The sequence below is a fragment of the Pseudomonas sp. KUIN-1 genome (genome assembly GCF_009176725.1).
Classification (GTDB): domain Bacteria; phylum Pseudomonadota; class Gammaproteobacteria; order Pseudomonadales; family Pseudomonadaceae; genus Aquipseudomonas; species Aquipseudomonas fragariae.
In genome coordinates, this window is record NZ_AP020337.1 from 5,605,292 (window position 1) to 5,662,962 (window position 57,671).

Sequence of the window (57,671 nt, forward strand, 5' to 3'; positions counted from 1 at the left end):
GCTCAGGTCGTACTGCAAACCGAGGCGTCCGGACTTGCCGTCTTCATCCACCGAGCCGGAACTGCTGGTTGCTGGCTGAATGCCGCTGACGGTGGTAGCCGATGTCGATACGCGGCGATGATCGTATTCCAGGTCGTCGTGGGTCCAGCGTGCCCCGGCAATCGCACGCAAGTCCGGGGTGAAGTTGAACGTGGTTTCGCCGAACACCGAATAACTGTCGGTGGTGGTGCTGTAATCGGCGATGCCGCGATCCTGAGTCGTCGGTGTGATCAGCGTGCGCTGATAGGTCTCGTCGCTCTTGCCGTGCATGTAAAACAGCCCGCCGACGTACTCGACAAACCGGCCTTTCGGCGACGCCAGACGCAACTCCTGGGAATACTGGTTGAACGCCAGATCGCCCTTGTCTTCAGTGCCGGGGAACGCCGCGGTGACAGTGCCAAGCCGGTCGCCGTCCTGATACTGGGTGTTGTCCCAACCACGCCAGGCGGTAATCGAGGTCAGGGTGTAGTCGCCCAGTTGCCAGTCGAGCTGGCCGGACAGGCCTTTGTTGACGTCCTCGACATGGCTGCGGTAATCGCTGACGACATTGCGGTTATCGCTGTCGGCACGTACCGGCGCCAGGGCACTGGCGAAGGACGGGGTCAGCGCCTTGGTTACGACACCGTTGGGTGCATCGTCATGGGACTGCATGTAGTCCGCTGCAAGGGTGAAGGTGATGTCGTCATTGGGTGTGAATTCCAGCTTGCCGCGGGCACCCTTGCGGTTGTAACCGTTGACTTCCTGACCATTGAGCTTGTTGTCGACATTGCCGTCATAGCTGCCGAACAACGTCGTGATCGAGCCTTTGAGGGTCTGCGGAATCAGGCTGCCGCCAATGCCGAAACGGGTGCGGCTTTCGTTGCCGCTGTAATAGGACTGATCGATGTAACCGTGAGTCGCTTCGGTCGGTGCCTTGGTGGTGACGTTGAGCACGCCCGCCGAAGCATTCTTGCCAAACAGCGTGCCTTGCGGGCCGCGCAGTACTTCGATGCGTTCCAGGTCGAGCAAGTCCAGCGTGGCCTGACCCGGCCGCGCATACACGACGCCATCGATCACCGTGGCCACGGTCGGTTCGACGCCTGGCGAGGTGGAAATGGTGCCGACACCGCGAACGAACAGCGAAGTGTCCTTGTTGGAAGCCCCGGTGCGGAAATTCAACGACGGCACCTGCTGCACGATGCTGGCCACGCCATTACGGTTATCGCGCTCCAGTTGTTCGCCCTCGATCACGGACACGGCGACCGGTACTTTTTGCAGCGACTCTTCGCGGCGTGTGGCGGTCACGGTCACCGATTCCAGCGCTACCGTTTCTGTGTTCTGCCCTGCCGCTGTCTCCGCCATGGCCGGAACACACGGCAATGCCGTCAGCCCCATCAACAACCACCCACAACGACGCCCCCGAGCGGTATGAGCCTGATCGATCGCCTGCGCCAGAAGCGTGTGTCTGACGCCATCCCCACCTGTTGTGTGCATCTGCGTGCCTACCTGAAATATGCCCTGATCCGACAGTGCGATGCGCACTGTCGCCTGTGCGTGCTGACTAAACCGGGTCCGGGCATTCGCGGTGGCGAGTAGCAGAAAAACCATCTTTGTTAGCGCTAACATCACCAGTATCGGAAAACGACTTATAGATCGTCCAATACTGAAAAATTAGTTTTATATTCCTTTTACTTTTATGCGAAGTGATCGAGCATGGCCGACGAAAAGCCCCAGACACGCAAACGCCGAGGCGCAGATGTGTGACGCGGAGCGTCACGAAGGGCATTCCCACGCTGGAGCGTGAGGAACGATAATCGTCAGGGAGATCGCGGAACGGATAGCGCGCGAGGTGTCCGGGCAAACACCATCGTACCCATGCTCCGCGTGGGTATGCCGTTCTGGACGCTCCGCGTCCTCTCCTGAACATGCGCCGCGGCGCAGATGTGTGACGCGGTGCGTCACGAAGGGCATTCCCACGCTGGAGCGTGAGGAACGATAGCCGTCAGGAAGATCGCGGAACGGGTAGCGCGTGAGGTGTCCGGGCAAACACCATCGCACCCATGCTCCGCGTGGGTATGCCGTTCTGGACGCTCCGCGTCCTGGCCTGAACATGCGGCGCGGCGCAGATGTGTGACGCGGTGCGTCACCCAAGGTATCCCCACGCCGGAGCGTGAGGAACGATAGTCGTCAGGAAGATCGCGGAACGGGTAGCGCGCGAGGTGTCCGGGCAAACACTATCGTGCCCATGCTCCGCGTGGGTATGCCGTTCTGGACGCTCCGCGTCCTGGCCTGAACATGCGGCGCGGCGCAGATGTGACGCGGAGCGTCACGAAGGGCATTCCTATGCGGGAGCGTGAGGAACGATAGCCGTCAGGAAGATCGCGGAACGGGTAGCGCGTGAGGTGTCCGGGCAAACACCATCGCACCCATGCTCCGCGTGGGTATGCCGTTCTGGACGCTCCGCGTCCTGGCCTGAACACGAGGTGAGGCGCAGAGCGTGAGGAACGATAGTCGTAACCGCCCCCCCCCCCTCGATCAACGCACCAGGTGCAGGAACTGCATATGCCGTTCGTACTGATCGAGCACGTCGTTGATGACTTGTTCCTTGGTGTAACCCACCAGGTCGTAGTCCTGACTGCCCTCGCTCAAGTGAACCTCGGCGCGGTAGTAGCGGCGGTTGTTCAATTGCTTGGAGCCCATGCCGCCACGGGCGAACGACGGGGTGAAGAAGCCTTTCATCTGCACCTGGTAGATGAACGGACGCTCTTCGCCGTGACCGATTTCCAGGGTCACCGAGTCGTTGGACGGATCGGGGACGTTGACCACGTTCAAGCCCTTCTCGACGAACACCGCTGTCACTTCTTCAATCGCCGGACGCACGGTCTGATCAAGGAAGCGGTACACCTCGTCTCGCGACGGGTAATGCACCGCCTGGCTCAGACGCTGCCGCCAACCGCCGCGTCGTGAACCGGATACCGGCGCCAGCGAGTACAACTGCGCGATCTTGCGCTGCGACTCCATGACGAACGCCTTGTGCAGGCCCCACATCATCAGCAGCAGAATCAGCGAGAACGGCAACGACGTCAGCACTACAGCCGATTTCAGTGCATCGATGCTGCCCGAGAACAACAGGCCACTGGTGATCAGCGCCGTGGCCACACCCCAGAACACCCGCAGCCATTTCGGACCGTCTTCGTCAGGGTTGCCGCCTTTGGCTGACAGTGTCGACAGCACCACCGTGCCCGAGTCGGCCGAGGTGACGAAGAACACGAAGCTGATGAACACCGTGACGGCAATCACCGTCTTGCTCCACGGATAGGTTTCCAGCAGCAGGTACAGGGTCATCGACGGATCGTCGATAGCCGACTGACCCAGCGCCGTCATGCCATGGTTGAGCACTTGATCGATCGCGCTGTTACCGAAGATCGACATCCACGCCAGGGTGAAGCCCAGCGGGATCAGCAAGACACCGAAGACAAACTCACGGATGGTCCGGCCACGGGAAATACGCGCAATGAACAGGCCCACAAACGGCGCCCAGGCAATCCACCAGGCCCAATAGAACACCGTCCAGCCGCCCAGCCAGTCACTCGGCTCGTTATAGGCATACACGTCGAAACTCTTGCTCGGCAGAGCGCCCAGGTAGTCACCGATGTTCTGCACCAGCGTGTTGAGCAAGTGCTGAGTCGGGCCGGCAAACAGCACGAACAGCAGCAGCGCGCAGGCCAGCAACATATTGATGTCGGACATGACGCGCACGCCCTTGTCGACACCGGCGATCGCCACCAGAATCGCCGCGCCCATCATCAGGGTAATCAGACCGACCTGAATCCAGTGGGTGTGCGCCACGCCGAACAGGTAGTCCAGACCGGAATTGAGGTGCAGCACCCCGAAGCCCATGTCTGCGCCGAGACCGAAGATGGTCGCAATGATGCCGAAGCCATCGACGGCATAACCGATAGGACCATTGATGCGTTTACCAATCAGCGGATACAGCGCCGAACGCATGGCCAGCGGCAGGTTGTGGCGATAAGCGAAATAGGCCAGCGCCATACCGACGAAGGCAAACACGCCCCAGCCATGCAGGCCCCAGTGCAGAAACAGCAACTGCATGCCCTGGCGCGCAGCTTCTGCGGTGCCACCCTCGCCCTGCGGCGGCTGCAGCAGGTGCGTCAGGGGCTCTGAAACGCAGAAAAAGAACAGCGTGATGCTGATGCCGGCGGCAAACAGCATCCCGGCCCATGACAGGTAACTGAACTCGGGTTCGTCGTGGTCGGCACCGAGCTTGATCTTGCCGAAGCCCGACAAGGCGGTGACCACCACGAAGACCAGGTACAGGGTCATGACCATCATGTAGTACCAGCCGACCGTGTTGGCCGCCCAGTTTTGAGCCGCCAGCAGCCATTCGCCGCTGGCTTGCGGGAACGCGATCACGACGATGCCGAAAATCAGAATAAAACTCGCAGCGAAATAGAACACTGGAGCATTCATGCGAACCATGCCGCTTGAAGAGGAACTCGCAGAACTCATCGGTTGAGTGCCTCCGGACTGATAAAACCAACTGCAAAAAGCGGATACGGCAAGGGTAAGCCTCCTGTTGTGAGCGGGCAGCGAACCACCGGTTTAACTTGAACGAGCGTTCAATTTAAACATGAAAACCCCCGCGAGACCTAATCGCGGGCCGGTGAATGCAGGCTCAGGCGTGGGTATGACGCATGCTTGAGCGGGTTCGTTCCCACGCCAAAGAGGCCATTTGCAGCCTGTCAAATGCGCGCTCTGTGAACGCTCATGGCGCTTCAATCCCGGCCCGAACGCTGCACACATCGTCACCGCACCAACCTGTTACCGACTGCCCCAAAACTGCGCAAAAAGTCATTCAGGTAACAGCACCGCGCTCTTCTCGGAAAAATGCTTTCGTGCTGACCAAAACCGCAAGACCCCGTAAATAAAGCCCTTCAGGCCAATTCGATGAGCAAAAAACAGCAAAGGCGCAAAGTTGGTCTTTTGATTGCACATGCTTGTATGTACAAGTAGAGACAGGCTAAACATTCCGCCTTCTACCCAACTGAATCGGCCTGCTTCGCCAGGCTTTGCTCGCCCTTCATCGGGCTGGTTCGAATTGATCGCCGAGGATTTTTTTGTGACCGAGAATAATCAAGACCTGAAGCAGGACTGGACCCGCCATCGCGAAGGCGTCGTGCGGGCTGCACGCGGTACTCAATTGACTGCCAAGAGCTGGCTGACCGAAGCGCCGCTACGCATGTTGATGAACAATCTCGACCCGGAAGTCGCCGAAAACCCCAATGAGCTGGTGGTTTACGGCGGCATCGGCCGCGCCGCGCGCAACTGGGAGTGCTACGACAAGATCGTCGAGAGCCTCACTCAGCTCAACGATGATGAAACCCTGCTGGTACAGTCCGGCAAGCCGGTCGGCGTGTTCAAGACCCACAGCAACGCCCCTCGCGTATTGATCGCCAACTCCAACCTGGTACCGCACTGGGCCAGTTGGGAGCACTTCAACGAACTGGATGCCAAGGGCCTGGCCATGTATGGCCAGATGACCGCCGGCAGCTGGATCTACATCGGCAGCCAGGGCATCGTGCAAGGCACTTACGAAACCTTCGTCGAAGCCGGTCGCCAGCACTATGACGGCAACCTCAAGGGCCGCTGGGTGCTCACCGCAGGTCTGGGCGGCATGGGTGGCGCGCAGCCGCTGGCCGCGACATTGGCCGGGGCCTGCTCGCTGAACATAGAATGCCAGCAGAGCCGCATCGATTTCCGCATCAAGACCCGCTACGTTGACGAACAGGCCGCAGATCTCGATGACGCACTGGCGCGTATCGCCAAATACACGGCCGAAGGCAAAGCCATCTCCATCGCCCTGTGTGGCAACGCGGCGGAAATCCTGCCGGAAATGGTCCGTCGCGGTGTGCGCCCGGACATGGTCACCGACCAGACCAGCGCCCACGACCCGCTCAATGGTTACCTGCCCAAAGGCTGGACCTGGGACGAGTACCGTGCCCGTTCGGTGAGCGAACCGGCCAGTGTGGTCAAGGCCGCCAAGCAGTCGATGGCCGAGCACGTCGAAGCCATGCTCGCCTTCCAGCAAGCCGGCATTCCGACCTTCGACTACGGCAACAATATCCGTCAGATGGCCAAGGAAGTCGGCGTCACCAATGCCTTCGATTTTCCAGGCTTCGTCCCCGCCTACATCCGTCCGCTGTTCTGCCGTGGCATCGGGCCGTTCCGCTGGGCCGCGCTGTCGGGCGACCCGCAGGACATCTACAAGACCGACGCCAAAGTCAAAGAGCTGATCCCGGACGACGAGCACCTGCACAACTGGCTGGACATGGCCCGCGAGCGCATCAGCTTCCAGGGCCTGCCAGCGCGTATCTGCTGGGTCGGCCTGGGTCAACGCGCCAGACTGGGTCTGGCGTTCAATGAGATGGTCCGCAGTGGCGAGTTGTCGGCACCGGTGGTGATCGGTCGCGACCACCTGGACTCCGGCTCGGTCGCCAGCCCCAACCGCGAAACCGAATCCATGCGTGACGGCTCCGACGCTGTTTCCGACTGGCCGCTGCTCAATGCTCTGCTCAACACCGCCAGCGGTGCGACCTGGGTCTCGCTGCACCACGGTGGCGGCGTCGGCATGGGCTTCTCGCAGCATTCCGGGATGGTAATCGTCTGCGACGGCACGGACGAAGCCGCCGAGCGTATTGCCCGCGTGCTGCATAACGACCCGGCCACCGGGGTGATGCGCCATGCCGATGCCGGTTACGACATCGCTATCGACTGTGCCAGAGAGCAGGGCTTGAACCTGCCAATGATCGGACGTTGACAACGTTGTCGGCCATCAGGCCGGCACACGTCGGGGACGGGCATGAGCATGCCCACGGGCCGGATGCCTACTTGAAGCTGCCGTCATCCATTTAAGGCTTAGGAGCATCGACAATGAATATGAAAAAGGCCCTGTTGACCACATTGGTATCCGCTGGCCTGCTCGCCAGCGCAGGCGCAAGTCAGGCTGCTGGCTGGTGCGAATCAGGCAAGCCGGTGAAATTCGCCGGTCTTAACTGGGAAAGCGCGATGCTGCTGACCGATGTACTGCAGGTCATTCTGGACAAGGGTTACGGCTGCACCGTTGACGCCCTGCCCGGCAATTCCATCGCCATGGAAAATGCCCTGGGCACCAACGATATCCAGATCTTTGCCGAAGAATGGGTAGGTCGCAGCGAGGTCTGGAACAAGGCCGCCGCTGCCGGCAAGGTGGTCGGTGTCGGCGCACCGATCGTCGGCGCTGTGGAAGGCTGGTACGTGCCACGCTACGTGATCGAAGGCGATGCCAAACGCAAGCTGGAAGCCAAGGCACCCAACCTGAAATCCATCAGCGATCTGGCCCAGTATTCAGCCGTGTTCAAGGATCAGGAAGAGCCTGGCAAGGGCCGCTTCTACAACTGTCCGGCCGGCTGGACCTGTGAGCTGGAAAACAGCGAAATGCTCAAGAGCTACGGCCTGGAAAGCAAATACACCAACTTCCGCCCGGGCACCGGCCCCGCGCTGGATGCGGCGATTCTCTCCAGTTACAAACGTGGCGAGCCGATCCTGACCTACTATTGGTCACCCACGCCGCTCATGGGTCAGGTAGACCTGGTGCGTCTGGAGGAGAAAGCCGGGGTCAACAAGACGATCGATATCAAGGTCGGCGTGTCCAAAGTGTTCCACGATGAGGCCCCTGAACTGGTCGCCATCCTGGAAAAGGTCAACCTGCCGATCGACCTGCTCAACCAGAACCTGGGGCGCATGGCCAAGGAACGCATCGAATCGCCGAAGCTGGCGAAGATTTTCCTGAAAGAGCACCCCGAAGTCTGGCACAAATGGGTCAGCGAAGACGCCGCGAAGAAGGTGGACGCTTCGTTGTAAACGACCGGGCTGTCGGACTGAACGGTTCGACAGCCCTGTCGTTGACCCGACACACCTCATTTGAGAGCCGCTTATGTTTCCTGAAAGCTTCACTTTCTCGATCGCCAACTGGGTCAACGATGGCGTCGACTCACTGGTCACGCAGTACGGCGATGTGTTCCGGCACATCTCCGACACCCTGCTATGGGCCATCGTCAACCTCGAAGGCCTGCTGCGCATGGCGCCGTGGTGGCTGATGCTGATGATCGTCGGCGGCATTGCCTGGCACGCGACACGCAAGATCGTCACGACGCTGGTCATCGTCGGCCTGCTGTTTCTGGTCGGTGCGGTCGGGTTGTGGGACAAGCTGATGCAGACCCTGGCGCTGATGCTGGTCGCCACGATCATCGCGGTGCTGATCGGCATTCCGCTGGGCATTCTTTCGGCACGCAGCAATCGTCTGCGCTCGGTGCTGATGCCGCTGCTCGACATCATGCAGACCATGCCCAGCTTCGTTTACCTGATCCCGGTGCTGATGCTGTTCGGTCTGGGCAAGGTTCCGGCGATCTTCGCCACGGTGATTTACGCCGCGCCGCCGCTGATTCGTCTGACCGATCTGGGCATTCGTCAGGTGGACGGTGAAGTGATGGAAGCCATCAACGCGTTCGGCGCCAACCGCTGGCAGCAACTGTTCGGTGTGCAACTGCCGCTGGCGATGCCGAGCATCATGGCCGGGATCAACCAGACCACCATGATGGCGCTGTCGATGGTGGTGATTGCCTCGATGATCGGCGCACGCGGGCTTGGCGAAGACGTGCTGGTGGGCATTCAGACCCTCAACGTCGGGCGCGGGCTGGAAGCGGGCCTGGCCATTGTCATTCTGGCGGTCGTCATCGACCGTATCACGCAGGCCTATGGCCGCCCACGGCATGAGGCGCACAAATGAGCAGCGTGGAACCGAACAAAATCGTCGTCAAAAACGTGTTCAAGATCTTCGGCAACCGCTCCAAGGAAGCACTGCAGTTGATCCAGCAAAACCACAGCAAGGACCAGGTGCTGGCCCAGACCGGCTGCGTGGTCGGGGTCAACGACCTGTCGCTGTCGATCGGCAGCGGCGAAATCTTCGTCATCATGGGCCTGTCCGGCTCGGGAAAATCAACGCTGGTGCGCCACTTCAACCGGCTGATCGACCCTACCAGCGGCGAGATTCTGGTCGATGGCGAAGACATCCTGCGTTACGACATGGAGGCTTTGCGCCAATTCCGCCGGCACAAGATCAGTATGGTGTTCCAGAGCTTCGGCCTGTTGCCGCACAAGACCGTGCTGGCCAACGTGGCCTACGGCCTGACCGTGCGTGGCGAGAGCAAAGCGCTGTGTCAGGAACGCGCGCAGCACTGGATCACCACCGTAGGCCTCAAGGGCTACGAAAACAAATACCCGCACCAGCTTTCCGGCGGCATGCGTCAGCGTGTAGGTCTGGCCCGCGCACTGGCGGCCGACACCGACATCATTCTGATGGACGAAGCATTCAGCGCCCTCGACCCGCTGATCCGCGCCGAGATGCAGGACCAGTTGCTGGAGCTGCAAGCCAGTCTGCACAAGACCATCGTGTTCATTACCCACGACCTGGACGAGGCCGTGCGCATCGGCAATCGCATCGCGATCCTCAAGGACGGGCGATTGATTCAGGTCGGTACGCCGAAAGAAATCCTTCATTCGCCCGCCGACGATTACGTGGATCGTTTCGTTCAGCGCCGCGTAGCCACCCTTTAAGGACCGTTGCAGATGTCGCGAGCAGAACAGATCGTCATCGGTGAAGCACCTGCGGGCTGGCAGGACGTGGTCGCCGTGGCCCGACATGGCGCAAGACTGGTCCTGTCGGACGCCGCTTGGGCACGGATCGACAACGCTCAGGCCATCGTGCAGCGCATCGTCGTCAGCGGCGAGCGCGCCTATGGCGTGAACACCGGGCTCGGCGCGTTGTGCAATGTGTCACTGCAAGGCGAACAGCTCAGTCGCCTGTCGCGCAATACCCTGCTCAGCCATGCCTGCGGCGTCGGTACGCCACTGGCCGACGAGCAGACCCGCGCAATCATCTGCGCCGCGATTCTCAACTACAGCCAGGGCAAGTCCGGCATTCACCGGCAAGTGGTCGAAGCGCTGCTGGCCCTGCTCAACCGCGGCATCACGCCGCAAGTACCGGCGCAGGGTTCGGTGGGTTATCTGACGCACATGGCGCACGTCGGTATCGCGTTACTGGGCATCGGTCAGGTCAGCTATCGCGGGCAGATCGTCCCGGCTGAGCAGGCCTTGAACGAAGAGGGTCTGGTTCCGGTCATCCTCGGAGCCAAGGACGGTTTGTGTCTGGTCAACGGCACACCGTGCATGACCGGCCTGAGCTGTCTGGCCATCGCTGATGCCGAGCGCCTGAGCCAATGGGCAGACGTGATCGGCGCGATGAGCTTCGAAGCCCTGCGCGGCCAGCTGGACGCATTCGATGCAAGCATTCTCGCCCTCAAGCCGCATCCGGGCATGCAGCAGGTGGGCAAGAACCTGCGCATGTTGTTGGCAGGCAGCGACGTGCTCGCCAGCAGTGAAGGCATTCGCACTCAAGATGCGCTGAGTATCCGTTCGATTCCCCAGGTGCATGGCGCCACCCGCGACCAGTTGGCTCACGCCACTCGGCAGGTCGAGATCGAGCTCAATTCAGTCACCGATAACCCGCTGCTGCTCGGCACGCCCGAGGCTTTCCGCGTGGTGTCCCAGGCCAATCCACACGGCCAGTCGGTGGCCATGGCGGCAGACCTGCTGTGCATGGCGATGGCCGAGCTGGGCTCGATCGCCGAACGACGCCTCGACCGCCTGATCAACCCTATGGTCAGCGGCCTGCCGGCGTTTCTGGTCACCCAGCCGGGCGTCAACTCGGGAATGATGATCGTCCAGTACGTCGCCGCTTCGCTGTGCGCGGAAAACCGCCAGATGGCGCAACCGGCCGTGGTCGACAACTACGTGACCTCCGGTCTGCAGGAGGATCACCTGAGCCTGGGCACCAGCGCCGCGCTCAAGCTGCACAAGGTGCTGGGCAATACCACGCAGATTCTGGCCATCGAGTATCTGCTCGCGGCCCAGGCGTTCGAATTTCTCAAGACACAGGGTTTTGGCGTGGGCACCGGTGCCGCGTGGCGACTGCTGCGCGAGCGCATTCCGGCCTACGACGAAGACCGCTGGCTGGCCCCGGACATCGCCAGCAGCGCGGCCCTGCTCAAAGACGAAACGTCGCTGGAAAGGGTTTTCCAGCACTGCCGTGACAACGCGGCAGGCCTATAAAAGCAGCGTACGGCCACACGCCGTCGCTGACATCCATCAAGGAGTAGCAGCATCGTGACCACCTTATCTGCCAAGACGCTGAACCTGATCCCCGGCCAACTGACCCTGGCACAACTGCGCGGCATTTATCTGCAGCCGGTCAGCCTGACGCTGGACAGCAGCGCGAACCAGCAGATCGACGACAGCGTCGCCTGTGTCGAGCGCATTCTGGCCGAGAACCGCACCGCCTACGGCATCAACACCGGCTTCGGCCTGCTCGCTTCGACGCGGATTGCCAGCGAAGACCTGGAAAACCTGCAGCGTTCGCTGGTGTTGTCGCATGCGGCCGGTGTCGGTCAGCCGATCAGCGATGAGCTGGTGCGTCTGATCATGGTGCTCAAGGTCAACAGCCTGAGCCGCGGCTTCTCGGGCATTCGGCGCGTGGTCATCGACGCCCTGATTGCGCTGATCAATGCCGAGGTCTACCCGCATATTCCGCTCAAGGGCTCGGTCGGTGCTTCCGGTGACCTGGCGCCGCTGGCGCACATGTCGCTGGTGCTGCTGGGCGAAGGTAAGGCGCGCTACAAGGGCGAATGGCTGAACGGCGTCGACGCGCTGGCGGCTGCCGGGCTGCAACCGCTGACCCTCGCCGCCAAGGAAGGGCTGGCACTGCTCAACGGCACGCAAGTTTCCACCGCGTATGCACTGCGCGGCTTGTTCGAGGGCGAAGACCTGTTCGCTGCGGCTCTGACTTGCGGCTCGTTGACTGTGGAAGCAGTACTCGGTTCGCGCTCGCCCTTCGACGCGCGCATTCATGCCGCACGCGGGCAGCGCGGGCAGATCGACGCGGCGGCCTGCTACCGCGACCTGCTGGGCGAAAGCAGCGGCGTGTCCGAGTCGCACCGCAATTGCGACAAGGTTCAGGACCCCTACTCGTTGCGCTGCCAGCCACAGGTCATGGGCGCATGCCTGACACAGCTGCGTCAGGCCGCCGAGGTGCTGGAAATCGAAGCCAACGCGGTGTCCGACAACCCGCTGGTGTTTGCCGCCGAGAACGACGTCATATCCGGTGGCAATTTTCACGCTGAGCCGGTCGCCATGGCAGCGGACAACCTCGCGCTGGCCATCGCCGAGATCGGCTCGCTCAGCGAACGACGCATTTCGCTGATGATGGACAAGCACATGTCGCAGTTGCCGCCCTTCCTGGTGGCCAACGGCGGCGTCAATTCCGGGTTCATGATCGCGCAGGTGACCGCCGCCGCACTGGCCAGTGAAAACAAGGCATTGGCCCATCCACACAGTGTCGACAGCCTGCCAACCTCGGCCAATCAGGAAGACCATGTGTCGATGGCCCCGGCCGCCGGCAAGCGCTTATGGGAAATGGCAGAAAACGTTCGCGGGATTCTTGCCGTAGAATGGTTGGCTGCCTGCCAGGGTCTGGACTTGCGTGAAGGTCTGAAAACCTCTCCGAAGCTGGAGCAAGCCCGCAGCCTGTTGCGCAGCAAGGTCCCGTTCTATGAAAAGGACCGCTTTTTTGCACCGGACATCGAAGCTGCCAGTCAGCTGCTGTCCTCCACTTGCCTGAACCCGCTGGTTCCTGCACGTCTGCTACCGAGTCTGTGATGCACCGCGAGCCTGGCAGGGCTCGCTTTGGTCATCGCTGCGGGAGGCCGGATGCAGACGTTCTCGCGGCTTTTGCCATACCTGTAATGAAATGGACCTGAAATGACGTCACAAGATGGTTTGAAACGCGGGTTATCCGCCCGCCACATCCGCTTCATGGCCCTGGGCTCTGCCATCGGTACAGGGTTGTTCTACGGCTCGGCCTCGGCGATTCAACAGGCCGGGCCTGCCGTACTGCTGGCTTACCTGATCGGCGGCGCGGCGGTGTACATGGTGATGCGCGCGCTCGGCGAAATGGCGGTCCACGACCCGGTGTCCGGTTCGTTCAGCCATTACGCCACGCGCTACATGGGCCCGCTGGCCGGCTTCGTGCTCGGCTGGACCTATGCGTTCGAGATGATCATCGTCTGCCTCGCCGACGTGACCGCATTCGGCATCTACATGGGCTTCTGGTTTCCGGAAGTGCCGCGCTGGATCTGGGTGCTGGGCATCGTCTTTCTGATCGGCGCGCTCAACCTGTGCAACGTGAAAGTCTTTGGTGAAACCGAGTTCTGGCTGTCGATCCTCAAGGTCAGCGCCATCGTGGCGATGATCGTCGCAGGCTTCGGCATCATGATCTTCGGTATCGGCAGCTCGGCCAGCGGCAGCGAAATCGGCATCAGCAACCTGTGGGCGCATGGCGGCTTCATGCCCAACGGTGTCACCGGCCTGATCGCCTCGTTCGCGGTGGTGATGTTTGCCTTCGGCGGCATCGAAATCATCGGCATTACCGCAGGCGAAGCGAAGGACCCGCGACGCAGCCTGCCGCAAGCGATCAATGCCGTGCCGCTGCGCATTCTGCTGTTCTACGTGCTGACTCTGTTCGTGCTGATGTGCATCTACCCGTGGCCGCAGATCGGCACGCAGGGCAGCCCGTTCGTGCAGATTTTCGACAACCTGGGTATCGCCTCGGCGGCGACCATCCTCAACATCGTGGTGATCTCGGCTGCCGTCTCGGCGATCAACAGCGACATCTTCGGCGCAGGCCGCATGATGTATGGCCTGGCCCGTGAAGGTCAGGCGCCCGCCAGTTTTGCCCGCGTGTCGCGCCATGGCGTGCCGTGGATGACCGTGCTGGTCATGGGCATCGCGCTGCTGGGCGGCGTGCTGCTCAACTACCTGATCCCCAAGGACGTGTTCCTGCTGATCGCTTCGCTGGCCACCTTCGCCACCGTGTGGGTATGGCTGATGATTCTGCTGACGCAGGTCGCCATGCGCCGCTCGATGAGCCGCGAGGAAGCGGCACAGCTGAAATTCGCCGTGCCGTTCTGGCCTTACGGGCCGGCGGCTGCCATCGCCTTCATGCTGTTCATCTTCGGCGTGCTGGGTTACTTCCCGGACAACCGTGCAGCCTTGATCGTCGGCGCAATCTGGATCGTGCTGCTGCTCATTGCCTACGCTGTGTGGGTCAAGCCCAAGGCGCTCAACACCACTCATTGATCAACGAGGCCTCGAATGAAAACGCTCTGGAAAAACTGTCACATCGCAAGCATGGCGCACGGCAAATACTCGATCATTGAGGATGCCGCCATCGTGACCTCCGGAGCGCTCATCGAGTGGATCGGGCCTCAGGCCGCGCTGGCCGAGCCGGAACATGACAACTGCATCGATCTGGACGGTGCCTGGGTCACGCCCGGCCTGATCGATTGCCACACCCATACGGTGTTCGGCGGCAACCGCAGCGGCGAGTTCGAACAGCGTTTGCAGGGTGTGAGCTACGCCGAGATCGCCGCAGCGGGCGGCGGTATTGCCAGTACGGTGCGTGCGACGCGCGCCGCCAGTGAGGATGAGCTGTACGCCAGTGCCGAGCGCCGTCTGCGGCATCTGCTGAAAGACGGCGTCACGACCGTCGAGATGAAGTCGGGCTACGGGCTGGACCTGGAAAACGAGCGCAAGATCCTGCGGGTGATTCGTCGTCTGGGCAACACCCAGCCCGTCACCGTGCGCGCCACCTGCCTGGCCGCCCATGCGCTGCCACCGGAATACGCCGACCGCGCCGACGATTACATCAACCACATCTGCAATGACATGCTCCCGGCGCTGGCAGCCGAAGGACTGGTCGATGCAGTGGATGCTTTCTGTGAATACCTGGCGTTTTCGCCCGCGCAGGTCGAGCAGGTGTTCATCACCGCAGGGCAGTTGGCGCTGCCGGTCAAGCTGCATGCCGAGCAGCTGTCGTCATTGGGCGGATCGAGCCTGGCCGCGCGCTACAAGGCGCTGTCGGCGGATCACCTGGAGTTCATGACCGAAGACGACGCCATCGCCATGGCCGCCGCCGGAACCGTCGCGGTGCTGCTGCCGGGGGCGTTTTACTTCCTGCGTGAAACACAACTGCCGCCGATGGACGCGCTGCGCAAGCACGGCGTGCCGATCGCGATTGCCACCGACCTCAACCCTGGCACCTCGCCGGGCCTGTCATTGCGCCTGATGCTGAACATGGCCTGCACGCTGTTTCGCATGACGCCCGAAGAAGCACTGGCGGGGGTAACGCTCAATGCCGCCAGGGCGCTGGGCATGAGCGCGACCCACGGCTCGCTGGAGGTCGGCAAGGTCGCGGATTTCGTCGCCTGGAACATCGAACGACCGGCTGATCTGGCCTATTGGCTGGGCGGCGATCTGGACAAACGCATCGTGCGCCACGGCGTCGAATCATCGATCTGAAGGAGAGCCCTGTGGATAACGTTCTGACATTCAAGCGTGGCCGCATTCCGCTGCTGATCAGCATGCCGCATGCCGGTCTGAAACTGACCCCGGTGGTCGAAGCTGCGCTGGTGGACGAAGCCTTGAGCCTGCCGGACACCGACTGGCACATCCCGCGTCTGTATGACTTCGCCGCCGAATTGGGCGCCAGCACCCTGGCCGCCGAGTACTCGCGTTTTGTCATCGACCTGAACCGGCCCGCTGACGACAAGCCCATGTACGCAGGTGCGACCACCGGCCTGTTTCCGTCGATCCTGTTCGATGGTGTACCCCTGTTCAAGGACGGCCAGACGCCCAGCGCCGAGGAGCGGGCGCGCTATCTGCAGCAGATCTGGACGCCCTATCACCAGACGCTGGAGCAGGAACTGCAGCGCATGCGTGACGAGTTCGGTTATGCGCTGCTGTTCGACGCCCACTCGATTCGCGGCCACATTCCGCACCTGTTCGACGGTCGCCTGCCGGACTTCAACCTGGGCACCTTCAATGGCGCAAGTTGCGACCCGGAGCTGGCCAGCCGAATGGAGCAGGTCTGCGCAGCGGCCAAGGACTACAGCCATGTGCTGAACGGGCGCTTCAAGGGCGGCCACATCACCCGCCACTACGGCAACCCGGCCAACAACATCCACGCCGTACAGCTGGAGCTGGCGCAAAGCACCTACATGGACGAATTCGTGCCCTTCCACTACCGCCCGGACCTGGCCGAACCGACTCGCGCCGTGCTCAAGCCACTGCTGGAAACCTTCATCGCCTGGGGGCAAGAGCGCTTCGGCTGACAACGTCGGACGCAGAGCGTCCAGAAAGGCGCTACCACGCGGAGCGTGGGAGCGATGGCCATAGCCGATAGCAACACCGATTATCGTTCCCGCGCTCCGCGTGGGAATGCCGTTCCGGACGCTCCGCGTCCGCCCTTCAAGGTTCCCGCCTGATCACTTCTTGAGCAAGCGCAAGCCGTTGAACACCACCAGCAAGCTCACGCCCATGTCGGCAAACACCGCCATCCACATGGTCGCCAGACCCGAGAAGGTGATGCCGATGAACAGCACCTTGGTCACAATGGCCAACACAATGTTCTGCTTGAGCACTGCCGAGGTTCGACGGGACAGCTTGATAAACGTCGGTATCTTGCGCAGATCATCGTCCATCAGGGCGACATCTGCCGTTTCGATAGCCGTATCGGTGCCTGCCGCAGCCATGGCGAAACCAATCTCCGCACGGGCCAGCGCAGGGGCATCATTGATACCGTCACCGACCATGCCCACCCGGTGATTGCGGCTGTAAAGCGCCTCAATGGCACTGAGCTTGTCGGCAGGCAGCAGATTGCCCTGCGCTTCGTCGATGCCGACCTGATCGGCAATCGCCTTGGCCGTGTGCGGGTTATCACCGGTGAGCATGACCGTCTTGATGCCCAGCTCGTGCAACTGGGCGATGGCTTCGCGGCTGGTCTCCTTCACCGTATCGGCGACAGCAAACAGCGCAATCGGGCCAGATGCATCGAGCAACAGCACCACGGTCTTGCCCTGCATTTCCAGCGCATCGAGCCTGGCTTCCAGCTCTGGCGAGCACAGGCCCAGTTCTTCCACCAGACGATGGTTGCCCAGGTGATACATCTGGCCGTTGATCTCGCCTTTCACACCGCGCCCACCCAACGCCTCGAACGCACTGACTTCATGCAGCGTCAGGCTGCCATCGGCGGCCTTGGCAATGGCCTGGGAAACCGGGTGATCTGAACGACCCGCAAGGCTCGCGGCGATGGCAGGCGCGCTGTCGGCGACTGCGGGGTTCAACGGCACATAGTCGGTCTGCACCGGCTTGCCGTGGGTCAGCGTGCCGGTTTTATCCAGCGCCAGATAATCGAGCTTTTCGCCCATTTCCAGATAAACGCCACCCTTGATCAAAATACCCTTGCGCGCCGCCGCTGCCAGACCGCTGACGATGGTCACCGGCGTGGAAATCACTAGCGCACATGGGCAGGCCACTACCAGCAGCACCAGCGCCCGGTAGATCCAGTCATACCATTCGCCGCCAAAGAACAGCGGTGCGACCAACGCCAGCGCCAACGCGACGACGAATACCACCGGCGTGTAGATACGGGAGAAGCTGTCGACAAAGCGCTGAGTCGGCGCACGCGAACCCTGAGCCGCTTCCACCGCATGAATGATGCGCGCCAGCGTCGAGTTGTTTGCCGCCGCAGTAACACGGTATTCCAGTGAGCCCGCCTGGTTAATGGTGCCCGCGAAAACCTTGTCGCCGACGGTCTTTTCCACCGGCAGACTTTCACCGGTGATCGACGCCTGATCGATGGTCGAGCTACCAGACACCACTTCACCATCAAGGCCGACACGCTCGCCGGGCTTGATCCGGACGATAGCCTCCAGTTCGACGTTTTTGGCTTCGACTTCCTGCCAACTGCCATCCGCCTGCTTGACGGTGGCAAGCTCTGGCGTCAACTGCATCAGGCCACTGATCGCATTGCGCGCGCGGTCTAGCGATTTGGCTTCGATCAACTCGGCAATGGTAAACAGGAACATCACCATCGCCGCTTCCGGCCACTGACCGATCAGAATCGCGCCGGTCACCGCGATGCTCATCAGCGCATTGATATTCAGGTTGAAGTTCTTGAGCGCGATCCAGCCCTTCTTGTAGGTGGTCAGGCCGCAACTGAAGATCGACACCAGTGCCAGCAGCGCCACAACCCAGGTCGGGCCGAGCGATGCAAAATGGACCACCTCTGCGCCAAGCGCCGCAACGCCGGACAACGCCAGCGGCCACCAGTGTTTCTTCACCACCGGCGCCGGTTCGGCAGACGCTGCACCTTCCTCGACCGGCTCGGCCTGCATGCCCAGCGAGCTGATGGCCTCACGAATCGGGTCGGTGGAAGGCAGATCGTGCCAGACGCCCAGCATGCGGTTAATCAGGTTGAATTCCAGCTTCTGCACACCGGCCAGCTTGCCCAGTTTGTTCTGGATCAACGTCTGCTCGGTGGGGCAATCCATCGCCTCGATACGGAAGCTGCTCAGACGACCGCCCGCTGCTGGCGCTTCGCCAAAGGTCACTACGGCAGGCTGTGCCTCGCTGGAGCAGCACGAATGCGCATGCTCCACGGGTTTTTGCTCGTGCGCGTGCTCGCCGTGATCATGATCGCGGTCATGTCCGGGGGAATTCTTGATCGTCGTGCCCATTCGTGTGGCTCCAGGATTCTGCTTGTTGCCAAGTGAACACCCTGTAGCCACTATAGGGTCAAGCACTCAAACGAGATGAGTCCAAATGAAAATCGGCGAACTGGCAAAACTGACCGACACCCAGGTCGAAACCATCCGTTATTACGAACGCGAAGGCCTGCTGCCCGCGCCCGCCCGCAGCGATGGCAACTACCGGCTGTACACCCAGGCACACACGGAGCGCCTGTCGTTCATCCGCAATTGCCGCAGCCTGGACATGACCCTTGGAGAAATCCGCAGCCTGCTCAACCTGCGCGACAGCCCGCAGGACCAGTGCGAAAACGTCAATGCCCTGATCGACGAACACATCGAACACGTCAACGCCCGCGTCGCAAGCCTGCAAGCACTCCAGGAACAACTGCTCGACCTGCGCCGCCGCTGCAGCGATGGCACGACAGAACATTGCGCGATACTGGAAAGGCTGGAAGTGACGGGCGCTGTGGCAGCGCCAGAGGGCGAGCCTTCACATGTGGGGAGGAGTCATGGGCATTGAGACGGGTTTGAGACCTTTGATGCAAGCTGCGCAGCTTGCACCACCGCCACAAGCTCAGTGATCGCCTTGACGAGCTGATCCTTGGCAGCTTTCTCTTTCGCTGTCTCTTCACCCGCCCGCTCAGAATCAACGCGTTTGAACGCTTCGCGTACCTCCTCGCTGAAGATGCTGATCGAGACGATATTTTCCTGCCGAAAACCAATAGGCCTGAGCGGTGTATCACTTGGGTAATCGGTCGTGTACACCACTTTCAGGGTGTCCTTGTCCCGATAGCCACTGACGGTCGGGATAAGCAAAATTTCCTGATTCACACCCGTCACTTCGGTAGGGGCTCCGACGTCCATGATGTAACCGACGTAGACCTTTCGATCCGCCATCGTGATCATCACTTCGTCCTTGTCGACAAATGCATCGAAAAGCGTCGAGCAGATAGGGCTGTGATCTACAGACTCGCCCAGCAGATAGGCCACAATTTCTTCTTTTTTTCTGGCACCCAGTTGCCACTTGAGAATCCTGACAGTAAGAAAAGCCCCTAGGTCTGGCATCACAAAGGTCAGTAAACCTGACAAGGCAAGGAACACGCCCACTTGGCTAAAATTCCTGCCAGTGATGTCGAAATCCTGCCCTACTTGACTTAAAGCGCCCATGAAATCGGTGTTCACGGCAAAACAGAGTGGGGAGGTCGCGCTCGCCGTTTGGAGCCATTCGGGACACAACACACCCCAGTCATGCGAGAACAGTCCTGCAAGGACTGCGGTGGCAGACATGGCCGCTACAAAGCAGTAAATCCCATAACGGCCCACCTGCAGATAAAGCATCTGGCCCTCATAGCGATGCAACCTGCAGTAAATGGTGGGATCTTTCAGGCACACCAAAAAGCCGCTGACGAGTAGTGGCAGCAGAAGTAAAAAAGCCATTTATCAGGATTCGGCTTGCGGAGTGACCAGTTTTTTAGCCTTATCGCGGGAGGAGCGAACCAAACCTTCGATTTCTTTGGCGTCCATGGACATGCGACCACCCCTCACCACAAGAGTGTCGATGCTCTTGATTGCCTGCATGAGGGCCGCGTCTTCAGCCTTCTTCGTATCACTACGATGTCCAATCCGATTGAAAAACATAGTCGATTCCATTGAACAGGGTCAGGGGACTTACGCCAAAACTATAGCACAACGCTCAATTCGCTCTTACGGACTCAAACCGCCATCGGCGCCGTCATTGCCGGGTGATGCTGATAGCCTTCCAGTGAGAAGTCCGAAGGCTCGATCAGCTCCAGCCATTCAGGCTGGTACACACCGGTCTTGGCGAATTCCGGCACGCGGTCGGAGATCACCAGTTTGGGCATCGGGTACGGCTCGCGGGTCATCTGTTCGTTGAGCATGTCCAGGTGGTTTTCGTACACGTGGGCATCGCCGATGAAGTAGGTGAACCAGCGCGGCGTGTAGCCGGTCAGACGGCCGATGAGGCTTAGCAGCGCGGCGCCTTCGGTCAGGTTGAACGGCGTACCGAATGGCTTCATGCGACCCAGATAATGCACACTACGATTTAGATCTTTAGCAAAATCCCGAGAATCTCGGAGTGCATTATTATAATTGCACATTACGACTGTAAAAACAAGAGCTTACCCCCCACTAATGAATATTTTCTCTACGCCTTGCCCTATGAGCCTCGGATGAAATGGACAGCTCCGGCAAACGTTCACGGCTAGCGTGAAGCCCCCCCTATTTCCGTCAAATTGTCCCAAGCGAAAGCAGAGGCCCTCGTGGGCAAGCCGCTCCGGATTCGCCTGGAAACCTATACAATCGGCATAGGCAATCTGCCATTACGACTATCACTTCTCGCAACGGACGCAACATGGATTACAGACGCATCAGAGGCATGGATTCAGGACAGCGCCTCGCCTTTGAAGAACTCGTTTGCCAGCTTGCACGACGAGAGGCACCAGCCGCTGACGCCGAATTTAGGCGAATAGAAGGTGCCGGCGGGGATGGCGGTATCGAAGCTTATTGGTTGCTCAGTGATGGGAGCGAAATCGGTTACCAGGCAAAATACTATCTAAAAGCAGGTGACATTGATTGGGCTAATATTGACGACTCCGTCAAACGCGCCCTGCAGTCACATCCATCCTTAACCAAATATGTTGTGGCGTTAGCCTGCGATCTGACTGATAGGAGCGGCAAACAAGCTAGCGGGAAAAGAGGCTGGGAACATTGGGAGGCTCATAAGGCAACATGGACGTCTTATCTTCCTTTGGGCCATAAAGTCGAATTTATTCCCTGGACAGCTTCAGACCTGACTGCCCGGCTGTCGCTCTCGAATGCCGAAGGATTAAAAAGGTATTGGTTTGGGGACGTTGAGTTTTCACCGAAATGGTTGTCAGAAAAAGTCGAATGGGCAGTTAAATCCCTCGATGAGAGATATCATCCTGAAGATCATGTTGAAGTCGGCATTGAAAAGTTATTCCAGATAATTTTACGAGACCAGAGCATCATTTCGGAACTTCAGGAAAAGATCGACAAACTCTCTGCGCTGGCCAAGATTAATGATGTAGAGAGCCTGCTTGGAAGCGGTAGCACTGCTCTGATAGAACGCGTTACATTCCAGGTGAAAACGCTTGGCGACCTGAGACAGAAGCTCACATCTGATGCTTGGACAACTTGGCCGCTGGCAGAGTGCCTTACGTATATTGAAGAAATCTCGGACGACGTCCACTCCCTTGAAAACCTTACTTGGAAACCCAAGGAAGAGAGACGCAAGGGAAATGATTCCAGCGACCACTCTTTAGAATACTTACAACATCGCTTGAGTGAACTTAGTGACGCATCGTACGCATTCAGATCATCTCTTCAAGACAGATACTTTTCTGCAGCATTTAGTCGTAGCTTCTTTCTCTTCGGAAAAGCCGGCACCGGAAAATCTCACTTACTCGGCAGTATTGCTCAGCAAGCCATATTAGACGGCAGGGTCGCCATCTTGATATTGGGCCAACACTTGAACAATGAGAGTGTCTGGAGCCAAGTCACTAACCGGCTGGGCCTTGGCGATATTGATCCTGACGCCTTCCTTCAAGCCTTGAGTGCTGCTGCTGAGGTTACGGGCAAGCGCGGTTTGATTTTGATCGATGCATTGAATGAGGGGTCAGGTATAACTCTTTGGCGTAAGGAGCTTGCAGAGTTTATCGGAAGAATAGAAAAGCATAAAAACCTGCTAGTCGTGTTCAGTTGCAGGACAGAATATACCCCATACGTAATACCTGCGACTCTCAACGAACAAATTCCATCCTTTCAGGTTCGCGGATTCGTGACCAATGACGAGCAAACCCGCGCCGCACGCATGTATCTTGGAAAAAGAGGAATTTCCCAACCCAACACTCCTTGGTTAGCTGCCGAATTCGTCAATCCGTTATTCCTGCGAAGTGCCTGTACTGCACTCGAGAGAGAGAATCAAAAATGGTTCCCCAGAGGTTTAACAGGTACGAAACAAGTCTTTTCGTTTTATCTTAGAAGTATTGCTCGAAACCTAGGCGCGGGCAGGGATGGCAGTGATGATCTTGTCAAACCTACCAATCAGGCACTGTCTGTAATTGCTACAGAGATGGCGGCGAAACAACGTGACTATGTTCACCACTCCGATGCCATACGAATCGTCGCTGAAAAATTTCACGCCTTTCCAGCTCCAGCAGGAACAACCTGGTTTGAGATACTTCAGCGAAATGGCTTGTTTCGGATGGATCCAGACCCGAAGAGTCGGGATGCTGATCCGTTCGATGCGCCAGAGGACATTGTTCGCTTTAGCTTCCAAAGGTTACAAGATTACTTGATGGCTTCGGGGCTTTTGGGCGAAGTTGAAGATCCAGCTGAAGCATTGGAAAGCGGTTCACTTCAATTCATTCACAATGGTAAACGGCTTCATGGTAAGTGGGCCGGACTGACGGAAGCGCTCTCCGTACAACTACCTGAACGTTTCCAAAAGGAGCTCCTTGACGTCATGCCTGGTGGCGTAGACCACTGGGCAAATGAGCACTCTGTTCGTAGTGCATTTATCGAGAGTCTCCGGTGGCGGGCCAACGAATCCTTCAGCAACCGTACACTTGAGCTCTTCAATTTTTTTCTATCCGAAAGCGAAGAGCATTTCGACATTATTCTCCAGGTGAGTGCAAGCGCTGACCACCCATGGAATGCGAAATCCCTGCACTGCCGGCTAGCTGCTCAGAGCATGGCCAAACGTGATGCTTCATGGACTATTCAGCTTAATAGCCTGCCTATGGACGAGGAAAATACTGCCCAGCGATTGATTGAGTGGAGTGCCTTTGAGCAGAGTCAACAAACAGACCCGGGGATTCAATATCTCTGCGCAATAACCCTGACTTGGTTTTTCACAAGCTCCAACCGGGAACTGCGAGACAAAGCCACCAAGGCGCTCACGTCGCTCATGATTTGGAACCCCAGCTTGTATGGGATGCTCTGCACGGACTTTTCCGGAGTGGACGATCTCTACGTCCTTGAACGTCTGCACACAGCGGCCTACGGAGCATGCTGCATCGATCCAGACCAGCATCGATTACACGCCTATTCTGAGATCGCAAATACAGCGGTTTTTGACAGAGAGGATGTTCCGCTTTCGATTATTCTCAGGGACAGCGCATTAGGCATTATTGAGCTCGCTCTGCTAAAAGGTCATCTGCCTGAACAGGTTGATATTATGAAGGCAATGCCTCCTTATCACTCAAAAACCGTCAGACTTTCCGTGTCCGAGGACGCCCTCGAAAAGGTTGCAAAGCGGGCTGGAGACTCCCAGATTTTGGATTCTTGCACTGGCTGGGGAGGCGATTTCGCGAGCTATCAAATCCAACCTAGGGTCAGCTCATTTTTGAACGTATCACTGGTTTCGCCTGAGCCACTTAGCGCTACCGAAATTTATGAGAGGTTTGAGGATGAGGTCATTAACCACTGCGAGCTGAGGACTCGCGTCCTAAAATTGATGCATGCTTTTAGCCCTAATCCCTTCAGAGATCTCAGGCTCGGTCTTTCTGAGCAAGACGTTGAAGAAAGCTCAAAAAACTTCAAGATGGCTGAAAGCCTGCTGCTGGAGTCCTTAAGCTCTGAAGAGCGGATTAGATATAAAAAAGAATATAAAAAACGCTTCAAGTTGCCTAGAAATGCTCGTGAACAGCTTCCTCACATCGACATAAATTCGGCAAAGCGCTGGGTCGCCAAACGAGCCTATAGCTTCGGCTGGACGAAAAAGTTGTTCCCACATGATCGTAGCCTTCGGCATGACTACAGTCGTGATCGGCCATTAGTTGAGCGCATAGGAAAAAAATACCAATGGCTTGCTCTCGATGAGCTTCTCTGCAGCCTGGCCGACAACAGATGGTTATCGGAAAGGACTGAGCAGGGATCGCGTCGGTATGCCTACCCTTTGGACATCGGTACTCATCGAGAAATCGATCCAACCATTTTGCTTGCTGACGAGCGCAGTCGCCCCCAAAGGCAATACCCTTCGGTTGAGAAATTTGAGATATCAATTCGAGAGACTCTCGAAGCGGATGTGGGGAAATGGCCTTTTGAAGAGGAACCTTCAGCCGGCATAACGAACCTAGTTGGCCGTGAAGATTTAACCGGTGGGACGTGGGTAGTCCTGCACGAACATCGCTCAGTAACCGAGCGATACGAAGAGAAGCAAGGTCGGGAGCATGGCTCCAGGCAATCACAGTGGCGCTTCCTATTACCGGTAGTCGTTAGAAAGGAAGACGAACAGCAACTTCTTGATTACATCCGGACAAAGCAAAAATTAGACGTAGACTCTTGGACTGCCCGTGACTTCACTAACGACGGTTATCTCAGAGAAGCGCCATGGCGCTCGACATGGGCACAAGAGCAGTGGTCAACCTACGAATTTTACGACTTGGGTGGGATAGAGGTCGCCTATCCCTGCTTCCGTCACTACTGGGAACCACATCTGGATGTCTCAATGCCCGAAGGCGCTCACGCTTTGATACCAGCGCCGTGGCTCGCCCAGCGGCTCAACCTAATGCCCCATCCTGAGGATGCGACTATCTATATGGATCACACTGGAGAAACGCGCTTCGTTTGCGGAAGGAGCCCTGGCGATGGTTCCCATGCTTTCATAGACCAACAGCTTTTCCAGACATTCCTAGAGGAGGATGGGTTCGCTTGCGTATGGATCTTTGTCACGGAACGTAGCGCTTGGCCGGGCGGTGAAAACAAGAATGCATCTCGGCGCCGCTCAGAAGGTGTGGTGTGGCACGAGCACGGCAAACCACGAACGGTTTGTTGGAGCGATGATTGGGCCAGGGGCGACTCAAAGCAGTACGTACCCGCAAAGCTTTAGTTAACCAGCTCACATCATTAGCCCAAATAGCCCTAAGTATCTGCGTTGGTGTCTCGCAGCTTGATGGCGACTCACGCAGAATCCTTTTTGGGCTTGTCCCCTTCGGGGCACGGCTGTCGTAAACCAAACCCTGGCTTTGCCAGGTTTTGTCCCTCCGGGCTTTCATCCTCAAGCCTCTCGCCCATCCTGGGCCGGCGCGCTCCGCTTGCGAGAGAGAGGATATGTGCTCACAGCGCTGCTTCATCCTTGAGCAATAATGCCAGGGCTATGGCGCATCGCCACTTTCCAGCTACGCTGAGGCGCCTTGCCCACCGTAGAAAAGGAATTCACCCCATGCACGCCTTGAGCAAAATACACATCAAGAACTTCCGCTCTTGCAAGCAAGTAATCCTGCCACTGGGCGATTTTACCCCACTGGTTGGTCAAAATAATGCAGGAAAATCCACCATCCTCGACGCGATCAGATTAGTGCTTGCGCCCAAGGCATTTGCGAAGACAGACGCGAATGATCCGACTCAGCCCATCATCATCAGCGCCTGCGTGTCAGGGATTACCGAAGAACTGATTGCGCAAATCCCTGAAGCCAAACATCAAGCAGCGATTACCCCCTACTGCATCAACGGTGACCTTTGGATAAGGATTTCCGCTTCAGGCTCGACCAAACCGACCACGGAGGTCTGGGGAAATGCTGATATAGATGAGCAAGGTCTCCCTACGTCGTGGCGCTCCTATCCGACGGGGTTGCCTCAAGCCATTTCGGCATTGTTACCCGAAGCGTTGCATATCCGCGCCATGGATGATGTCCAGGAAGACCTAGGCAAAGGCAAAGCTGGCAGCACAATTCGCGGGCTGCTGGATGAAATCATGGCCCCCATCCTCTCTGCTCACCAAGAGGTTCAGGATGCACTCACAGCAGTCAGGAATATACTGGGATCCGACGGTGAGAACCGATCCCCTCTGCTGACTGAGTTCGACACCAGCGCCACCAATGCCCTCTCAAGCTTCTTCCCCGGTTTGATGTTAAACCTGGACGTACCGTCAATCGACGTTAAGGAGTTTTTCAAGAGCGGTGATTTAAACGTGACCGATGAGATATCCGGTCAAACCAGACGTTTCGACACATTAGGTAGCGGGGCGCAGCGCGCTATACAAATGGCCTTGATCCGGCTTCTGGCCGATATCCGAAAAACCCGCGATCAAGACCTTGCGCGTCGTCTTCTGCTGATCGACGAGCCTGAGATTTTCCTCCACCCTCAAGGTGTCAGAGGCCTTAGAGAAGCACTTCATGTGCTTTCAAAATCCGGTTACCAGGTTGTTTTCACCACCCATTCGCCATTGATGGTGAGCAGGGATAACGCGCCCGAAACGGTCATCGTGCGCAGATCACGGGAGAATGGTTCCGAGGTTCGCATTCCGATGGGAGCGGCGGTTGCGCAGGCTATGGCAGAGGCGCAAGCCCAATCTCGAACCCTTTTTGAGCTTGGGAATATCGCTGAAATCTATTTCGCAGAAAAGGTAATTCTCTGCGAGGGCAAGACGGATCAGAGACTGCTTCCACTCATCTACGAAAAGCTCTACGGAGTCCGGCCTGAACTCGAACGGATCTGCTTTGTTGCTCTAGGTAGTTGTACTTCCATTCCCAAGGGCTTTTCTGTACTGACCGCAATGGGTATCAAATGCGGCGTGATCGCTGACTTAGATTTTGCATTCACTCACGCCAGGGGGCCCTGGCTGGCGAAGGAGTGCGAAGAGATGGATAAGGTGAGATCTGTGCTGCAAGTCATCGGCCAAACCGAAGGATTTCAGATCGGTGGTAACGGCATGCCTCAGAACTCCAAAAACGGCTCAGCAGCTGACTGCTGGGCTGCTTTTGCAAGAAATGCTGACGGCCAAGTTCTTGCGAATGCTGCTCATGAGGCAATGAAAGATTTTACAACCTGGGTCTGGCCAATGGGGTGCATTGAGGATGCATTGAACATTGAGGAGAAGGGAGAGGCAGCCATCATCGCTCAGGAAGACAATATCCGAAGCTGGGAGCCAGAGATGATTGATCAAGAGTTTCCTGTTTTCCGTACCAGCCTAGATTGGATGCGGGCTATCTAACGGCACGAACTCGTCGTAACGCGTCTATTCGGGACGGTTTGAAAAGTGCATAGCCAAACAGGAAGTAGCTCATGTCTAACAGGAAGAAAAAGCAAAACCGCTCCGGAAAGGTTACGTCATCACTGGCAGATCATAAAAGGGTAGGCAAAGCCCTTATACCTCCCATGATGCAACTCACAGGGATGAGTTTCTCGTCATGGGCGAACACTCGCCTGCCGGAGATGCTTTGGGCCTGTCTGATCGTCACCGTAATACCGCGTGAAGAGGCAATCGAAGTTTTTCGAGACATCGCATCCATCGGCATTCGCTATCGGCGTGATGAACACGACCAGGAGTCAAAACCAGCACTGGGCTGGTCGCTTCGCCACTCTGATTTGCCGAACCAGCCGAGAGAACTCTTTAACGCCCTCGTGAGCCGGGTGCTCCGCTGCCATTCAGGCTTGCAAGCGTTGCGTCCGTTACTGCTCCTCGAGAACCTTCCAGGCCAAGACTGGTGGAAAGCAGCACTCGCTGCTGAAGCAACCGATGACGACTGGCAGACCCTTGGCCAGGCGGTACTGAAAACCTTTGACCACCAGTCTCAAGAAGCAACGGATGTGCGCTGGTTAAGCGTACTATTCAAGCTAGGGCTAGGGGAAATCTTCGTCATGGAGGAGATGACGGAGCGGATTCAGGAAATTATCGAATATCCACACCGAGGAGATATGAGATCAGTCCGCCCCTCCATTAGATCCATGGAAATGGCTGTAATCAGCGTCAAACCGGATCAAGAACCGAGCATCTGGCCCGAATTATTTTGGGATTACACACTGGAACATACCCACTGCCTCCCAGCTCCGTTGGAGGCCAGAGGTGAATCTGCCCATGACCCCAAAATCTTGGGCAAGACGATCAATGATTTCCGTGAAGGTTTACTGGCTCACTGGTTCACGAGCTTGAGCACCACTGGACTGAATCAGAAACATGATGGCGTTTTCGGGTTCGGGTTCTTCGCTCTCGCCTGCGTAGCCGAGATGAGCATGGGGCCGTTGAGCTCAGCCGTTACCGGAAGGCTACTGCTTCGGTCTCTCACTGAGTGCAGGATCTCGCTGGCTTATCTTGTACGCTGTGGGAACGACGAGATGTGGAAAAAATTCCGCTCCTATGGCGCCGGCCAAGCCAAGCTGGCACTGCTCAAGCACGAGGAGATGGCTGGTCAGAAGGCTCGGTTTGTGACCAAACAGGCTTTGGAAACCTTGGCGAACGAAGACTACTTCCAAGAGTACGTGGAGATCGATCTGGGCCATTGGGCCGGTAAAGATCTTCGCAGGCTAGCAGAGGAGTCAGGCACGAAGGATGACTACGACAGGTACTACGGTTGGGCCTCGGGCTTCGTTCATGGTCAATGGGGTGCAATAAGGGACAGTAACTTCACTCACTGCCTGAACCCTCTGCACCGGTTCCATCGCATCCCACTGGCATACCACCGGATGCTAGAACCTACCATTGCTGATGCGCTGCACTTGGTAAATGCCATCCTTGATGATGTGAACACTGCGTATCCAGGATTTGATGAGCGCTTTGAGATCAAGGGCGCGGCAGGGGAGGATGACGAAAATCCAGCGGGCTCTACTGAATCCGGCTAGCGTTGGTCGGCATCCACAGTCTTTCTCTGGGCCAATGAGCGCCTGAACGACCAGGCAGAACTAAGAATTACGCGTCGCGGCTCACGTCCTTGGATGACGTGTGCCGCGTTTGGTAATATCACCCTTCAACTAAAAACTACCGTGAAAAATATCTATGAATTTCAGTGACTAGCTTTTCCACGCTCACCGGGACTTGTTTTGTTTCCTCCATCTGTCTTATAACAAATTTTGAGAAGTCATTTTTTTTCATCCAATTGATACGATTAGCAATTAACCTACGGCATTTTTCATTAGCGATCTTCGTGGTCAGGAGGCTATTAAAGGATTGATCAATGTCTAAATTTTGAGAGTTAAGTTTGACCACGTCCGGGCGTGGCTCCAGCCAGAGCTTAGACTCTGCATGATCCCAAGCCGCAGCCCCGCAAAGCTCTTCAATCGCAATTGATAACTCAAAGCCAGCCTTTAGAGCTTGTCGGAGTTCATCATCCCCATTAATTTTGTTGAGCTTGAAATATTTAATTTTCCCTTTCAGGTCTAATGAGTCCATCCGTTGACTTAAGGTGGTTTCTGCCGCAGCACCAGCCTCATCACCATCCAGCAAAATTGCAGTGCGACCTCTCACATCCGTCATGACGGCCCGAGCTGTGGCATACCCGACAACCCAGTTAGTACCGGCACCAGAGCCTGATTTTGTTACCACTTTGAATGGGATGGTTGGGCCAAACAGTATAGAGCAGGCTTTTTCAAGTATAAGTTTATCCGTATCACCCTCAACGCAAAGCACAGGTAGATCAGTGTGTAGGGACTGCCCTTGAACCTCCTTTAACTGTTCAAATAGTTGCCGTCGCTGATCCAAAGCAACTTTCAGGTAGGGCTCGATAAAAGGCATCAATCCTAGCCCATCATCCAAAGCTGCAGTAGTTGTTGAATCTACGAACGCTGTCGCTCCGTCTATGCGGGAAGCATATAAAGCAAGTGCTTTATCTTGTGATTTTGCGATACTGTAAAATGCAGGCGAATGCGTTGTGAGAAGTATCTGAATTACATTTGAGCATCGGTAAAACTCCTCAGCCTCTTCAACCTGCCTAGCCAACTCCAGATTATTCTCTGGTTCTTCATAACCAAATATTGTTTCGGGTGATGGCCTTCCTTTGGCGAAGTTTGCCTTCCGTTGATCTGCTAAAAATCGCAAAATCACAGGAATGTGCCTCCCTTGGACGCCATCGCCTCGGTGTTGTAAAGGTGTCGCTGCATGCTTATCCGCTGTCTTGAAGTCGAGGATTTCGAAAAGGCTGCCTAAGTCGGTTGGCAAAGAAAACTCAGTCTTTAGACTTAGTATCCTCAACGCTTCAACTTCAATTCCTCGTACTTCTGTACGCAAACTCTTCAAGAATTGCCCTGAAGCTTTAGCCAGCTTTGGTGCGATGGTCTCCGCCAAAGTATTATGAAGTCTTCTTTTAAGCGTGTTAAAAAACTCTTCTCCTCGAATCGCAGGAACATATTCGTAGCCTATTTGGCGCAGCCAATACTCCGTTTTTGAACGCGCGCTAAAGGCTTTATCACCGACCATCTTCATGTGTTCATCATATGGCATTAAAGCTTCTTCGCGCCAAGTTTTTCGCCACACAACAGGATCACTATCCGTGTAATTTCTTGGAGGCTGAATCTCGAGCTCAACTATAATTTCTTTTGCTCTGTTTGCACGGCCAACAGCGTTTTGACTGTAGTCATCTGAAAATACTAGCTGCTTACCCACGTCAGTTTGGTTGTTGAAGAAAAGATTTAATGCTCGTAGCACATTACTCTTTCCTGCGTCGTTAGCACCTGCCAAAACAGTGTAGTTAACAGGCAGAATTTCCACATCAATCAAGGAGCGAAAGTTTTTAATCTTAATACGGGTTATATACACGGGCGCCTTCCATATGCGTGAGCTTGACCAACCAACCAACCAACCAAGCAATTACACCACAAAAAGACATCAATATGACATCACGCAATACTCTCATGTTGGGTGGGCGGCAGCATTTTTCAGAGGCTCGCACGAGAGATCACGGTCGTGCAGGCGAGAGGACGCTGAGGATGCGGGTAGCTCAGTCAGGTCACGGCTTGAACAACTCATCAAGCGCCACGAACGCAGCGCCGGTTTCTGCGGAAGCCCTAGCTTTGCGCTCAATCACCTCTGCGATGGGTACGAGCGTTGGGGCATGGTGCGACTGTCGTTCACATCAATCCCGTGAGGTTTGATATCAGCGGTCAGGAGCACTTTCTCGAAGGCCCTGCATCTGTGATGATGCAGAGATTGCTTCGCGAGACCTTTGGCGACCATCCTGTCTCCTAGTTGGATGGCTATTTCCGGTAGATCCGTTTTGGGCTTGCCCCCTTCGGGGCACGGCTGGCGTGAACCAAACCCTGACTGCGCCAGGGTTTGGCCCTGCGGGCTTTCATCCTCAAGTCTCTGCCCCGTCGCGGTCGGCGCGCTCCGCTTGAAGAGCGCTCAAAACGCCACGATGGACGATTGAGCAAGGGTCATAGAATTCACAGGGAGTTCAGGATGAAGCAATCCCCAGAAGACGATATACCTCATAGCGTTCGTCCTCCTCCTCAAGTCCTTTTATATGCCCGGCCTCAGTGTGCAGCACAGGGAGTAAGCGCGCAAAGTCAGTGGTCATCTGATAATTGGTTGTAGTTTGGCTTTCGATCTCTTTGCGCGTCACATTCGTTACCGTGAAGCAGTCCAGCAACAACCGCAAATTCCTATCATCTGTGAAAAATTTAGTTTTTGCGTACCCTTTTCCATGAGCAATCCAAACATTAAGGATCATATTTGAAAAGTTGGCTATGCGCTGTACTAACTGAATATCTCCCAGTGCATTGCTCGCATCGAACTCGTCAGGATTTTTCTTGAGCTTCATGACCTTAAAAGCAGGCAAAAAGCTATAGACACAAGCGACTGAAACAATTACAACCGGATGATTTTTCAAGATTCCAAGACTTTGCGCCTTAGAACATATATCAGCAACGAGTTCAAGGCGTCTTTCTGCAAGCGGCTTATCATGCAGCCCCATTGAGTTAACGTATATAAGAAACTCAAGATAGGCTGGGCCCAACTCTTCAGGGTGCTCACCTTTTAGCTCGAGAATCATAGCTGGTGTTATAAGATTATTTTCATACACTCTAGCTTTAGTGAAAAATTTCTGCATGGCGGCTATGTCGCCTGAAACTTCAGCTATGAGATCTTCATCAGCTCTAGGTTTTTTCAAATCACTGATTATCTCAAGAAAAGCTGCGATATACGAGATCCCGTCCCTAGGTTTATCGAGCTTAATTAGTTCAGAAATCGACTCTCGAACAGGAGCGGAGGGGGCGGGCGGCTTTTTTAAATGAGTTTTGATGTGGCTAATGGCGCAGACGTCTAGCAAGTGTAAAGTTGGCGCATCGTCTGCCGGACACAGAGACCGCATCAAAGCGGCGGCAGAGGAGTGTTCTCCAGCAGGAATCTCAAATCTAACTTTTATATTGATAGGGTGAAACACAATTTCCTTGTCGACCTGCTCGCTCACCTACTTCTCTCCTTAACTCTAGCTCAACAGATTTTAACTTACAAACACGGTGCGTTAGTACGTTCGAAAACTAGGCGCCATCCCCGGCTCAGTTCCATTACGAAGCATACCATCAATGTTGAGTCGACTTGAGTTAAACATTCGAATCTAATCAGCGAACCTAGGAGGTTTGACGGGAGCGTAGATCAATTCGCCAATTTTCGCCCGGAGTCATCAATTCAAACGGCAGGCTCATTCCTAGCCAGAGCTCGTGAGCCTGCCTGACTCGTTCGTGCGTACAGCCACGAACGGCGTCGAGCTTGGCGGCTCTGGGTACACGAGAGTAACGCGGGACAGAAGGTTCTCTGAGATAGCCACGAGCAGTGTTGCGGGACACGCCCAATGTCTTGGCGGTCTGTCGAATGCTGTGCCCTTGGCGGGACAACACTTTGATCTCCGCTGCTTGAAATGGGCAGCCTCAAATGGCTGCGACGTTAGCCAAGTGGATCAGTTTTGCACCGGCACTAACAAGCGTACGTAGTCGGATAACCGACAGCCAGTAACACTATTCAGTAGTGCTAAATATAAAAAGCCTGATCAGCGAGGCCGCTTTTCCTGCTTAGTTCGACGGCGGTCTCGAACATTCCTGCTTTTGGCCGTTTGTTCTTCTAATATGGGGTCGGATGAAGACCCGCGCCAACGCGAGGGTGGATATTGTCTCGCAAGCTAATAGTCATCATTACAGGACTTTCCGGGTTGCGTCGATCCATTTCGTAGATCAGCTCTAAAAACAAAACATTAAAGTTAATAATATTTTCATATTCCGCCTGAGAAAACCCATCACTCGGCGCGGGGAAATTATCTGGATAAATACTGCCCGGGCTTTGAATCTTAACAATATGGTGTATGTTGCGATGCATATTTGGAACATTGAGAAAACGATGTCGACCAAGGTCTGTAAGCAGTACAAGGATTGTTACGGGCAGGCTGTGCGCAAAAGTGTCTAAATACTTATCAAGCTGAGAGGAAAACTTTTTGTTCTCCTCGATAAAGTAAGAGTACATCGGCACGCTTCCATTTACATACTCATGCAGGTTGTAATACACCATCGCATTTACCTGTCTCGCATAGTCATCAGTTAAGAAGTCTTTCGGCCTGATTTTATATTCGGGCTTTTCGGAAGGCGCTGTGAATTTATACAGCTGCGCTAAGGTGCGCAAGCCTTGTTCAACTACAGGGCGAAGCATTACCAGAGCCCTAGAGATTTGCTCTTCCTTTTTTGCACTCTCCAGATCTTGGGTAGCTTTGTCTTTTTGCTCACTTAACCGATGAGAGAGAGCATTTAGGAATAAACCAACTAGCGCTATACCAACTAAAACTTGAACCGACACTAGCATAGGCATAAAGGGGTTGCCTAAGTTAGGCGTAATATCTCCGTAGCCGAGAGTGGTCGCTGTGACCACGCTAAAATACATAGAAGCGCCCAGGCTTAGCGCGCATTTAAAAGACCCAGGGGTAAGCCAATATAGAAACCCAAATAAAATAATATTCACAAAATACAATGCCCCATAAGTATGGGGCTTCTGCCCGGCGAAAAAATTTATCAACCCCATGCTGCGCCTAGATTTTTTATCTGCGCTGAAATCTTTTTTCATACTAGCAAACCTTTATTTATCCCTAGGGCTTTTGATCTATAGTCATTTCATGCTTGGTTAATATTCGGTGAAGAATATGATGAATTCACTTTTCTTGCTGCAGCTTCGTACCTTCGGCAAACTTTCTCACGGCCACAATGATGCAGGAACATCGTCGCTATGTTCAGCGAACCTTGCTAGGCGTGTGGCTAGATCTCAATCGATTCGCTCTCAATTTGCAGTCTCAAGTGGTCGGGTTACGTAGTCCGACCCAGACACTGCTGGGAGCGTCTACATCGACTTGACCGAGACCACCTCCACATACCTGTACTTCTTCCTAGCAGCCTTCACAGCCTCTTGCTCTGCTAGTAGCGAGCTCAGCGTGTCGGCCTCATGAATCAGCTCATACATTTTCCCTTCAAACTCGTTCCCGACCCGGAGAGTGACCCTGAGCCTCGGCGTGAATGCTTTGGCCATTTTTTTCTTGGCTGCGGGAGCTACTACCGGCTTCGTGAACACAACATCTGGCACTGGCACTGGCACTGGCTCCTGTACCGGAGCGGCGGGCAACTGATGTTCTGGCTGACCCGTACCGAAAAGGGCACGACGCATTTCTTCCTCTGTTAAATCAGTGCTCATAAACATCTCAATGGGGGGCAGTAAGCTAAAAAGTTTGTCGGGACGGCTTCCGCAAGTGCCCGTCTAGGGCATAGGTGAAGTCAAATGCCCAGGTCGATCTCGAGACATGAGCCTCTCCATGCTCGCGAAAGCAGCTCCTTCGGCAGCCGCGTTATGAGCCCGTCCGCGAGGTCACTGGCGTGAAGAGCGTACAACGTCACGACACCTGGAACTGGACTTCGGCCCGGTACAAAAGCTCCGACTCGCTCTTGGGCAATTTCAGTATATTCAGGACTTCCAGGCCTACCTTGTCGCCTGTCAGGTGCTCAACGACAGGCCTCGGCGGAGGCGCAGCATCTCTCCACATATCTACAACCACCTGGAGCAGTCCGTCTGAGCCAAAATGCTCGAGGGCCATCTCCCATAATTGCCCCTCATGCGCCATAGTCAGGCGTGCCTTAGTCATTACGGAGTTTCAACAGCATGAGGCTCTTTCTAGATTCTGAATTCTCTCAGCTCAGCGCGCAGGCGAAGCTGATCTCCCTGGCTCTGGTTGGCCAGGATTGCCGGGAATTCTACGTTGAATTGCAGGATACGTGGCAGGTTGATGACTGCAGTGACTTCGTGAAGAAGATTGTACTGCCGCAGCTCTGGGGCGGTGAGTACGCCATGTCTCTGACCGATGCCAGGTCGGCGCTCCTAAGTTTCTTGGCAACCTACGACGAAGAGCTCGAGGTTGTCACTGACGCACCTGTCTACGACTGGGAGCTGTTTTGCGAGCTCGCCTATCACGATGGTAAATGGCCCAAGAACGTCAGAAACTTTCCCACTGATGCCACGACCCTGACCGCGACGAATGATGGGGAAGAACTGCCTCACCATGCCCTGCTGGACGCCAGGATCATCGCTAGCATGTTCACAGCTAGAGCGTAACCATCTCACGCTCGATAGATTGCCCAAGGTGTTCAGGCATGTTGTTGCGGACGTGGAAGTCGACCCACACACCCACCAACGCCTGGAGCTCGTCTTCGAGGCCGGCGATGTCGAACAGGGAAATCTTGCCGACCATTGCTGGAGGGATGGTGGCGAGCAGATCGAGGTCACTCCTTCGTGATCATCGCCTTGAGCGACAGAGCCGAAGAGTTTTGGCTCAGTGAAGCCATAGGTCTCGATGAGGCGCCGAATCTCCCCTTCCTTTCCTCGTATCGCGTCAGTGGGCCTCATACCTTTCTCCTTGAGCCACAGGCGCTCATTGATGCCGCCGGCGAATCAGCATTTTGGTTCCCGTCTTTCCGGAGCTCAAGCGGCTCGTTAGACTCGGTATAACGCCTTCGGCGATCACTATCTTGATCAGGGACGACAGCACTATGCCTTCTATGCGGCCCTCGCAGTACGCCATGCAGCAGCGCACCGACGGAGGGCCTTTCCTTCGGTTTGATCTCGAAGACACTGGGGCTTTGAGCGAGGAAGAACTCTCGGCCATCGAATCAGATGAAGAGTACGAGTCCATCGGTGACGAGATATATGGGATTTCTAGGGTCTATTACAGCGACGTCGCGTTGGCAGAGCATGAGCCAGGTTGGCACCTTCTGCTGGAGGTTGCACCGTCTTACCTGACCATTTATCCCATTAACCCTAGAGCCGAACACCCCGAGTACGGTCAGCCCCGATATCACGGAATCAGGTCGATCATCATTACAAGACCTGTTTATACACCGTACTCCCATCCAGCCACTCCTTACGAAGTAGATGAATTGCTCGATGGACTTCCGGAAGGGCTTTATACGGATTGGCGCTACGGCCTTGGCTTCAAGTACGAATACAGGTGCATCGTCCAGGCACTGAGCAGCCTAAAGGGGGTTGATACCATCGTGATACACGGTGGTACTGGTCACAACGATGCGAAACTCAAAGGCAACGAGTTTTACTTGGGCGTTGCTCGTCTAGAGCAGCTGCGGAAAAGCCTGGATCGGTTAACCCAGCGCCACCAGCGGGAGACAGCGTCTGACAAGAAGCTTGCCTGCTATACAAGCCTGCTTCATGAAGCTGCGCCTGAGCTCTATCCTCCACGCGCCAGGAAGCTGCCTCCTGACCTTCTCGCTAACTTGGTTTCTCTAGGATCCCTGTCGCCTCGGCTTTCGCCTAAAGATCAACAACAGGCAGCCAAGCTGACGGAGCAAAACGTTCCTGCGCTTGCTAAATTTGCGCCCAACTCACTGTTCAATCTCAAGGCAGAAATCGAGCTGGTTACACTCGGAGAACTCATTGAGATCTATCGAAAAATGATGGACAACAAAGCAAGCGAACCTAGATGGCAGCGGTTCTTAAGCGAACACCCATTCGTGCTCGACATGGCATTTGGGTATCCGGTGAAGAAGATTGCAGACCAGCCATACATCGGCGGTAAAGGCTTCAGTGGCCGGGGCGGTCAGTTCTCGGATTTCCTGATGGCCGCCAGAGCAACCGGAAATCTTGCCCTCATCGAGATCAAGCATCCTCAGACTGAGCTGCTCGGTCAGTCATACCGGCAGACATTCGTGCCTTCCTATGAGCTAAGCGGTGCAGTCGGTCAGATCATTAGCCAACGCAGCGTGCTCCAACGGGAGGTCTTCGGTCTGTCCCAGGAGCTTGATGAGCGCGTTCACGCACACGCCATTGCGGCAATCGTCATCATTGGCCGAACTCCCAAGGATCTGGCTAAGCAGCGTGCCTTCGAGCAGTATCGAAGCGGCCTGAAGGATGTATTGGTGGTGACTTTTGATGAGCTCCAAGTACGACTAGAAAGCATCCACCAAGCCCTCAGGCCCAAGCCGCCGGTGGAGCCTGAGCCAATCAGCGAGGAAGATCTGCCATTCTGAGCCTAGGCCTGCACGCGGGGAGCGGCCCCCTCTTGCCGACCTGCAGCTGCCTGCCTTAGATTCACCGTCCTTCACGCTGGGCAGGCAGGCTGCAAGCCCCGGATTCTGAGGTTACGACGCTAATGAGCTCCACGATTCAATGGGAAGTCGAACTTACCAGCGGCATCCCCATGTACTTGCATCAGCTTTCTCGCGAGAACGATAACAACGGCCATTTTTGGGTATGGGGAGGCGTCGACGACTACCTCGACTGCACAAATGACCACTTCAGCTTCAGCTCCTCGCATTTCGACGATATCGAAGATGACCCTGATGTGGCCTGGCAGGTAGCGCACGAGCTTCTTTCACTGTTCAACGGAGCTATGGCTTTGCTGTGGAAGCAGCGTCACCCCTTCCTGATTGCGCGCCTTTTGCGTGAAGGCCGGAGCGTAAACTACGTCGAAAAGCGTAATCTGCATGGCCTTCTTGGTGCTCTCCCAACCTCAGCGAAGCGAGGCAGTGATCGGGAAGACAGTGCAATGGTTTTTCACCTTGTATCGCTTGCTTGCGAGTACCAAGACGCTTACCACTTGGTCAAGCTGTTTGAACAAAAGGGTGGTTGGACTACCTACTACAAGATTCTCGAAACGATTGAGTCCTACACGGCCAAGTACGGCTTGACTGTGCCTGTAGACAAGAAGATCCAGAAAAGCTTTGAGCTGACTGCTAACAATTTTTCGATCAGTGGTTTCGAGTCACGGCATGGCTTCAAGCAGCAGGCGAAGGAAATCAAGACCGCCTCGCTGACTATCGAAGAAGGCTATGCGTTCATCAGTGGGTACGCAAAGCGGTATCTGTCCAGGCGGTTCGGCCCTGCACTTCGGGCGAGACCTACTCTTAGATAGTTCCGTCTGCTAGTTGATAGCCTTAAAGCCTTTCACCACAGCATAACGTCGCAAAGGGCACCGTTAAACAACGATAGAGGATTTAATGCAGCCGACTCGGCGTTGGGATAAACCGATCACCCGCAATACGTATGAACTCACGCAGGCTATGCCGTCCGATGTTCCGCCTGAAAGTCGCAACAACGTATTTCGAGTTGACCGTGTTGATTACCCAAAACCTGCCTTGCTTCGTCACAGACTGAATGTCCGATGTCCGAATCAGACGACCATCCGCAAATCGTTGATATGGCCCTGGGCAAATGTGACTGAACACGACACCAATGGCGCTGCAGGCATAAATGTGAACATCCACCAGAAACGCAGTAACCAGCCCGTCGTAATCTTGGCTCGCTGCCTTGGCGAGGCGAAGCAGGTCAAAGTCCGAGTAGCGTTTCACGTGCAAATCGACTGCGACCGTGTTGATCTCTTCCATGGTTACGAACCTCTCGATCCAGGAGTTACGGTGGTCTCTGGAGCAGTCCTCCGGTATAGCTCCCTCAATCCCGTCAGAGACTCAACATCCAAATCACGCTGATGAGTATTGACGTACACATCACCACTCTCGACCTTCAAGACGCAGATTGGCACTTCAGCCTGATTGAATCCCATTGAGAGTGAGGTCAGCTTCTCCATCCTCCAGCTAGACCCCTTGTTCATCCACCCTGGAGTGACGACTTGAACTTCCTGCACGAGCACGTTCTCGTTCTGAGAGACAAGCAGCTCAACCAAACGGGGCTCGTCGCTCAACATCTCTTCGTAAGCTACGAAGCGATCTTCGTGTCGTCGCTTTAGGCTCACGTGATACCAATGGGTGACCAGGGATCGCGACACCGCGTGAAAATGAGCGAGACCGTCCCCGAACATTCCCACCGGGCCGGCCTGGTCTTGCATGCTAATCCTGAACATCGTGTATCTCGTGTAGAGCAGGCCCGCGAAGCGCACCTGCGATTAACATAAGCCAAATATTGTCTTCAGCGAGGCAGTCATCTCGCGCCCTTTTCCCATGAGCACGTACACCGTGTTTCGCGTTTCGAAAAGGCAAACACCGTCGAACGATTTGCACAGGGTTGAGCGTACCCATCCCCCTGGCGGGAACCGGCCATGACCGTCATGGATGACGCAATGGGCATACATGAACATCGGCTCTAGGCCTGTTGCTCGTACTTTCGCGAGCGACTCAGGGGGCTCGTCGACATGAAAGATGAGCCAATCCTCAACAGTGCAAAAAGGCTTGCGACCGAAGCGCTGCGCTACCAATGCCTCCACCTCGGTGTGAGATAGAGACGTGCCAGCGGAGGACTGCCTACAATCCTGGAGCAGCTCGTGCTCAGGAGAATTAGCCATAAATTGATGATCCTCTTGGCGACAAAGAAAATAGGGTTCTGCGCACGTACAGATCGCAAAGATGGCGCGTCTGTTGTTCCATCACAATGACTATATACATTTGTGTGGGACTCATCAAACGGGGCATACCGTCTCCTTTTGGGGAGAGGTGCGCTGGATGTCTTTGCGGAAGGCGTATGCGGCAACGCTACAGTGGCTGAGGGTTCGACATGGGTTGTCGCAAGCAGATCTCCAGCATCAGACTGACCAAGCACACATAAGCCGCTTGGAAGCATCGATGACATCGGCAACCGTCGATCTCAGTGCCGATTTAGCTAAAGCGCTAGGCCTAATGCCACTCTCCTTTCTCACACTGGTGGCCGCAGCCGATGAAGGCAAGACCGCGCGCTCAGTTCTGAACGACACAATGAAAGAACTCATGCAGCTTGGTGTTCTTGATGAGCAGCTACCTGGCGAACCCCAAAAGCTCACTACACCCCAGAGAATCGCTGCCGCAGAAAGACTCAAAGCGGTGCGCGATCTTAAGGCGGCAGGCCTTTCTCAAGCGGAGGTTTGCCGGCAATTAGAACTGCCTAAGAGCACAGTTAACCGGCTGTGGTACGTTGGCGGTTGACCGTGCTCAGGTCTGAGGCTCAATTAGGCACCGAAACCGTGCCCAGCATAGATCTGAGCCATTTTTCGATGTCAGTATCCCGCAAAAAGGACACCGTGATCTGAAGCTGAGATCACGCTTTCTCGCACAGTAGCCCAAGCCAGAAAACCACTTACTGGTTGCCGGTAGTCCACCCAGATTCGTAAAGTTCTACACCATGGACTGGCCAACGTGAGGAGACGATATGGATGAGGAATCGCTACCGATGCTCGACCCGGAGCTTGAGGCCCTCCAGTGGCCGGCAGACTTCTCCGGCCAGCAGCTGTTTATCCAGGGTGAGGATTGGCAGTACAACGCGATGCTGAACTGGTCTCACTTTCGTGCCGACCTCTATGCTTTTGCATACAAAGATGCCGCCGACGGTCTTGTGGAGGCGATGGCGAATCGGCTGGTGCCATTGGATAGTGGCATTTATCCTTTGCTTTTTCTGTACCGCCATTCCTTGGAGCTGCAGTTCAAGCTGATGCTAAAGAGTGCTCGCGCTCTGACAGGCAAAGAGCCCAAGAACTACGATAAGCATCCGTTGATGCCTCTGTGGTCGGAGTTGCGTCATCTGCTCAAGGACTTGGGTCTAGAGCGCTCTGACGTCAACGCTACTGCTGTTCACGAGTTCATTCGCCAGTTGGACAACGTCGACCCAGACTCGATGGCGTTTCGGTATGCGACGACCAACAGTGGTAAAGACCATCTCCCAGACGTTACGCATATCAACATCCGGCACTTGCGCGAGGTGCTCAACAGCGTCTTCGTTTGGCTAAACGGCACATACAGCTGGATTGGGGAGATGGAGCAGGGCCAGTCTTTCGACTGATCACGCTAGGTGTCATGCCCAGCGGTTCCCCTTCATACTTTCTGGACTAGGTCTTACGCCAGACATCACCACCCATGGCTACGACCTAGTCCGTTTTAAATGGTTTGAAAAGTTTTTCGGGCGCTAGGTACAGCCTTCCGCGAGTCCGTGAGAAGGCAACATAAAGCTTGTTTTTTGTCTGTGGGGGGAGCGCGGCGAGCGAGGACGTCTGATAGATCTTCCAGTGAGTAGTACCCAGCACAACGCACACATCGATGTAGTGATCCAGCCCCTTACTGGCGCCCCAGTTGTTGGACAGACATCCGTATTTGTAATGCTCCTGGTAGAACAGCTTCACCACGCTGGCGTCCGCGTGCACGGCGTCAGCATCCGCTTGATTCGCCAGAGGAATGATTTCGGTTTCATATGCATGCTGTGACTGCATGTCAATCTGCAGATGTGTACGAATAAAATCACATACGGTGACGCCACACCTCCAGCTTCGACTCAGTGTCTCTTTGTCGACGGTCACACCCGCTTTTTGAAAAAGCTTTTCGTATTTCCCAATGTCAGCGTGTAACGAACTGTTCACGTTTCCATCACGACTGGTGTCGAAAGTATGTTGGTAGAAGTCACCTACAAACAGCATCGCAAGCTTGGCTTTTGCTAATGCCATTAGCAGGTTGAAGTCATGACCTGCCAGATCTTGAACTTCGTCGACATAAAACTCATCGTAAAAGCGCTCCATTCGCGCCATCACGTCAGGAATTGCACCAGCGGTCTCCACGAGCTTTGCGAGGCGGTTGTGGTACAGGCTGCCGCTCGTAGTGGCGTAATACGCCATATTGTCCCGCTTGAGCTTTAGCGTACGGGCGTGCGGAGCTCGAAAGCTGATTCCTCGCGTCTCCAGATGTACCTGCAGCAGAGGGCGATAGCAGAAGCTATAGAGGAACGTGAAATAGCTCAGCAGGTTGATGTTTTTTGGGACATGGCCAAACCGTTTGATGATGCTTTCGCGCAAGTGACGGTAGTTGTTCTCTGTGTAGGTGATTATCAGTGCGCGCTTTTCTAGGCTCAGACGCTTCACTAGCAAGGTGGTCTTCCCTGACCCTGCCACAGCGAACATCACTCGTTTATCCATTGGATTGCCTCCGCGATGTAGGCAGGAACGGTGAGCTCACCTGGTTTTCCCTTGAGTAGCTCAAACGCGGCTTCTGCCTTGTTTGCCAGCATGTATTCCAAGGGTGAAAGGGTTTTTCGTCCTGGGCCGAAGACGGCCTTGCAGGTTTCAACGTTGTCGTTGTGCAACCCTATTTCGAAGGTTGAACGATCATCGTCTTTGTCGGCAAAGACTTTGGCATTGTCCGAAGCGAAGTCGACGTAGTTTTCTATGCAGTTTTTCTGATAATTCTTGTCATTGTCTCTTATGGCTGCGACCCGAATTCCAAGCAGGTTAGCGAGCTCCATGTACCTTTTGAAGCTGGTGCCGCCAATAGAGATTATGTGAACGTCATCGGCATGCGGCAGACGCCCATTGGTGCATTGCTTATAGAACTCTTCCACCAGAATGAATTCCGCATCACCTTCAACCAATATCACCTTCTTGGAAAGCGCGAACTCCAGGACATTGTTGTCCGGCGCCTTCATGAAGAATTCTGCGGTGTCAGGTGATAAGGCTTTAAGTGAGCCGGCAGCTGCATTCGGGCCGATCAAAAGGGCATGGCGAAGATCAAGCCTTGAACAAATATGGCTGCTGTGGGTTGCGATGAAAAGCTGTGTGCTTTCGTTCTCCGCTAACTTGGCGACAAGTGCTTTCATAGAGGAATGGCTGAGATGATTTTCAGGCTCCTCCAATAGCATTACATCTAAGCCTCCTTGCTTGTGCTTGCTCAGTGCAAATTCGGTCTTGATGAAGCACTGCCTTCCTTTCCCATGGTTCTCAAGCGGAATATTGTCCTCCGTGATGATCAGGTCAGTTTCCAAGTTCGACCGGACGCTACTCCGTAGGTCAAACTGATACGCGGGTAGGTCAGCGTTGAGCGCTGCAAGATGTTGTCCTGTAAATGCATGCTTGCCTTGGCGGTAGAGGTTCTCAAGTTTATAGCGGTCTTCAACGGGGGCGTTGAAAGCGTACACGGCTCGCGTGTATTCACGAGATGCGTGATCGCCATCAATACGTGAGCCGTCTAGCATCATATGCTTGATGGGGCGGTTGAACGCTGCATAGGGCCTGCCGGCAAACGTTTCAAACCGCACCGCGTAATATTCGAATGGGAAGTTCGGTTGATCATCAGCCAAAATGGCTTGTACCGCTTCGCCATACTCGGCCATCACTGCAAGGATCATGCGCACACCGTCTGTCTGGCGCTGGTGGGCGTTGTTGGTTCCATACAGGCTTTCTTCGTCACCTTCCTCTAGGAACACGTCGACTATCAGCTCAGGTAGTTTCTCTAGGCTTTTCTCCCCAGCAAGGAAGGTGGTCACCGAATCCTGGTTGAGCAGGGTTTCAGCACCCAGAGCTTCAATGCGATTGCGACTCCCGCCGAGCGCGAGGTCTAGAGCGAGCAAAATGCTGCTTTTCCCTGCCTCATTGTTGCCAATCAGAACACTCTTCCCAGGCTCGAAATCGAGCGTGAGCGATTTGAATTTTTTGAAGTTCTGGATTACCACTTTCCGTATGGTATGCATGTCGAGCCCTGAGCTGAAAAAGTAAAAAAAGAGGGTGAACCACCTGAAATGTAAAGCAAGGCGGGTCACGGATTCATAGGCAATACTCAGCTATCTTCAACGAAACCTATCGTCACTAGACGGCCTCGTCTATCGGTTCTTACGTCTCCAAAGCGACTGCGAAATTGTAACCCCCGGCGATACGTCATCAGATGATCGCTCAAACGCCGTAGCGCTTGTTTCCGCCTGAGGTAATGCAGTACCTACCGCCTCTTGGCCCTATGCAAACTGTTCCAGAGGAACAGGGGCACGAGGAGCCGTAAGCTGGAGTATGTTGGCGAGAAGGCTGTGCAGGCTGAGTCGCTGGTATGGGTTTCGACACGACGTAGCAGCCCGATCCACTACACAGACTTTTGGGCGACAGCCACTTCGCTGGTTGACCATCAATGCTGATGCGCGCCCATTCATTCTGCGTCTCGAAAACCTGAACCTTTTCCCCGCGCTTCAGTTTGGAGATAACCTTTCCGCCTGGGTGATTCCGAACATTGAGGTTGTCAGCGCTCACGAACTGCTCAGTTGCAGAGGTAGGGGCCAGTGTTGACGGTGAGGCAGGAGAAGTTGACGGCAGCGTACTCGGCGCGCTCAAGGTGCTGGGCTGCGCAGGGGCAGGAGGTGTGTCTTTCTTCCCCATTGCCCATAGGACAGCGAATAGAATCAGGAGCAGGACAAACCATGACTGAGACTTCTTGCGCATATCCATTGCTCTCATTCGGCACGCATCACAACGGCTGTCTTACTGACCAACCTGACGTCATCACCTATTGCGAGCTTAGCCAAGCTTCCACTTTTTGCAGCCTGTTCAGTTCCGAAAGCTTGGGCTTCCCACGATCCAGTACACCAAGCAGCTGACTTCTCGCCTCTGGGGAAGGGAACCATTCCGCGACCTCTACATTGCAGTGTCTTGAATCGATCAACGCCCATTTCACGATCATGTCTGCAGCAGCTCTGTAGTGATCAGCCATAAAGAGCCGTTTGTCCTCTACGCGCCAGCCACGCTCTTTGAGCTGCTCGGTCACATCAGTGATGCCCGTGTCACCAAAAAACGCATCGGTATCCGGGTAGTGAATCCCTGCAAGAGACACTTTGGCGACGACCGAATCTCGGTCGAAATAAGACAGGAAATGCCACCCACCGGTGCTGCATCCTGGGCAGGGGAAATTGATTGCGGCTTTGCCAGTTATGTAGTGCTGGCGAGAAACGCGATTGAGGTCGAAATCGAAGAGTGCTTGCGTCATGTGACATACCTCTGTGCACCTGCGCTACCTAATCGCCCGGAGACAACGCCTCGGTAAAGCAAGAGTCTGACTGCTCATCTCAGGCGTTTGGTACGGCGGAGGCCTTAATGGCTTCTTCATCCCTCCGGAACCTTACTCCGGCATCCTTAACATACACCCCGCATTCAATTAGCTCACTCACGTCCTCGTGCTTGCCAAGAAATGATGCTCGAATCCCCTTGAGCAAAACGTGGGCGTAGCGGGCATCTTCAATCATGGTGTCCATCTCGCCTGATATCGTTATCCCTCGGGAACTCAAATGCTTCACAGCAGACAGAGTGAAAGGCTGCTGTGGCTCCTCCATTCGATACTGGTGGCGCTGCTTCAGTAGCTCGCTTAACTGATGCGCGTCACTTAGCATTTGTTCTGAGAGGCCTCGGCGATTACTTTGCCGAGCTGCGACCAGCACATTTGCCTGCATGGATTGAAGCCCAGGCAGGATAAAATCGCGGAGGATGAAGTAGAACTCCAACTGCCGATTCATCGCATCGTCAGCTGGCTTGCGCAGCCGCTTCAAGCGTTCAGCAGACGCATCAGAATTGTTAGGAATGCATAGTGCCTTCTGGCTATCCCTGATGCCCTGTTCAAAAAAATCAGTCATCTGATTGGCGATCAATCCTTGTCGATAATCCTCTCGTAGAAGGTTGAGCAGCACATCCAGTTGGTTAATCGCTGCAATATCAATCTTTAAACTGGCGTGCTGCACCTGATGCTCCATTGCATTCAGTGTCCTTTCCACTGGAACGATGCAAAACTGCTGAAAAGAATATGAGAAGGCAAACGTCTCTTTGTCCAGCATTCCAAGGCAACCCTCATAGATCTGAATCAACCGATCATTCAGATCCATATACTCAGCGAGGCCCTCAATTGTCGCCTGATTCATCTGTGCTGTATCGGCTTGATAGGCCAGGTACTTATGGATCCCCACGAGGGCAGCTACGGCAAAGCAGCTCGCCAACCCGACCCTGAGGATCCAACCACGAAGAGAAATCTTAGGTTTGTAGTCAGGATAAAATGACTCCTGAAGCGAGGCGTTCTCTTGAATTACAGCTTCAAGCGCCCCCCAGCCCCATACGTCCACTGTTCCCTTTCCAGCGATAGCTCGCTCTTCCGTAAGCTCTAAAGCTCGATTGGTGAGAAGCTTGTCATGCGGACTGGTGGTAAGGATGAAGAAGTGATCGATCTTGAACGGGAAGTCTTCTGTCTCGAGAACCGCTTGGTTTACCTGCGCGAGGGTCAGATTTTTGCCGAGGTTCTCATTTCGCCCCTTGCACTGAACGGCGATGAGAGAACCATCTTTGAGGCGGCAATACAGATCCACGCCATGCTGCCGTTGGCCTTCCCGACCGTATTGGTCGAATCTGGTTTTAAAGACGCAGCTCATTACTGCTAGTGACAGACGCTCGAATTGCTTCCAGTCTGCGGGACGTCGGTAGGTCGCGGCATGTGGTGCGGTCATAACCTGAAAATCAACTCCATTTAATAGTATTAACGCTGGGAAGCTTGGCTGAGCTAGAGCCAGCAGCTAAAACATCCCAAGCCAGGTATCGCCTCAAATGGGGCAACCTGAAGGCTGCGACTCGGCGTGCAGCAAGTTTTTCATCGGGCCGAGCGTCCATGTTGACTTAGAATCGCCGCCAATTGAATTCTGCTAGGCGTAAAACATGGATGAAGACCTGATCTGTCACGAATGCTTGAACGAAATCCATCTTAAAGGGTTGATCAGGCGAACCGGCGTGGCTGCAGAGTGCTCGTTCTGCCTAAAAAAGCGTAAGGCTATCCCACTCGAGAATCTGGTCAGTATGGTCGACGATGTCCTCCAGAAGTATTGCCATCCTGGAGCGATATACGATCAGTACGATGACAATGGAAAACGCTCTGAGACAGAGCAGACTGGCGATCCCCTTATCTTCCATGTCGCAGAATTGCTTGGTTTGGATGAGGACGACCCGGTCGTCGAGCGTGTCCTCTGCGACCTCAACGAAAGCTCCCATTACGACATCATGCAAGGAGGAGAGGCTAGATATAGCGATGATGAGAACTATGAGTGGAGAGTGATTCGACCAAGAGAAGCAGAAACCCGATGGCTGAATTTTCAGAACGAAATGAAACATGGGAATCGATTTTTTAGCCAGCATGCCAAGGATTTTCTGGACTGGCTGTTTCGAGGACTATCATCCTTCAAAAGCCCTGATGGCTCGATGTCCGTTGTCAGAGAGCTTGCGAACGATCAGATCTTCCGTGCCAGGCGCTGTGACTCCGCTTCAGAATACGACTCGATCATTAGCAACCCTGCTGCAGAACTCGGCCCGCCACCCAAGGAGGCCGCAGGGGCTGGCCGAATGAACCCTAAAGGATTGGCCGCTTTTTATGGCGCTTTTGACCGAAAAACCTGTGTTGCCGAGCTTCGCCCGCCAGTAGGAGGACGAGTCGTCAGCGGCGAATTCAAACTCACAAGACCCGTTCGCGTCCTGGATTTCATTGCTTTGGATGAAGCCTACGAAGCGAGGCCGTTGAGTGCTTTTGAAGCCAGCTATGAAGAGCAAATGGGTAGGCGCATCTTCTTGAAAACGCTCCACGCAAAAATCACCGTTCCAGTGCTTCCGAACCAGGAACACGAATACCTGGCAACACAAGTCATGGCAGAGTACCTAGCGACACAATTCGACCCGCCGCTCGACGGTGTACTGTTCGAATCGGCTCAAGTGCGAAAAGGTACAAATCTGACTCTGTTTAATCATGCCGTGGTGGCCTCACTCAAGCCTAGAACTGCTTTCACGAACCTAGATGACTTGCTTAGCACCAACTCATCGCAAACGCCTGCGATTGAATACGTTCCTGACACGCTGGTGAGACATAAGGTTTGTCGAGTGAGATTCATAACCGATGATCTGACGCGTGAGGATGGCCAGCCCGAGTCTGATGAGCAGTACGACGATTGGGATGAGTATTAATTCGAGTCGTCTGGGGCAGTCGGGTTAAACTGGCGCTGATAATCTAACCCCGCTGCCCTAGGAACCTCCACTCCCGCGCTACACGAAGCGGTGAAGAGACTAGGTTATGTGACGGCCCCGCTATGCGGGGCCTCCTACTTTCTGACGTTTGAGTTTTCCTTCTCCTTCCCCTGCAACACCTCAGGTCAATCTCGACAAGGCTGTAAAGCCGCGATGGTCGACAACCTGGAGATGTTCAACTCGGGGATTGATGGAAGGAGTCAGCACCACCCGTGACGCAACCTGTTTGAGGGCTATGAGCTCTAACTGCGTAGAACTGTGGCATGTAACCCAGAGACATGGGAAATCATTGCGTCTGCAGCGCTTTCGAGTCGCTTCAGTAAATTCCATAAGTAAAAGACTTGGCGGTACGGTGGGGTACATGCAATGACTGCCTCACCTGCCGGACAGCGCAGTGGAAGTCCCAGATTCGTAGCGCGAAACTTCGCCCCTATACGAGCACCAAGCAAGCGGAGCGCGCAGGCGTGCGGGATGTCAGCCCGAAGGGGCGAGACGCGGCTTGCCGTGGCTCGATTCACGACGGCCCTTCCGTCAAACATCCCCCGCGTCATGGAAATGAAGGAGGCCTAATGACTCACGATGAACTCCGCGAGCTTGAGAAAACTAGGCGAAGAGCACTATGGGCACTCGCCAATCTTCATCCAGGTAATCCGGACGCATCAGAACCCATTGCCATCCTGGATCACCTCGACGGCCAAGAGGAAAACGGGATACCTCCAATCGACACACCGCTCGCCCTCATGGACGTACGTGACTCCGTGCCTGTACAGCATCACCATTCGGGCATCGACATCGTCCTGGAGCACGACATACCCCAACCGTGGAGAGAACGCTTCCTGCAGGCAAGCATCGGATCAACCAGGCTTGCTGATGGGCCTTACGCCACCGACTGGGAGAAGTTTCTAGATGAATGGGAGCGTGAGATGCAGCACCTGCATAATCACCGGGTAGCGCATGCGCTAGCGGCTAGAGCGATTGATTCTGCATAGCTGAAAATCGCAGCCTTTCAACAGGAGCAACAGGATGGCGCGGCCTTCGTTTTTTATCGATTTCGAGGCTTCAGGGATAGCACCGGATAGCTATCCCATCGAGGTAGCTGTCGTGTCGAGTGACACCACTTTCAGCTCGCTGATCAAGCCTGCTCGTTACTGGACGCACTGGTCGTTTGATGCCCAAGATATGCATGGTCTTAGTCAAGATCATTTGCTTGAGCAAGGTGATCTCGCCGACGTCGTGGCGAGGCATATGAATCAGCTGTTTTCAGGGCAGGTTCTCTGCAGCGACTCGCCACAAGACGGGTTCTGGCTCGATGTCCTCTACGAAGCAGCAGACCTGATGCCCACCTTTCAGTTGAAGCCTCTGGAGGTGCTTGTGGGCCGGGAGGCTGCCAGTGACATTTACCGCCTCCTCCCAACAACCAAGCACCACCGTGCCCTCCATGACGCGACCGTTTTGATGAACGCCTGCCACGCTTTTTTTCAAGCTTGAAATATCAAAGGTCTGGCTACCTGATATTGAGTCAGACTCTTCCGTCCCTTGATCGGGTCAAAAAGGCCACCGATGTCTATAGACTTAGCGGTGTTAGGGATTGCGGCATCTTGGGGGACAGACCAGTTTTCTGAGATCAGAAAGCTGCCGCTATCGGTCACCCACAAAGGCTGCCACGCCAGCTGTCGCCTAGCCAGCACTTCTCGCGAAGAGCTTCTCTACCTCATGCCGAATGGAATTGCCATGCAACCGAATGACCAGATCCCTCACAACGACGTACTAGACCCTGCACAACTCAAGCGCATTGAGTCTGTTCATAAGGGGTTTCTTTATCAGCACTTGTACGCTGTGGGGTGCCTACTGTTGGCGCAATCTTCCGGCGTACGTGAAGTGTTGGTCGAGCGGGACGAGGACGTCGAGCTCAACACTGAAGCTGGCCAAGTGTACGTCCAGGTAAAAACGCGCTCGAAACCCATCATGCCGGTTGACGTTTCTGGCGCTCTGGAGCGCTTCGAGATCCTGAGGCAGGAGCACAAGGCTGGGCGGCGGCCAGGTGCAGCCCAATTCGTCATCGTCGCGAACCAAGTGTTAGGGGAAACCCTCCGGTCTGAGGTTGATGAGCAGAAGGCGTCCGTTGACTTGATATACCTTTCCGCTGGTTCAAGCGCGTTGCGTCCAGCTTGCCTTCCTCCTGCCTGGACATCTCTGGAGGAGGCTGCTCAGTGGTGTACGGCAGAGGCTGAAAAGCTGAATTTCTCGCTGCTGTCGCCTTCTTCTTTGACTTGGAAAATGGCGGGCCTGGTGATGCTCGCTTGTGCTGCGGGGGGCGGAAACGCTCGGCATGTTTTCCACACCTCAGAGCTACCTGGCCTATTCGAACAGTTGGTTGTTCAACTGCAGGACTTCCCAACACCGCCTCTCTCATACAGGCCGCAAAAGAATGAGCCTGAGCTCACTTCAGCGGAGCGGGTGCGCATAATCTGCGGGTTGTCCGGTGCAGGTAAGACCACATGGGCCGCTCATGCGGCTCTACACAGTCCTGAGCCATGCGCTTATTACGATGTTGGTGACCTACCAGGGCCCGCTCTGGCAAGCTCGATTGTGCGGGAGCTCGCCTCCAAATACATGAAGCGAGACTCTGATGGTATTCGGAAGATACTGTTACCAGGGGCAAGCGGTTACGAAGCGATTCGGGCATTCGACAGATTCCTGGAGCAGGCTGAGGCGCCTCTGATTGTTGTTGTCGACAATGCGCATCGTGTACCGGTAACGAACATTCGCGACCTCCTTAACGCCACTCGGCACATCCGCTTCATACTCCTTTGCCAGCCTCATGAAAATGTACGTGAGCTCGAAGCCGTCATGGGTTTGCGTCGTGAGATTTTGCAGGGCTGGGATCTTGACACTGTTGCGCAGGTGGCCAGTGGCGCGGGCGCCTACGGCAGTCCTCAGGCACTCCAGCAGCTCCGTGCCTATACTGGGGGCCTCCCGCTATATGTCGATAGTGCCATTGCGATTGCCAAAGCTGATTACGATGGGAACATTGAAACGCTCTGCGCTGACCTTGCTCTGCAGGCAAACGTCGCTGAGACCGCTCAGGAGATTATCCTGGCTCGTGTTTACGAAGGTTATGACGCAGTTACACAGAATGCCTTGGCTGTAGTCAGTTTGGCCGACACCGGGTTAACGCAAGAAGAAGTGGTTCGCCTGCTGCAAACCACCCTCAAGCTGTCGCCGGGTGGCGCAGCTGCGGTAATCAAGAAAATCCAGGCAACGGGGACAGTTGAGGTGTTTGGCGCCAAAACGCTCAAAGTCCATGATGCCGTCCGTGCCCTAGGCCTACGTCACCTGGAACTCATGGGTGAGCCTGCGGTCACTGCCGCCTTGCTGACGTTGAAGGAGTTGCTGATCCAGGGAATGGAGAAAAACCGTGACACTTCGCGGATTGCACTTCTGATTCAAGTTTTCATTAAGCTTAATGACGTCGAGCCGCTCATCGAACTCGCTGGTGAGGAGACATTCTATGAGATGGGGATCCTGGTAGATGTAGCGTCTAGTTTGGCTAGTGCAGTAAGCTCGGGAAGTTTAGATCCAGGACAAACGTTCTGGGCACTTGACGGACTTGTATTCTCTCTCATGAGAGACAGTCGTTATGATGAAGCTTCAAGCCATCTATCAACGATGGAGCAAATTCTAGATGCTCACGGCTTTGAGTTTCGCGAGCATTTATCGCTAGCTATGAAAAAAATTTTATTTGCAGCATACCTCGGTCATGAAAAAGATGTGAGGAGAGAGGTTGAGTCCGCTGCCCCAAAAATTCCAGATTCGATCCACAGGCGGATATTCGACTATAACCATGCTTTCGCACTGTGGAAGCTTAAGCGCTACAAAGCAGCAGAGCTTTTGTGCAAGGCAGTTATGGATCAATATTATGAAATTTTGGGGCTTAAGCCGGAAGATGTCCTGGGCAAAAATCCAGATGTACTCTGGAAAGTGATAAAGCGGTCAAACGACGTGAGCGAGGATATCAAGCACCTTGCGGACTCGTTGGATTTATACGCGAAAATTTTGAATGCGCAGGGACGCAATTCAGGCTTTTCTCGCATCCATGCCATGAAATTCTACAATATGGTTAATGCATACGATTCGTTCGTGAGGTTGGGGCAAGATGCCGCTGAAGAGTTTGCCGAAGCAGGTGAGTATGTGGGAGCTAGAGAAATTCTTGAGCAACAAGTTTTGCGTGTAGTCTCTGAGATGGGTTTAATCGGAAAGATGGTTCAGGTCAGGGGGCAGTACGCAGAAATACTCGCGCTTTGTAAGGACTATGCAGGAGCAGCTTCTGAGGTCGAGCGACTCCAGCACTACATACACGGGCTCGCAAAAGATGAGGCAAAGGAGCTTTTAAACCAAATCGGCAATGTAGCTGAAATTATGCGTAAGGGTATTTATGGATAGCGCCTTGCATAGGTGAGTGCTTTTATTTTTTTTGATGGCGGTTGGATGAAATACCAACCAGGGAGCTAAGCGCCTTGTAATCAAACTGCAATCGCTGAATCCCGCCATACCTCTCATCAGGAATCTAAAGCCGGCGGACGATAATCGGGATGCCCCTCCTTGCGCTCACCACGTGCAGACGCCCAGAAGTATTTCGCGTGATGCTTGTAGACGTCTGTGGCTTCGGATAAGTCAAAGGCCAGACCTTGAACCAAACTCAACAGTAGGCTCATGATTTCGAGGTTGTCTTGATAGAACGCCTCAATTTCGTCATCGCTCGCCCAAACAGGCGGCGCACCATCACCGCCTAGCTGTGTCGGGGTATCCGATCCTGCTACTGCTACCGGGGACATCGGCAGTTGACGGTGTGCCAGATGCTGGTGCCGTAAAGTCTTTAGCTTCTTCAGAACTTCGAAGGCTGCGCCATTCTCGCTGTATTTTTGGATCAACGTCAGAATCTGATCGCGTTTCGGCTTGAGTGACTTCTTCACCGCTTCGGGGGCAAACTGGGAGCTCAGGCCTAGGCTCCGCGCCCGGAACTGAACCAAGGCTTCAAAGAATTTTTTGTCTCGCAGACGATCCGCGATCAGGCTCATCCTCACAGCCTTTTGATTGCTATCCCATACGCGTGTCAGTGCGAGTAGTAACTCCCGCCGTAGCGACAACCGAATGATCTGAAAGGCATGTGCCGCATAGGAAGTGCCGATACGATCATGAAGGCCGGTGTCATATGCCGCAGGTCGCCACGTCTCATGGAACATAACCGCCAGTTCGATCTCCTGTCGGGCCGTGTCGACCATGTTCTTCAATCGTTCGATCTCTTTTTGGGTCTCGTCCATCTAAATCGTCCATGAGCGAAATAATCCTGATTGTAACGTGCAGTGCGATGGAGTGTGGTCAATTGCCAGTGAGGGCTACTCAGAGTGCTGGTCGAATCCGATGCAAACAACAGGTCAAGTCGAATGCAAAGGAGCGGGCAAGTGCAACGCAAACGGGTGGTCAGGTGGAGTGCAATTTCCCAATAATTGATGAGCTATGCCCGATGCTCGCGCAGCCAGCACCTAGCTAAATGCGCACGGTCATTATCCCACCAGAGAGGGCTTCGAGAACGTCGGTCTTGTGAGGCTCAGGGAACGCAACCTTAACGGACATCAAAGCTCTGCATCCCAAGCATCCATGGCCTCATTCATAGTCGCGTACCAGTGGAGTTCACTGCCCCGAAGGGCGTAAGCGACTTGCCTGTGGGTATTGCCGTCGCCCCAAGTCGGAAGGCTCTCTAAGGCTCTCGAAAAAAAACTGGCCGCAGCTACAGCGAATCGACCTGAACTCATGCCTTGGAGGCACGTGTAGCGCACAGCAGACCCACTAGGAAGCCGACGCCAAGCCACCACCTCAATACAGTCATGCAGCCCCTCAGCAGACGGATCAGCCTCCTGAGCCACCTCGACTGCTGCAACGGCTTGGTACGGCCCACTATGCGTCCCTGGGGCGTGGACAAGGTGCTTCAACTGCTCACGTGCTGCGACAATTTGCTCACGGAGCTCTTCAGGGTCGATAAACATTCCCCCCTCTGGTGTCACCCTGAGGGTTTTTAAGCCGTTCGCTGCCAGGATGAATTCGCGCTCACGCTTCTGTTCCCAGTCGGGACGGCGGTCGGGAAACAACCTGGAGATTAAGCGATGGAGGTTGATCAAGGGATGCTCCGATGACGTGAATGGTAAGGCACCCCGGTAGGCTATCACCCAAAGCATCCTTGCTCGAAACGTTGGCATCTGAACAACCACTGATATCGAGCACCACTGACTCACAGCAAACTGTCGGCTGGAGACGCCCCTCCAAGCAAGCGGAGCGCGCCGGCCCGCAGGGCCAAAGGCGTGAGGATGGAAGCCCGAAGGGCCGAGACCTGGCAGCGCCAGGGCTTGGTACACGACAGCCGCTACCCGCAGGGGCACGCCCTGATTGAAAGCCCAGGATCATCAGCCTCCAGAAAACATGATCAGGTCTTGGATGTCGTACCGCATTTCCTCATCCACAGAAAAGAAAAAACCGGCCCTGAGACCGGTCTTGTCACTCAATACAGCAGGGCCTCAAATCGATACAGGCGCCGCGATATGCGGGTGCGGATCGTAGCCCACGACCTCGAAATCTTCGAACTTGTAGTCGTAGATGGATGCAGGCTTACGAAGCAGCTTCAACTCAGGCAACTGACGTGGCTCACGAGCGATTTGAGTCTTCACCTGCTCCATGTGGTTGGAGTAGATGTGAACATCGCTGAGAGAGATCACGATCTCACCAACGTCGAGATCACACTGCTGAGCGAGCATGTGAGTCAGGCACGCCAGGGATGCCGTGTTGTATGGCAGCCCCAAGAAAGTGTCGGACGACCTGATGAACAGGTGCGCTGACAGCTTGTTGTCCACGACGTAGAACTGGTACAGCAGGTGGCACGGAGGCAGCGCCATTTTGCCTTGACGGGCATTCTCCTGAGGACTCACCTTCTCGTCCGGCAGGTACTCTACGTTCCACCCATGGAACAGGATTCGCCGGCTATTCGGATTGGTCTTCAAGGCGTTAACCACGTAGTCGATCTGGTTAATCGTCCCGCCATCTTTGGTTGGCCAGGCTGTCCACTGCTTACCGTATACAGGCCCGAGGTCACCTTCTTCGGTGGCCCACTCGTTCCAGATCTTTACGCCATTCTCATTGAGCCATTTGACGTTGGTATCCCCACCCAAAAACCAAATCAGCTCGTTAACAATACTTTTAAAGTGCAGCTTCTTTGTTGTGAGCAAAGGAAAGCCTTTCGACAGGTCATGGCGGAATTGCCTGCCAAATACACTTATCGTACCAGTACCCGTGCGGTCGCCTTTCTGAGCGCCGTTTTCGAGAACATCACCTAGTAGATCCAGATAGCTTTTCATGAACTTTTCTCCACCTGGACAGCTTCCAGGATGCTGATAACTTGCTTAAGTTTATCAATTTCTTTATGAGACTCCAAGAGCCGTTTATTGGCATCCGCCAAAAGGCTCATATAGGTATCTCTCGAACTTACCATGCCTTGATACTTGTTCTCGTTGGTCTGAGCAATGTCATTAGCAACTCTAGCCTCAGTAAACCAATGAAGCACTTCAATCCGCGCAGACTCTAACTTCTCAGTTAGCACCACAAGTGGCTCAACTGGTTTTTTATTAGAAACCTTCTTGCGCAAAACTTCGATACGACGATTTTCCTTGATAGTCTCAAGGCGCTCTAAAGGCCAAACACGTTGCCGGATCGTATTTCGATGCATGCCGGTAATACGGCTAAGTTCGGCAACAGTTGCCTTCAAAGAATCGTTCGCACCAATATCAAGAAGTGCCTGAGCCAACAACTCTGTGTATTGATCAAAATCTTCCTTGTTCTTCTGGTCGAACGCACGTGGATCACCCATCTCAGAGTTCCTCTTCCAGAAGCTGAAGGACGCCATAAGCTTCCTCCATCGCAGCTTTGTTCTGCGCGTGCGTATGAGCGTACTCGGGATTCCCAAGCATCGCTTTGTTCTGGTAATACACATCTCGCCAAGCCGGCGCGTTGGCCTTGCTGACGACGGCATTCTTACACTGGTTGGGGTTACAACGAAGCCCTCCAATACAGGGCAGGGAACTGTCGAATTCGTCCACGCCTCCACCATAGCAGAAGCCGGAGCCCACATTGATGACCGCAATGTGCTGACCAAGCATGGCCTCAAAAATATCGTCCTTTGTGTGCCCAGAGGCCATGTAACCCCTGAACACCTTCCTAAGATTTTCCTTGTGGGCCTCAGCATTCACACCAGCATAGCTGCCATCAGGGTCAAAACGCTGATGAATGCTCTCAAGCTCCGCATCCTGACGAAGCGACCTTCCTTTCGTCTTCCGAGCACCGCCACCCTTGGAAATCCTGTCCGCAATCTCGCCATACAGAAGAGTAGTTTTGCTGAACCCTCGATCAGAATGCCCTACACCTACGATCTCACCAAAATGCTTGAGTTGGTGAGAAATAAATGGCAGCCCCAAGTCGGCACGATACAGCTGGTAGGCCAGAGTGTGGCGCATCATGTAGGCGTTGAAGTCTAGGTCGGCAAAAGTCTCTGGCGGCAAGATGCGCTCGAAAAATTTCTCCAGCGTAAGCTTCGTGCCGCTGGCAGAGAACGGCTGTCCTTGCTTCCCAAACGCGACGGTATCCACGTTTGAAAATATATAATCATTGTTCTTGTATTTGCTGATCAACTGGCACACCCGTACAGCATCACGCACAATCGGAATAGCCAGCCAGAAATCATCAAACAACTCAACAAGGTTGTCTTGATGTTTGCTCACATTACTCGCCAAAACCCAGTAGCGGCCATCAGGTCGGAGGCTCGAGCTTGCGAGCAGTTCTGCATATTCTGAAGGACGCATCCCGGTATATTGACCAATAATGT

44 protein-coding genes and 2 pseudogenes (2 of these 46 running past the window's edge) are annotated in these 57,671 nt (G+C 55.0%); 23 read left to right on the forward strand and 23 right to left on the reverse strand.

Annotated features, from left to right (window positions below):
* Positions 1–1,512, reverse strand: partial view of a TonB-dependent receptor gene (locus KUIN1_RS25440; RefSeq protein WP_152092360.1) — the 5' portion only. It extends 756 nt beyond the left edge of the window; only the first 1,512 of its 2,268 coding nucleotides appear in the window; the start codon lies at positions 1,510–1,512; the stop codon falls past the left edge of the window.
* Between KUIN1_RS25440 and KUIN1_RS28170 the strand changes: the two genes are divergently transcribed.
* Positions 1,447–1,614 (forward strand): hypothetical protein, encoded by a 168-nt coding sequence (locus KUIN1_RS28170; RefSeq protein WP_003405242.1) that lies wholly within the window; start codon positions 1,447–1,449, stop codon positions 1,612–1,614. The genes KUIN1_RS25440 and KUIN1_RS28170 overlap by 66 nt on opposite strands.
* 939 nt (positions 1,615–2,553) lie before the next feature.
* On the opposite strand, the gene betT is transcribed toward KUIN1_RS28170, so the two are convergent.
* Positions 2,554–4,509 (reverse strand): choline transporter BetT, encoded by a 1,956-nt coding sequence (betT, locus tag KUIN1_RS25455; protein WP_232060036.1) that lies wholly within the window; start codon positions 4,507–4,509, stop codon positions 2,554–2,556.
* A 649-nt stretch (positions 4,510–5,158) separates the two neighbouring features.
* Here betT and hutU point away from each other — a divergent pair.
* The 9 genes from hutU to hutG all read left to right on the forward strand — a co-directional run bounded on the left by hutU (position 5,159) and on the right by hutG (position 16,358).
* Positions 5,159–6,856: a urocanate hydratase gene (gene hutU / locus KUIN1_RS25460; protein WP_024641052.1), complete on the forward strand. Its 1,698-nt coding sequence runs from the start codon at positions 5,159–5,161 to the stop codon at positions 6,854–6,856.
* A gap of 113 nt (positions 6,857–6,969) precedes the next feature.
* Positions 6,970–7,938, forward strand: coding sequence for an ABC transporter substrate-binding protein (locus tag KUIN1_RS25465; protein WP_003405245.1), 969 nt, complete (start codon positions 6,970–6,972; stop codon positions 7,936–7,938).
* A 73-nt stretch (positions 7,939–8,011) separates the two neighbouring features.
* Complete coding sequence (locus tag KUIN1_RS25470) at positions 8,012–8,863, forward strand: ABC transporter permease (protein WP_003343849.1); 852 nt, start codon at positions 8,012–8,014, stop codon at positions 8,861–8,863.
* The gene (locus KUIN1_RS25475; protein WP_003405246.1) at positions 8,860–9,690 is read left to right on the forward strand and encodes a quaternary amine ABC transporter ATP-binding protein; all 831 of its coding nucleotides are present in this window, start codon (positions 8,860–8,862) and stop codon (positions 9,688–9,690) included. Before KUIN1_RS25470 ends, KUIN1_RS25475 begins: the two co-directional genes overlap by 4 nt.
* Before the next feature lie 12 nt (positions 9,691–9,702).
* A complete protein-coding gene (locus tag KUIN1_RS25480; protein ID WP_003405248.1) occupies positions 9,703–11,244 on the forward strand; it encodes an HAL/PAL/TAL family ammonia-lyase in 1,542 nt (513 codons plus the stop codon).
* Positions 11,245–11,298: 54 nt separating this feature from the next.
* The gene (gene hutH, locus KUIN1_RS25485; protein ID WP_024640071.1) at positions 11,299–12,846 is read left to right on the forward strand and encodes a histidine ammonia-lyase; all 1,548 of its coding nucleotides are present in this window, start codon (positions 11,299–11,301) and stop codon (positions 12,844–12,846) included.
* A 102-nt stretch (positions 12,847–12,948) separates the two neighbouring features.
* Positions 12,949–14,325, forward strand: a complete 1,377-nt coding sequence (locus KUIN1_RS25490; protein WP_024641051.1) for an amino acid permease — start codon at positions 12,949–12,951, stop codon at positions 14,323–14,325.
* Positions 14,326–14,340: 15 nt separating this feature from the next.
* The gene (gene hutI, locus KUIN1_RS25495) at positions 14,341–15,546 is read left to right on the forward strand and encodes an imidazolonepropionase (protein WP_058823211.1); all 1,206 of its coding nucleotides are present in this window, start codon (positions 14,341–14,343) and stop codon (positions 15,544–15,546) included.
* 11 nt (positions 15,547–15,557) lie between these two features.
* Positions 15,558–16,358, forward strand: coding sequence for an N-formylglutamate deformylase (gene hutG / locus KUIN1_RS25500; protein WP_003426898.1), 801 nt, complete (start codon positions 15,558–15,560; stop codon positions 16,356–16,358).
* Between the two features lie 153 nt (positions 16,359–16,511).
* Here hutG and KUIN1_RS25505 read toward each other — a convergent pair whose 3' ends face one another.
* Positions 16,512–18,764 carry a heavy metal translocating P-type ATPase gene (locus KUIN1_RS25505; RefSeq protein WP_116886451.1) on the reverse strand — a complete coding sequence of 751 codons (2,253 nt, stop codon included), beginning with the start codon at positions 18,762–18,764 and terminating at the stop codon, positions 16,512–16,514.
* 85 nt (positions 18,765–18,849) lie between these two features.
* On the opposite strand from KUIN1_RS25505, the gene cadR reads away from it, so the two are divergent.
* Positions 18,850–19,296 (forward strand): Cd(II)/Pb(II)-responsive transcriptional regulator, encoded by a 447-nt coding sequence (gene cadR, locus KUIN1_RS25510; RefSeq protein WP_003405262.1) that lies wholly within the window; start codon positions 18,850–18,852, stop codon positions 19,294–19,296.
* Here the strand turns inward: cadR and KUIN1_RS25515 are convergent.
* From KUIN1_RS25515 to KUIN1_RS25525, 3 genes and pseudogenes are all read right to left on the reverse strand, one after another.
* Positions 19,284–20,213 carry a hypothetical protein gene (locus KUIN1_RS25515; RefSeq protein ID WP_024659400.1) on the reverse strand — a complete coding sequence of 310 codons (930 nt, stop codon included), beginning with the start codon at positions 20,211–20,213 and terminating at the stop codon, positions 19,284–19,286. The genes cadR and KUIN1_RS25515 overlap by 13 nt on opposite strands.
* A 3-nt stretch (positions 20,214–20,216) precedes the next feature.
* The gene (locus tag KUIN1_RS25520; RefSeq protein WP_003343866.1) at positions 20,217–20,414 is read right to left on the reverse strand and encodes a hypothetical protein; all 198 of its coding nucleotides are present in this window, start codon (positions 20,412–20,414) and stop codon (positions 20,217–20,219) included.
* Between the two features lie 74 nt (positions 20,415–20,488).
* A pseudogene (locus KUIN1_RS25525) lies at positions 20,489–20,800 on the reverse strand (thymidylate synthase); the annotation flags it as partial.
* Positions 20,801–21,147: 347 nt separating this feature from the next.
* Between KUIN1_RS25525 and KUIN1_RS28175 the strand changes: the two are divergent.
* From KUIN1_RS28175 to KUIN1_RS25540, 3 genes are all read left to right on the forward strand, one after another.
* Entirely contained in the window at positions 21,148–25,647 is a 4,500-nt protein-coding gene (locus KUIN1_RS28175; RefSeq protein WP_232059992.1) for an ATP-binding protein, read from the forward strand.
* Positions 25,648–25,980: 333 nt separating this feature from the next.
* Positions 25,981–27,750: an ATP-dependent nuclease gene (locus tag KUIN1_RS25535; protein ID WP_152092362.1), complete on the forward strand. Its 1,770-nt coding sequence runs from the start codon at positions 25,981–25,983 to the stop codon at positions 27,748–27,750.
* A gap of 71 nt (positions 27,751–27,821) precedes the next feature.
* Entirely contained in the window at positions 27,822–29,375 is a 1,554-nt protein-coding gene (locus tag KUIN1_RS25540) for a DUF5677 domain-containing protein (RefSeq protein WP_152092363.1), read from the forward strand.
* Between the two features lie 136 nt (positions 29,376–29,511).
* Here KUIN1_RS25540 and KUIN1_RS25545 read toward each other — a convergent pair whose 3' ends face one another.
* The 5 genes and pseudogenes from KUIN1_RS25545 to KUIN1_RS25570 form a co-directional block, all read right to left on the reverse strand.
* On the reverse strand, positions 29,512–31,284 hold the full coding sequence (locus tag KUIN1_RS25545; RefSeq protein ID WP_172980083.1) for an ATP-dependent nuclease: 1,773 nt from the start codon (positions 31,282–31,284) through the stop codon (positions 29,512–29,514).
* Positions 31,285–31,921: 637 nt separating this feature from the next.
* Positions 31,922–32,935, reverse strand: a complete 1,014-nt coding sequence (locus KUIN1_RS25555) for a hypothetical protein (protein WP_152092365.1) — start codon at positions 32,933–32,935, stop codon at positions 31,922–31,924.
* Between the two features lie 238 nt (positions 32,936–33,173).
* Positions 33,174–33,368 (reverse strand): annotated as a pseudogene (locus tag KUIN1_RS28860) (IS21 family transposase); the annotation flags it as partial.
* Positions 33,369–33,582: 214 nt separating this feature from the next.
* On the reverse strand, positions 33,583–34,569 hold the full coding sequence (locus KUIN1_RS25565; RefSeq protein WP_152092366.1) for a potassium channel family protein: 987 nt from the start codon (positions 34,567–34,569) through the stop codon (positions 33,583–33,585).
* A gap of 270 nt (positions 34,570–34,839) precedes the next feature.
* The gene (locus tag KUIN1_RS25570; RefSeq protein WP_152092367.1) at positions 34,840–35,187 is read right to left on the reverse strand and encodes a hypothetical protein; all 348 of its coding nucleotides are present in this window, start codon (positions 35,185–35,187) and stop codon (positions 34,840–34,842) included.
* A gap of 462 nt (positions 35,188–35,649) precedes the next feature.
* Here KUIN1_RS25570 and KUIN1_RS25580 point away from each other — a divergent pair, with 462 nt between their 5' ends.
* The 3 genes from KUIN1_RS25580 to KUIN1_RS25600 all read left to right on the forward strand — a co-directional run bounded on the left by KUIN1_RS25580 (position 35,650) and on the right by KUIN1_RS25600 (position 38,908).
* Complete coding sequence (locus tag KUIN1_RS25580) at positions 35,650–36,099, forward strand: 3'-5' exoribonuclease (protein WP_152092368.1); 450 nt, start codon at positions 35,650–35,652, stop codon at positions 36,097–36,099.
* Positions 36,100–36,563: 464 nt separating this feature from the next.
* Positions 36,564–38,024, forward strand: coding sequence for a Shedu immune nuclease family protein (locus KUIN1_RS25595; RefSeq protein ID WP_154686164.1), 1,461 nt, complete (start codon positions 36,564–36,566; stop codon positions 38,022–38,024).
* Positions 38,025–38,146: 122 nt separating this feature from the next.
* Positions 38,147–38,908, forward strand: coding sequence for a hypothetical protein (locus tag KUIN1_RS25600; RefSeq protein ID WP_152092370.1), 762 nt, complete (start codon positions 38,147–38,149; stop codon positions 38,906–38,908).
* 82 nt (positions 38,909–38,990) lie between these two features.
* Here KUIN1_RS25600 and KUIN1_RS25605 read toward each other — a convergent pair whose 3' ends face one another.
* Genes KUIN1_RS25605 through KUIN1_RS28410 form a run of 3 tightly spaced genes read right to left on the reverse strand, consistent with a single transcriptional unit; the run spans position 38,991 to position 40,291 of the window.
* Positions 38,991–39,380, reverse strand: a complete 390-nt coding sequence (locus KUIN1_RS25605) for a hypothetical protein (RefSeq protein ID WP_152092371.1) — start codon at positions 39,378–39,380, stop codon at positions 38,991–38,993.
* Between the two features lie 2 nt (positions 39,381–39,382).
* The gene (locus KUIN1_RS28185) at positions 39,383–39,853 is read right to left on the reverse strand and encodes a hypothetical protein (protein ID WP_152092372.1); all 471 of its coding nucleotides are present in this window, start codon (positions 39,851–39,853) and stop codon (positions 39,383–39,385) included.
* A gap of 42 nt (positions 39,854–39,895) precedes the next feature.
* Positions 39,896–40,291, reverse strand: a complete 396-nt coding sequence (locus tag KUIN1_RS28410) for a DUF6957 family protein (protein ID WP_152092373.1) — start codon at positions 40,289–40,291, stop codon at positions 39,896–39,898.
* A 157-nt stretch (positions 40,292–40,448) separates the two neighbouring features.
* On the opposite strand from KUIN1_RS28410, the gene KUIN1_RS25620 reads away from it, so the two are divergent.
* Together KUIN1_RS25620 and KUIN1_RS25625 are read left to right on the forward strand one after the other, a co-directional pair.
* Positions 40,449–40,904, forward strand: a complete 456-nt coding sequence (locus tag KUIN1_RS25620; protein ID WP_152092462.1) for a helix-turn-helix domain-containing protein — start codon at positions 40,449–40,451, stop codon at positions 40,902–40,904.
* A gap of 223 nt (positions 40,905–41,127) precedes the next feature.
* Positions 41,128–41,754, forward strand: coding sequence for a hypothetical protein (locus KUIN1_RS25625; RefSeq protein ID WP_232059993.1), 627 nt, complete (start codon positions 41,128–41,130; stop codon positions 41,752–41,754).
* 85 nt (positions 41,755–41,839) lie between these two features.
* Here the strand turns inward: KUIN1_RS25625 and KUIN1_RS25630 are convergent, their stop codons facing one another.
* From KUIN1_RS25630 to KUIN1_RS25650, 5 genes are all read right to left on the reverse strand, one after another.
* Complete coding sequence (locus KUIN1_RS25630) at positions 41,840–42,874, reverse strand: AAA family ATPase (protein WP_152092374.1); 1,035 nt, start codon at positions 42,872–42,874, stop codon at positions 41,840–41,842.
* Entirely contained in the window at positions 42,859–44,421 is a 1,563-nt protein-coding gene (locus tag KUIN1_RS25635) for an ATP-dependent nuclease (RefSeq protein ID WP_133102506.1), read from the reverse strand. The genes KUIN1_RS25630 and KUIN1_RS25635 overlap by 16 nt, the downstream gene beginning before the upstream one ends.
* A 199-nt stretch (positions 44,422–44,620) precedes the next feature.
* Positions 44,621–45,169, reverse strand: a complete 549-nt coding sequence (locus KUIN1_RS25640; protein ID WP_332107646.1) for an SH3 domain-containing protein — start codon at positions 45,167–45,169, stop codon at positions 44,621–44,623.
* A gap of 49 nt (positions 45,170–45,218) precedes the next feature.
* Complete coding sequence (locus KUIN1_RS25645) at positions 45,219–45,695, reverse strand: hypothetical protein (protein WP_152092375.1); 477 nt, start codon at positions 45,693–45,695, stop codon at positions 45,219–45,221.
* Between the two features lie 79 nt (positions 45,696–45,774).
* Positions 45,775–47,193, reverse strand: a complete 1,419-nt coding sequence (locus KUIN1_RS25650) for a hypothetical protein (protein WP_152092376.1) — start codon at positions 47,191–47,193, stop codon at positions 45,775–45,777.
* Positions 47,194–47,398: 205 nt separating this feature from the next.
* Here KUIN1_RS25650 and KUIN1_RS25655 point away from each other — a divergent pair, with 205 nt between their 5' ends.
* The 4 genes from KUIN1_RS25655 to KUIN1_RS25670 all read left to right on the forward strand — a co-directional run bounded on the left by KUIN1_RS25655 (position 47,399) and on the right by KUIN1_RS25670 (position 53,191).
* Entirely contained in the window at positions 47,399–48,688 is a 1,290-nt protein-coding gene (locus tag KUIN1_RS25655; protein WP_152092377.1) for an RES family NAD+ phosphorylase, read from the forward strand.
* Between the two features lie 629 nt (positions 48,689–49,317).
* Entirely contained in the window at positions 49,318–49,737 is a 420-nt protein-coding gene (locus tag KUIN1_RS25660) for a hypothetical protein (protein ID WP_152092378.1), read from the forward strand.
* Positions 49,738–49,771: 34 nt separating this feature from the next.
* The gene (locus KUIN1_RS25665) at positions 49,772–50,236 is read left to right on the forward strand and encodes a hypothetical protein (RefSeq protein WP_152092379.1); all 465 of its coding nucleotides are present in this window, start codon (positions 49,772–49,774) and stop codon (positions 50,234–50,236) included.
* Positions 50,237–50,479: 243 nt separating this feature from the next.
* A complete protein-coding gene (locus KUIN1_RS25670; protein ID WP_152092380.1) occupies positions 50,480–53,191 on the forward strand; it encodes an ATP-binding protein in 2,712 nt (903 codons plus the stop codon).
* Positions 53,192–53,307: 116 nt separating this feature from the next.
* Here the strand turns inward: KUIN1_RS25670 and KUIN1_RS25675 are convergent, their stop codons facing one another.
* The 4 genes from KUIN1_RS25675 to KUIN1_RS25695 form a co-directional block, all read right to left on the reverse strand.
* Positions 53,308–54,069: an AbiU2 domain-containing protein gene (locus tag KUIN1_RS25675; protein WP_152092381.1), complete on the reverse strand. Its 762-nt coding sequence runs from the start codon at positions 54,067–54,069 to the stop codon at positions 53,308–53,310.
* Between the two features lie 1,248 nt (positions 54,070–55,317).
* A complete protein-coding gene (locus tag KUIN1_RS25685) occupies positions 55,318–56,151 on the reverse strand; it encodes a thymidylate synthase (protein WP_152092383.1) in 834 nt (277 codons plus the stop codon).
* Complete coding sequence (locus KUIN1_RS25690; RefSeq protein WP_152092384.1) at positions 56,148–56,660, reverse strand: hypothetical protein; 513 nt, start codon at positions 56,658–56,660, stop codon at positions 56,148–56,150. Before KUIN1_RS25690 ends, KUIN1_RS25685 begins: the two co-directional genes overlap by 4 nt.
* Position 56,661: 1 nt before the next feature.
* Positions 56,662–57,671 carry the final stretch of a site-specific integrase gene (locus KUIN1_RS25695; protein WP_152092385.1) on the reverse strand. The gene runs 1,084 nt beyond the window's last position, so only the last 1,010 of its 2,094 coding nucleotides appear in the window; its start codon lies off the right edge, out of view — the gene reads right to left on this strand; it ends in the stop codon at positions 56,662–56,664.

What these genes read in the sequence shown, in the direction of transcription:
- KUIN1_RS25600 (WP_152092370.1), top strand. Translation starts at nt 38,147, where the DNA reads ATGAGCTCCACGATTCAATGGGAAGTCGAACTTACCAGCGGCATCCCC.
- KUIN1_RS25540 (WP_152092363.1), top strand. Translation starts at nt 27,822, where the DNA reads ATGTCTAACAGGAAGAAAAAGCAAAACCGCTCCGGAAAGGTTACGTCA.
- KUIN1_RS25645 (WP_152092375.1), bottom strand. Translation starts at nt 45,695, where the DNA reads ATGACGCAAGCACTCTTCGATTTCGACCTCAATCGCGTTTCTCGCCAG.
- KUIN1_RS25665 (WP_152092379.1), top strand. Translation starts at nt 49,772, where the DNA reads ATGGCGCGGCCTTCGTTTTTTATCGATTTCGAGGCTTCAGGGATAGCA.
- KUIN1_RS25660 (WP_152092378.1), top strand. Translation starts at nt 49,318, where the DNA reads ATGACTCACGATGAACTCCGCGAGCTTGAGAAAACTAGGCGAAGAGCA.
- KUIN1_RS25640 (WP_332107646.1), bottom strand. Translation starts at nt 45,169, where the DNA reads ATGAGAGCAATGGATATGCGCAAGAAGTCTCAGTCATGGTTTGTCCTG.
- KUIN1_RS28185 (WP_152092372.1), bottom strand. Translation starts at nt 39,853, where the DNA reads ATGTTCAGGATTAGCATGCAAGACCAGGCCGGCCCGGTGGGAATGTTC.
- KUIN1_RS25520 (WP_003343866.1), bottom strand. Translation starts at nt 20,414, where the DNA reads ATGTTTTTCAATCGGATTGGACATCGTAGTGATACGAAGAAGGCTGAA.
- hutI (WP_058823211.1), top strand. Translation starts at nt 14,341, where the DNA reads ATGAAAACGCTCTGGAAAAACTGTCACATCGCAAGCATGGCGCACGGC.
- KUIN1_RS25675 (WP_152092381.1), bottom strand. Translation starts at nt 54,069, where the DNA reads ATGGACGAGACCCAAAAAGAGATCGAACGATTGAAGAACATGGTCGAC.
- KUIN1_RS25480 (WP_003405248.1), top strand. Translation starts at nt 9,703, where the DNA reads ATGTCGCGAGCAGAACAGATCGTCATCGGTGAAGCACCTGCGGGCTGG.
- KUIN1_RS25670 (WP_152092380.1), top strand. Translation starts at nt 50,480, where the DNA reads ATGCAACCGAATGACCAGATCCCTCACAACGACGTACTAGACCCTGCA.
- KUIN1_RS25505 (WP_116886451.1), bottom strand. Translation starts at nt 18,764, where the DNA reads ATGGGCACGACGATCAAGAATTCCCCCGGACATGACCGCGATCATGAT.
- KUIN1_RS25465 (WP_003405245.1), top strand. Translation starts at nt 6,970, where the DNA reads ATGAATATGAAAAAGGCCCTGTTGACCACATTGGTATCCGCTGGCCTG.
- KUIN1_RS25470 (WP_003343849.1), top strand. Translation starts at nt 8,012, where the DNA reads ATGTTTCCTGAAAGCTTCACTTTCTCGATCGCCAACTGGGTCAACGAT.
- KUIN1_RS25625 (WP_232059993.1), top strand. Translation starts at nt 41,128, where the DNA reads ATGGATGAGGAATCGCTACCGATGCTCGACCCGGAGCTTGAGGCCCTC.
- KUIN1_RS28175 (WP_232059992.1), top strand. Translation starts at nt 21,148, where the DNA reads ATGGATTACAGACGCATCAGAGGCATGGATTCAGGACAGCGCCTCGCC.
- KUIN1_RS25595 (WP_154686164.1), top strand. Translation starts at nt 36,564, where the DNA reads ATGCAGCAGCGCACCGACGGAGGGCCTTTCCTTCGGTTTGATCTCGAA.
- cadR (WP_003405262.1), top strand. Translation starts at nt 18,850, where the DNA reads ATGAAAATCGGCGAACTGGCAAAACTGACCGACACCCAGGTCGAAACC.
- KUIN1_RS25650 (WP_152092376.1), bottom strand. Translation starts at nt 47,193, where the DNA reads ATGACCGCACCACATGCCGCGACCTACCGACGTCCCGCAGACTGGAAG.
- KUIN1_RS25605 (WP_152092371.1), bottom strand. Translation starts at nt 39,380, where the DNA reads ATGGAAGAGATCAACACGGTCGCAGTCGATTTGCACGTGAAACGCTAC.
- KUIN1_RS25515 (WP_024659400.1), bottom strand. Translation starts at nt 20,213, where the DNA reads ATGGCTTTTTTACTTCTGCTGCCACTACTCGTCAGCGGCTTTTTGGTG.
- KUIN1_RS25570 (WP_152092367.1), bottom strand. Translation starts at nt 35,187, where the DNA reads ATGAGCACTGATTTAACAGAGGAAGAAATGCGTCGTGCCCTTTTCGGT.
- KUIN1_RS25475 (WP_003405246.1), top strand. Translation starts at nt 8,860, where the DNA reads ATGAGCAGCGTGGAACCGAACAAAATCGTCGTCAAAAACGTGTTCAAG.
- KUIN1_RS28410 (WP_152092373.1), bottom strand. Translation starts at nt 40,291, where the DNA reads ATGGCTAATTCTCCTGAGCACGAGCTGCTCCAGGATTGTAGGCAGTCC.
- KUIN1_RS25635 (WP_133102506.1), bottom strand. Translation starts at nt 44,421, where the DNA reads ATGCATACCATACGGAAAGTGGTAATCCAGAACTTCAAAAAATTCAAA.
- KUIN1_RS25690 (WP_152092384.1), bottom strand. Translation starts at nt 56,660, where the DNA reads ATGGGTGATCCACGTGCGTTCGACCAGAAGAACAAGGAAGATTTTGAT.
- KUIN1_RS25620 (WP_152092462.1), top strand. Translation starts at nt 40,449, where the DNA reads ATGTCTTTGCGGAAGGCGTATGCGGCAACGCTACAGTGGCTGAGGGTT.
- KUIN1_RS28170 (WP_003405242.1), top strand. Translation starts at nt 1,447, where the DNA reads ATGAGCCTGATCGATCGCCTGCGCCAGAAGCGTGTGTCTGACGCCATC.
- KUIN1_RS25655 (WP_152092377.1), top strand. Translation starts at nt 47,399, where the DNA reads ATGGATGAAGACCTGATCTGTCACGAATGCTTGAACGAAATCCATCTT.
- KUIN1_RS25535 (WP_152092362.1), top strand. Translation starts at nt 25,981, where the DNA reads ATGCACGCCTTGAGCAAAATACACATCAAGAACTTCCGCTCTTGCAAG.
- KUIN1_RS25630 (WP_152092374.1), bottom strand. Translation starts at nt 42,874, where the DNA reads ATGGATAAACGAGTGATGTTCGCTGTGGCAGGGTCAGGGAAGACCACC.
- KUIN1_RS25685 (WP_152092383.1), bottom strand. Translation starts at nt 56,151, where the DNA reads ATGAAAAGCTATCTGGATCTACTAGGTGATGTTCTCGAAAACGGCGCT.
- betT (WP_232060036.1), bottom strand. Translation starts at nt 4,509, where the DNA reads ATGAATGCTCCAGTGTTCTATTTCGCTGCGAGTTTTATTCTGATTTTC.
- KUIN1_RS25565 (WP_152092366.1), bottom strand. Translation starts at nt 34,569, where the DNA reads ATGAAAAAAGATTTCAGCGCAGATAAAAAATCTAGGCGCAGCATGGGG.
- KUIN1_RS25490 (WP_024641051.1), top strand. Translation starts at nt 12,949, where the DNA reads ATGACGTCACAAGATGGTTTGAAACGCGGGTTATCCGCCCGCCACATC.
- KUIN1_RS25580 (WP_152092368.1), top strand. Translation starts at nt 35,650, where the DNA reads ATGAGGCTCTTTCTAGATTCTGAATTCTCTCAGCTCAGCGCGCAGGCG.